Here is a 57,671-nt window from a genome sequence, read left to right as displayed (position 1 = left end):
TTGTCGAGAAAATAAGTGAAGTTTGAAAATAAGGTTAAGTCTGTGTCGATAACATAGAACGATGCATTGACGTCGTCGCTTTTGTAATTCGCAGATAAAGAGTAACGTGACGATTCGCCTCCCACTTCGGTATCGATAGAGCCTAAGCGATCGATAAGGCCGCTTTCTATGGCGCGAGCCGGCACTTGGTCAGCGCCGTTCCAGCTGTTGCCGTAAGCCATTCCAGTAACCGTTAACTCTCCATCGAATAACGGCGTTATGTAGCGGATATTGGCGTTTTTCTTTCTGACGTCTTCGCTAATATCGCTCCACGGTCCTTCGTAGGTTTGATATTCAAGGGCGGCAATAGCTTTTCCGTCACCTATGTCGGCCTGATTAACCGTGGTAATTCGTTGATAGCCATATTCACCTAAAGTGAGAAACAGTTGATTCTTTTCTAGAGAGTTTCTTAGATTAAAGAACGCGCCACCGGCACTGGAGAAGTCGCCAATGTTGGCGTAATAAGTGCCCTTAAAATAGCTCAAGTTAGCTACCATTTCGGGAATAACAAAGTTCAAATCGCTGTAACCTTGACCGTGGCCATGACTTCTCATGTTAATGGGCATGCCGTCGACACTCACGGTGAAGTCGGTTCCGTGGTCTAAATTAAAGCCCCTTAAAAAATATTGATTGGCTTTACCTGAGCCACTGTGCTGGGTCACCATCATGCCTGGAATGAATTCAAGCATCTCGCCGGTGCGCAGCATGGGGCGCTCTAGCAAAGTATCTCCAGACACCCATCCTTGAGACGCAGACACAAATTCACCACTTTTTTGTGACATGTCACCCTTAACCCGAATGTGTTCTATGTCACCTTCGGCTGGATCGTCTAATGCAAAAACCGACGATGGAAATAAAATCAACGCAACGCTGAGAGACAGTGCTGAAAGTGCATAACCTGAGTTCATAGTTATCCTTAATGAAGTAGGATGTTAATTAACAGAACGGGGGGCATTGCGTTTTAGATGCAAGAAAGTGTTTGAAAATATAAATGAAAGTCAGTTGGTACTATCTGTTGGAACAAAATGAAGGTCAGTACTCGCTAGTAGGATGTTTAATCAATAACATTATGAGTTAACACTCGCTGAGTGCTATCCGTAGTGCTTCATGTACACATGAAAAAGCCCGTAAAACTTGCGCTATACGGGCTTTGATTAGGGCTAGTAATAAGTTACGCGTTAGCCAAGTTGCTTTCTAAGTTCCGCAAAAAATTCATTAATACGCTCAGCATTTTTACCCAAGTCACTTTTGCCCACGCGAGATTTACTGCGCACATCCACCAAAGTGTCGTCGCCTTTCTCTGTTAGCCTAATTACCACATCGTCCTTAAAGCCAAACCAAGTGGTTGTATCTGTGGCTTCGAGCGTGTTGGGCAAAGCGCCAGCGGTGACGTTATCCCACCCTAAAATAGCAATGGTTTTCTCTGCAGCTACGTAAACTTCGTTAACAGGCTGTGGAAGTAGCTGGGTCTTTATTTCAGGATAAGCTTCAAGCTGCTGTTTAGTGATTTCGCCGCCAGCGTAATTTATATCATTTGGCGCACCTTCGCGTAACGGCGCAATGGCAACGAACGCAGGTGGATTTGTTACGTCGGTAGTAATGTCATGAATAGGAGGTACGGTACTGGCCTTGCTCATCATGCTTACCGGCATGGCTACGGCTATGAGCGCCAAGACTGCACAAGCAACTGTACTTCCCCAGTTCACATTTTTACGGTTAATTAGCATTTGCAGTACAATAAGAATAAGGGCTGCGCCGCCTACATAAACGCCAAAGCGCAACGATGTAAAGGCAGTACCTAAGCTCACACCTGCAAACTGATATAGGGGGCCGGGCAAAACCACCATTAAAAAGCCGACTATGCTGGCTAAGGCAATTAATACTTTCACGTTAACTCCATTATTTTTCTTTTATGTTATGGACCTACTTTAACAGGCATTGTGATTTTTTGGATTACTTTCACAACATAATTTTGCAAGTACCCGCGTTATTGCAAAAGACCGAGCAGAGAAGCGTTTTTTGGCGGTTTTTGCAGACCGGTTATTGCAGACAGCCAAGTAACGCTTTTCAGGACAGGCATGTTAACGCTTTCAAGACAGTCATGTTACGGTTAGATTGCTGTAAGCAATAATGTTTAACGAGGTGGGTTTGGAAATAAATAACAGGGAAACAAAGAACAGTGGTTCTCAAGTACATGAAGTACTGGCTGATTTGCTCGTGGACATACTATCAACAATGACTGACCTTTTTAGACAAGGGGTTAGCGAATACCAGTTAATCTCAAAGCTTAAAAATCCGCCTTATTCGGTATTTGACGATGAGGAATTGCGAGACCCTCTCGTGCTATTTAAAACTCACTTTGTCTTATTTCACGCTTTGTATTGCTTGCGAAATCAATGGCGCATGAGCGGCATTGGCGAGTTAGATATTCACGCACTCAATATCCAGCTATCTGCACCTACCTCTTCATGTGATAGCGCTTATGAAAGCTTCCAGAAAAGCAGCCAGAAAAGTAGCCAAGATAGCAGCCAAGATAGCAGCCAAGATAGCAGCGACAACAGCGACGAACCTGAAAACCATGCGGTTGACGCACACGACGCGTTGGCGTCTTACTATCTAAATTGGTCAAATTTTGAAGAGACAGACAAAGAAAGCGTAGAAGCGTTGCTTGATAGCTTTTGGACTCAAATGGGGCATGCTCAATTCGAGACCTATACCGACCACGAAGTCGACGATGCTCACCAAGTATTAGGGTTTTCATACACTACGTACTTACCAATGAAAGAAAAGGCATCATGCGACGTCACGTTAGCAGATGTTAAAAAACACTACAGAAAAAAGCTGCAGCAACAGCATCCTGACAAAGGTGGCAGCGTAGAAGGCGCTCAGCGCGTTATTTCTGCATATCAATTATTGGTAAAATTTTATTCGTTTAAATAGAATAAAATAAGGCTGATTTGTAGGTATTATAAGGATTAAAAGAACGTCGAAGGCTGTTTAACGACAACATTTGTAAATTCGGCCGCTCGGTCTTTTATTCTTTAGTATAAGCGCGCACAATACGCAGGATAAGAGCGTAGATTCGTTAAACGATCACCTAACTATGCCACACCTAAACCGGTACTCCACAGCTAATGGCATCAGTCCACAAGTGAGTATCCCGGCAGTTTTTAAAGATACATATTTAAACTTGGTCAAAAGGCCTTTCGATGCATTTCGCCGTCATTGGCGAGGTAATGTAGTTGGTATTTCGCCGCCTGCATTTAATAAGTTATTGGGAAAAAGAAGATTTATGAGTCGCATTTTTTATCTTACTGCAACACTACTCACCGTGTTAGGCGTTGTTGGGTGTTCAAACGAGTCAGCATCATCACCAGGTTCTCAGCAGGCCATGCCTGCGCCTTCGGTTTCTGTGATAACTATTAAAAGACAGCCTGTTACTCACGAAATGGTGTTGCCCGGGCGCGTAAGCCCGTCACGGCAATCTCAGGTCAGGCCGCAGGTTGATGGTGTTATTACAGCGCGACTTTTTGAAGAAGGTGCGCAGGTAAAAAAAGGTCAGCAGCTTTATCAAATAGATGAAGCGCGCTATTTAGCGCAACTCAATAGTGCAAAAGCAGATTTAAAGAGTGCACAAGCTAATCTAAAAACACTGGAAGCCAAGGCGCGTCGATACGACGACTTGGTTGAGAAAAATGCAGTAAGTAAACAAGAGTACGACGATGTCATTGCTCAAAAAGAGCAAGCCCAAGCCGCTATAAGTGTGGCAGAAGCAGCGGTAGACGTAGCCAAGGTCAACATGGGTTACACCAAGGTTTACGCGCCAATAAGCGGTCAAATAAGTCGCTCATTTGTTACTGAGGGAACCTTGGTTACTACGAATCAGGCGCAGCAACTTGCGGTTATTACTCAGCTCGATCCAGTTTACATTGATATGCAGGAGTCGGGTGCTTCAATTCTGACCTTACGTCAGTCTATGCGCAATCAAGGTTCAATGGATGTTGAACTCACTGTAGACGAGGTAAGTGGCGAAAAATACTCGCATACAGGTAGCGTAAAGTTTTCAGAAGTGACTGTAGATGAAAGCACCGGGTCTGTAACGTTGCGTGCTGAAATGCCCAACCCCGATAGCATTTTGTTACCAGGGTTGTTTGTAAAAGGCCATGTAATAACTGGGCGAGAGAATGCTTTGCTTGTTCCGCAAAGAGCCACTACCCGTCAGCCGAATGGCTCGCTGTCAGTATATGTTGTAGGCGACGACGGCACCGTAGAGGGCAGAACGCTGAATGTTGGGCAAATATATCGCGACCAGTATGTAGTTAACGGCGGCCTTAGCGAAGGTGATCGCGTTATTGTTACCGGGTATCAGAAAGTTAAACCAGGTGCCAAAGTGAATGCATCTGAATGGCAACCCTCATCACGCGGCTCACGATAAGCAAGCAAGGAATTTTTAGTTATGGCTCGCTTTTTTATAGACAGACCCGTGTTTGCATGGGTGCTAGCAATTATTACTATGATGGCAGGTGTGCTTGCCATTATTTCTCTTCCCATTGAACAGTACCCTAAAGTAGCGCCACCTACCGTTACTATTAGTGCATCGTATCCTGGAGCATCGGCAGAAACCGTAGAAAACTCTGTTACACAGGTCATCGAGCAAAGCTTGTCGGGTATTGATAACTTACGCTATTTTTCTGCTAGCAGTTCGAACAGCAGTGTTTCAATTAGCTTAACGTTTGAACCAGGCACCGACCCAGATATTGCGCAAGTACAAACACAAAACAAAGTGCAGAGTGCGCTGCCGCTGTTGCCAAGTGAAGTGCAACAACAGGGCGTTACCGTATCTAAGTCGAACAGCGCTTTTGCATTAGCGGTTGGTTTTTATTCTGAAGACGACACTATGAATCAGTACGATTTGAGTGATTTACTGGTGTCGCAGTTTCAAGATCCCATTTCCCGAGTCAATGGCGTGGGGAATGTGCGCGTATTCGGCGCACAGCGTTCTATGCGTATTTGGTTAGATCCGGATAAATTGAACAGTTACAACCTAACGCCTGTGGACGTACAAGCTGCGGTTCAGGTGCAAAACACCGATGTCTCTGCTGGTCAGTTAGGTGGCTTACCTGCGATTAATAATCAGCAAATTAATGCCACTATTCAGGCGCAAAGCCGCCTACAAACAGAAAAAGATTTTGAAAACATTGTGCTGCGGGTTAATACCGATGGCTCACAGGTAAGAGTGCGCGATGTTGCCCGCGTAGAACTCGGCGCGCAAAGTTACGATGTCATTGTACGCTACGACAGGCGTCCTGCGTCGGGCATGGCCATTAGCTTAAGCTCGGGCGCAAATGCGCTTGAGACAATAAAAGACGTAAAAGCTCGTGTAGAAGAGCTTAGAGCTAACCTGCCAGATAGTGTGAAAGTGGTGTACCCCGTTGATAGCTCTCCTTTCATTGAATTGTCTATAGAATCTGTGGTGAAAACACTTATTGAAGCCGTGATACTGGTGTTTTTAGTCATGCTGCTGTTTTTGCAAAATTGGCGTGCAACGCTTATCCCTACCATAGCCGTGCCGGTTGTATTGCTTGGTACATTCGCAGTGCTTTTGTTATTTGGGTTTAGCATAAACGTGCTTACCATGTTCGCGATGGTGTTAGCTATCGGGCTGTTGGTAGACGATGCTATCGTTGTTGTAGAAAACGTTGAGCGAATTATGGAAGAGGAGGGGCTGCCGCCCGCCGAAGCCACCAAAAAATCTATGACTCAAATTACCGGCGCGCTGGTGGGTATTGCGGCTGTGCTTTCTACCGTATTTATTCCCATGGCCTTCTTTAGTGGTTCTGCAGGGGCAATTTATCGTCAGTTCTCGGTAACTATTGTATCAGCAATGGCGTTTTCAGTATTAGTGGCCATTGTTTTATCTCCTTCGCTCTGCGCTACCTTGTTAAAAAAGCACCCCGAAGATCACGATAAAAATAAGGGCTTTTTTGGCTGGTTTAATCGCACTTTCAATAAAGGTAGAGATTCCTACCAGCGCACAACAACACATATGGCAAAGCGGGCTAAGCGCTATTTTGTTGTGTATGGTTTGTTAGTGGGCGGTATGGCGTTTATTTTCAGCCAGCTTCCAGGGGCATTTTTGCCCGATGAAGACCAAGGCCGCATGATGGTGTTAGTAAGCACACCTCCGGGAGCAACCGCAGGAAGAACTCTAGAGTCGATAAAGCAAGCGGAAGATTATTTTCTCGATCAAGAGCAAGAGGCGGTAAACGGCCTGTTTTCAGTGGTTGGATTTAGCTTTGCTGGCCAAGCGCAAAATGCGGGCATGGCATTTATAAATTTGAATGATTGGAGCGAACGCGACGAGGATAGCTCGGCATTTGCTGTACTAGGCCGAGCGTTTGGTGCCTTTAGTCAAATTGAAGATGCATCTGCATTTCCTATTGTGCCGCCACCTATTATGGAATTAGGTAACGCTACGGGTTTTGATATGCAGCTAGTGGATCGAGGTGGTAATGGTCACGAGGCGTTAATGAACGCCCGTAACCAGTTGCTAGGTATGGCTGCGCAAAACCCGAAACTTGCGGGCGTTCGCCCCAACGGATTAAGCGATGTGCCGCAATTTAAGATAAACATCGACAGTGAGAAAGCCTCAGCACTGGGCCTGAACTTAAGTGACATTAACCGAACCCTACAAATTGCATGGGGTTCGAGCTACGTTAATGATTTTATCGATAAAGGGCGTATTAAGCGCGTATATATGCAGGGTGACATTCCACATCGCATGACGCCAGACGACCTTGAAAAATGGTATGTACGCAACAGTAATGGCGAAATGGTGGCGTTTAGCTCGTTTGCCAGCACTGAGTGGGTGTACGGATCACCTAAACTTGAACGCTTTAACGGTATTTCTTCGGTGAATATTCAGGGCAGCCCTGCCGAGGGTGTTTCATCGGGAGAAGCCATTGCTGAAATGGAAAAGTTGGTTGCGCAGTTACCACCGGGCTACGGCATCGAATGGGCTGGCTTATCTTATGAAGAGCAGCAGGCAGGCTCGCAGGCCCCAATGCTCTATGCTATCTCTATTTTAGTGGTGTTTTTATGTCTTGCTGCTCTATATGAAAGTTGGTCGGTTCCTTTTGCGGTAATGCTGGTAGTGCCGTTGGGGATCCTTGGTTCTGTAACTGCAGCGTTTATATTTAATCTGCCCAATGACGTGTATTTGCAGGTGGCGTTTTTAACCACAGTGGGCTTAGCGGCAAAGAACGCAATTTTAATTGTGGAATTTGCGAAAGAAGAATACGAGAACGGTGTCGATTTAATGACTGCCGTATCTAATGCCGCGTCTCAGCGCTTCCGCCCTATTTTAATGACCTCTATGGCTTTCATTTTAGGTGTAACGCCACTGGCGCTGGCTAGTGGAGCAGGCGCTGCTAGTCAAAACGCCATTGGTATTGCAGTGATGGGGGGAATGTTCGCGGCCACTTTCTTGGCTATCTTCTTTGTTCCCATGTTTTATGTGATGGTGGAAAAACTATTCCATAAACAAAACAAGTAATGTAAGGTCAAAAAGAGGTGTAAAAGAGGTTTAGTTAGCGTGATATTGAAACTATCGACTTTTCAATAAGGACATTAGCAAGATGACGACTGTTGTATTTTCTCACGGAAAAGAAAGTGGCCCATGGGGCAGTAAAATTACCACACTTTCTAACGTAGCAAGTGATATGGGCTTTGGTGTTGAAAGTATCGACTATCAAGACCTCGATTGCCCGGAGGCTCGATTATTACGGCTGAAAGACACTATTGCTGAGAAGTGTAACGACGTTATTTTGGTGGGTTCAAGCATGGGCGGTTACGTTTCGTTGGCGGCAGCTAGCCAAATATCCGCTCGTGGGGTTTTTCTGATGGCCCCCGCGCTATATATGCCAGATTATGAAATTCAGCGTTTTCCTTACGACGGCTATGTGAGCGTAGTTCACGGTTGGAACGACGATATTATTCCTATCGAGAACAGCCTCAAATACGCTCGCGATCAAAAAGCACAGTTGTTGCTTTTAAATGACGGGCACCGTTTGGCAAACAGCAAGTCTGTTATTTCACCCTTCTTCAGAAATTGGTTAGAAAAGTTTCGCTATTAAATATATAGCTACTAATTTCATAGCAATATGAATTTCGGCACGCTATTACACGCACTTTTACAAAAAGCGCCCACTTTATGTGGGCGTTTTTTGTTTTTAGTGGATTGCCTTTAATAAGACTAATCGCTTAGTTGTTCGTTTTTTATAAGTGCAGGAAAGAGAGCGTTTTTATGGCATGATGAACGTAAGCTATCGTGATTTTACACAGGCAGAAGAAAATGGCATTTAGTCTACCTCAAGAGCCAGATTGGCCCTCTTTGATAAAATCCGGATGTCGGGTTTTTGTTGGCGGTAACGCGTCAGTACCTCACGCCCTAGTACAACACCTCATAGATAACAGCGAGGGTTTTAGCGACATCGAGTTAGTTCATATGTTGGCGTTAGGCGATACACGCTGGGTAAAAGAGGAATATAAAAACCTGTTTAAAGCCAACACCTTTTTTATCGGTGGAGATGCGGTAAGAAAAGCGGTGGATGAAGGACGGGCAGACTATACACCCGTATTTCTATCTGAAATTTCGAGCTTGTTCAGTGACGGTACATTGGCATTAGATGCGGCCTTAGTGAATGTTAGCCCCCCTGATGAATTTGGCTACTGCTCGCTAGGTGCAGCGGTAGATATTGCAATGTCTGCACAGCGTCATAGTAAAAAAGTGATTGCGCAAATTAACTCTCATGTCCCCCGCACCGCGGGTCATTCTTACATTCACATTAGTGAAATTCACGCCTGTATAAAGGCCGATGAGCCGCTGGTAGAAGTATCTACTCCTCCCATTGATAGTGTGGCTGAACGTATTGGTCAGTATGTTGCAATGTTAGTAAACGACGGCGCAACGCTACAATTTGGGATAGGAAAAATACCGAGTGCTACGCTGAAATATTTATGCACGCACAAAGATTTAGGTATTCATAGCGAGATGCTCACCGACAGTATTATCGAGCTACTAGAGTCTGGCGCAGTCACGAATAAGAAAAAAACATTTCACCCGGGCAAAGTGGTGACTAGCTTTGCTATCGGAACTCGCAAGCTTTATGAGCTTATCGACAATAATCCGCACATAGAGTTTTACCCGAGCAGTTACGTTAATAAGCCCACTAATATCGCTAAAAATGACAACATGGTAGCCATTAATAGTGCCCTTGAAGTAGACCTCACCGGGCAGGTTGTTGCCGATTCTCTGGGCTACGATTTTTATAGCGGAATAGGTGGGCAAGTTGATTTTGTAACCGGGGCATCAATCAGCAAAGGCGGCAAGGCTATTATCGCGTTACCCTCTACAGCGCAAAATGAAACAGTGTCGCGTATTACGCCAAAAATAAGTGAAGGCGCAGGTGTGGTTACCTCGCGAGGAAATGTGCAATACGTAGTGACCGAATATGGGATAGCGTCGCTAAAAGGTAAGAGTATTCGAGAAAGAGCGCTTGAACTCATTCGGGTTGCCCACCCTAAGTTTCGCTCTGCGCTATTAGAAGAGGTGCGCCAGCATTACTGGGTTCCGCACTACCAAGAAAAGTACCCTACCGATATTCCGGAACTCGGCGCTATTCAGCTTAAAAAACTCGATATTCGGGGCGAACGTTTTTATATGCGCCCCCTAAACCCTGCTGATGAAAGACGACTGCAGGAATTCTTTTATTCCCATACCAAAGAGACGTTGCGCCTTCGCTATAACTACGATCCTAAGCAAATGTCGCGAGAAAAATCATGTAATTTAGTGAGCGTGGACCAAAGTTCCGATGCGGCTCTTTGTATAGTTCGCCAAGAGGGCTCGCGTATCACTATTCATGCGGTGGGACGCTTTTATTTTAATCCTTCAGATAATACCTGTGAGGCGGCATTTGTTACCCGCGAAACACAACAGGGTAAGGGCATGGCGAAGTTGTTATTAAAAGAGCTCATTAATATCGCGAAAAAGCGCTCTATTAGCCAGATGATGGCATACGTGCGCGGAGACAATATGCCCATGATTACCATTTTTGAGCATGCTAAATTTAAGCGAAAATTTACCGGCGACCCGAGTGAGGTTGAGTTGGTACTTGATGTGGCGTCACTGACATGACTATAAAAATTTTCCGTGGCAAACACGGTACAAAACACGACTTAGGAAAAGAGCACCCAGAATCGCCAGACAGATTGTTTGCCATAGACGATCAGCTACTGTCCTCAGGGTTAGAGATGATTTGCGAGCACGGCGACGCTACACCTATTCCCGAAGCGTATTTATCGTTGGCACACGACCCTTATTACATAAAAAGTGTATTTGAACGTGCTGCGCAAGTTACGTTTAGTGACGATGAAAAAACGATGTATTCAGGCGAGAAGATCGCCATAGCATGGCTAGATGAAGATACCGGGTTAATGAAGTACAGCTTAGCCGCTGCCCTTGAGTCTGCGGGAGCCGGCTGTAACGCAGTAGACTATGTTATGGCCGGAACCGAGCGCCAAGCTTTTTGTGCTACTCGCCCGCCTGGGCATCACGCTACCTACGATAGTGCCATGGGTTTTTGCGTGTTTAATAACATTGTTTTAGCGGCGCGCTATGCATTGCAAAATTACAATTTGCAGCGAGTAGCGATTGTCGATTTTGATGTGCATCATGGCAATGGAACAGAGCAAATAGTGGCTGGCGATCAGCGCATAATGCTGTGTTCAAGCTTTCAGCATCCGTTTTACCCTCATAGCGGTGCACCAGTATCAGCTAGCAATATACTGGCAGTTCCCCTTGATGCGGGAATAACCGGCGACGTGTTCAGAGAAAAAGTACAGCATTGGTTTAGTGCGCTGACCAATTTTCAGCCTCAGCTTATATTGATTTCAGCGGGTTTTGACGCACATGCTGAAGATCCAATGGCTCACTTACGCCTCGTAGAAGACGATTATTTTTGGGTTAGCCAAGCGCTCAGGCGCGTTGCCGACACCTGCTGCGAAGGGCGCATTGTGAGTATGCTAGAGGGCGGATATGACCTTAGCGCCCTTGGCCGCAGCGTGGTTGCTCACTTAAAAGGGCTAAGCCAGCCCTAAAACGCGAGCATGTAAATAGCCGCACCAACCATGGCAACGTTTTCAGTAAGCGAAATAAAGCCTAGTGGCAAGTCTGAATTGCCGCCTACGCAGGCGCATTTTAGCTCTCGCTTATCAATGTAAACCGCTTTTATCACCGACACTGCGCCCACACTACCAATAAATAAGGAGATGGGGGCAACGATATAGGCAGGAAAGCTCGCTAGCATCCCAAGGCCGGCATAAGCCTCTGCAAACGGGTAGATATAAGCGTAGCGTAAATGACGCATTGCGAGTAGGTCGTAAGTGATAAATTGGTTAGAAAACGCCACTAAATCTTGAAGTTTCTGCATGGCTAACAACACCATGGTAATGCCAATAAACGACATTATTGCCCGCTCTAGGCTAAAAGAAAATTCACCGCTCAGCATTATTGCGCATACCATTAGTGCGGCGAGTGAAAAGGTGACAATAATTGGCGTATAGCGAGACCCTTTGTCTTCTTCTTGCTCGAGATTAAAAAAGTCTCGTAAATCGTCGTAACCACCAATACGACGCCCTTCAATAAAGGTTTGTGGTGTGGTTTTTACGTCGTGCTCTGCCTTAAACGCGTCGGTCTGTTCTCTTGAGCTTAAGTGATTGTCGTCTACTTTATAGCCTTTTCGCTCAAGCAAATCTTTTGATTTTAGTCCGAACGGACAGATATGCTCGTTGGTCACCATTCTATAAAGTGTCGCTTCTCTTGCTTTAGTCATGACGTACAATCCCCTTTGAAAGCTTTTCACATTTGCAAGTGGACAGTGGAATAGTTTCACAGTGAGTGAACAAAGACCTTCACTGTAGCCACTTGTGCGGCTAGTTTAGAATAACTTTGTGTAATAGAGCTGCACTACACGTGCCAACTCAGCAGAAGCAGCCGACAGCGTCGCTATTGATTACAGCGCCTACATAAGGCGTTTGGTGGGTATAGCTAGCTACCTGTTCAACGAGGTTTTTTCCCGTAAAGCATCCGTAACCGGTTGCGTACGGGCCCACATAGCGTAGCTGATAGTTCTCATCGACAACAATAAGCGCAGGTACTGTGGTGAGGAAATCGCCAAGACCTCTCACGTTATCCAGCGTTATATCGACAATTTGATATTTAGATTCATCCAGCTTGGCAAGCAGCTGTGTTTGATGGGGAGTAGTCAGTGTTTCACAGTAACAATTATCCGATGCACCCACGTGAATAATACTGGCGCTAGGGATGTCGTTGCTTTTTAGCAGAAGCGTAAGCTGCGAGTCGAAATCTACCGACGTAGATTTGTGAAGTAAAATGCCGTCGGGGTCGAACTCAGACAGTTGCCGTTGGCCATAAACAAGCATGGCGGCCAGCAAGCTGCCTGCCCACAAGACAAGCAGCGCCCAAGATACCCCTTTTCTCATTGCAGTTTGAAACGCTCAATGGCGGTGCGCATTCGCTGTGAAATGCTAGAGAGCACTTGCACTTCGCTGGCGAGTGACTCCGCCGTCGCGAGTTCCTCTGACGTGAATTCACTTAATCGCGCTGTGCTTTCGGCTATGGATGCCGACGCTGTCTCTTGCTCTACTGCTGACGTGGCAATTTCAGTCATACTTTCACTGGCATTACCAATTTGCAGCATAATATCTGCCATGGCATTGGTAGCGCTTTCACTCGAAGCCACAGCCTCATCTACCAAACTGATGCAAGATTGCATTTGATCTACTGAGCTGGCTGTTTGCGAAACAAGTTGTTCGGTAATACTTGTAATTTGTTCAGCACTCTCTTTTGAGCGAATGGCTAGCGTACGCACTTCATCGGCTACCACAGCGAAGCCTCGACCGTGCTCGCCGGCTCGGGCAGACTCGATAGCTGCGTTAAGTGCTAGCAAGTTTGTTTGTTCTGCAACAGCGGTGATAGAGCGCATGGCATCTGAAATATGAGAACATTGTTCGTTTAATGCCGAATTGGTTTTCGCCGCGTTGTTAAGTGTGCTGCGCAACGAGTTGATGGTAGCGCTTGTGGTACCAATAGAATCTTTGGTGGCCTGTGACGAGGCTTGAGCCGCCAGCGCTTTGTCGCTTGCGACAGTAGTTTGCTCTGTCGACATTTGCATTGTTTGCGCTATCTCTTCTGACGAGGCCGAAACCATAGCAATTTCTTGGTCTGTTTTATTGCTTATTTCAAACATATTGTTTGCTGCTTTTTCCATTTTTCCGCAGCCTGTTACTACGTCGTCAGTTAACGAAGAGGCAAGCTGGACAAGGTCTCTTACTTGGTCGATGAGCTCGCCAAATGGTCGCAACACTTTATTGTTTCTATCAATATCTACAGTGAGATCTAATTTATTGTCAATCTTTTGCATGTTGTTGATAGCAAGGGTGAGCTCTGCCGCACCAGCGCCTTCTTCATGCGCTACTTTAGACATGTACATGAGTACCGCACCTTGCGCCACAGCAAAAACGGCGTGTAAAAGTAGAATTGAGAAAGTGACATGACCTTCTTCAAAGATAAATAAGGACGCGCCGCTAGATTGTAAAAAGAAGAAACTAATATGGTGTACAGCCACCACGCCAGTGCCCGTCGCTACTACCTTCCAATCTCTAAACACAGACAAAAACGCAAGTAGAACGAAGATTTCAAAATGCACTTCAATCAAGCCGAAAGACTGATGAATATGTAACGCTGTCAACAGTTGAACCCCAATTGCCATCGCATGGCGGCTTAAGGCAGAATAGGGCGACTGCATACTGAGTACCAATGGTACGGCAGCAATAGGGATACCAAAGATAAACGCAGGAAGGAGTTCTCCGGTGATAAGGCCAATAACAATAGCGATAATCAGTTGAACAACAATGACTACGCGAAATATTTTTTGACCTTCTAATAACCAAGGGTACTGCATATTGGTCTCCGCAACGTGTTTACACTAAAGTATAAGTTTGTACTGAAGTGTAGATGAAATAATTGAGGCTTGCTAAATTGGCGAGATAATAAACGAATCACTCATCCTTTAACATGTGACTTTGGTCTATCATTTAACGGCTATTCAGGCAGTTAACATGAGAAATTTTTATTAAAAAGCACTTATTCGAGGGTGCTTATTTTGAGAGCATTTTATGCCCCAGGTTGTTTTTCTTTCTACCGATAATCTTGAAGCGTTTTTTGTCTATGACGAATTGCTTATTCCTTATTTCAATGAACTAGGGTGGTCGGTGACCACGCTCTCATGGCATGAGAAAAATGTTGATTGGAACCAGTTCGATTACGTAGTGGTTCGAAGTACGTGGGATTATCAACACCATGCTGATACCTTTGCAGAAGTATTAGAGATCATTGATAAATCTTCAGCGACTTTGTTAAACCCGCTTGAGCTCATAAAGTGGAACTTTGAAAAATACTATTTAAAAGATTTAGAAGCGGCTGGTCTTCCTATTGTTGATACTTGTTGGGGGAGCGAATTTTCACCGCAGCATATCGAGGATGCCTTCGCGAATTTCGCCACCGATGAAGTGGTTGTAAAACCAACGCTAAGTGCAAATGCAGATAATACCTATCGAGTTTCCAAGGCGAGTAGTATGGAGTTAATGTCTTCACTCATAAATACCTTTTCTTCCCGCTCGTATATGATCCAGCCTTTTTTACCCACTATTGTAGAAGAGGGTGAATATTCGTTGTTCTATTTCGGTGGAATTTATAGCCACAGCATATTGAAGGTACCTAAAAGCGGTGACTTTCGCGTTCAAGAAGAACACGGAGGGCGGCTTCTCACTGTTGACGCGAGTGACGAACAGCAAGATGTTGCGCAGCGAGCGCTGGCGGCAATGCCAACAGAAGCGCTTTATGTCCGAGTCGATTTGGTGCGTCAGCGCGATAATTGGGCAATAATGGAACTGGAACTTATTGAACCTTCGCTGTATTTCAATTTAGATGCTGCTTCACCAGAGCGTTTTGTTAAGGCGCTATGTGAGGTAGCACGCTGCGATGGTTTTAATGTCGATAATTAGGTCGTGTCTAAATTAGCAGCCTAGCAGCGAATTGCAAAATGGGCACAACCAAAAGAGAAAAGGCGCGTTCTCGCTATTTTTGCGAGAACGCGCTGATAAAAACGTTGAGTTGTACTATATCCCTATAGCTATCTCTATCATCATTCCTGTAATTTTTTAACGCTTGTCTCGAGATACTCTTTGAACAGGCATTGAACGCTCAATTTTGCGAGAGCTACTTTGCACTCCACTGTTTTTACTTGATTGGCTGCTTGCTCGGCTGCTCATTCGACTGCTTATATGCTCATTACTGCGCGCTGGCTGCCTAGTCATCGTCCTTTTTTCTGGTGACGTACGTTTCTTATCTTGATACCGCGAAATTGCTTTCGACTCTCTAGAGCCTATTGTCGACTTCGTTCTTAAAGAGCCTCTATCTACCGGCTGATTCGCCTGTATTTTCGAACGGTTCACAATAGGTTGCGGCGTCACTTGTCGGTTATTTTTAGCACTAAGCGGTTGTTGTTTTATTCCCTTTGATGGCCCATTGGTATAATTATTTTTATGCTGATGGGCACGTTTAGTCGCGTTACTGTACTGGCGTTTATTGTCTTTTAGCTTGCCTAACATAGCTTCCCTTTTTTGCCTACTGGGGTTTGCTATTGTGGCCTGACGCACGGCTTTGGGGTCACGATTCAGGACACGATTAGAGCCCTGCTTTAGGTTTCTATTAACACTGGGACTTAAGCTATGGCCAACGTCCCGTCGCGTGCTGAGGTTCTTGTTATTGCCATAGCTTTTTCCAATATGTTGTCGATGAGTAGCGCGTTGCACAGCTTGCCCCCTGCGAGCAGAGCGATGCTCCCACCGTTGATAATCGTTGCTTATAACACGCTTAGGGTGACTGTCTTGATAGAGTCTGTTTACATAGCGTCTTGTTATGTTACGAGGTCGCACTGGTTGGCGGTGAATAACAACGTGGCGATTCTGCCAGTGCACCGCGCCAAAAAAGAAAGAAGCGGATAGTCTTATTTGGGGTGACCAAAAGACGTTTCTGTGCCTGTGATAATTCACATGATGTGACCATAGAACAGGTGCAATAGGGTGCCACCAATTACCGTAAACCGTGTGTGGATTATAATAAGGGACATACACTACCTCACGTTGGCGCGGCGCGATGTAAATAATCTCTCTAGAATTACTGCGCTCTGCTTCTACATCAATGTAGTCGTTGGTCTCTAAATTCCCTGTATTTCGGGCGTGCTGTCGCAATACTTGTACCCGATCTAACACTCTCTCCTGGCTAAGCAAAACGCTATCGCCAAGCTGCTGCAGCCATTGCAAGTCACTGGCCATGGTATTAAGTAAATCGGTAAATGATGCGAGTGCTTTTACGCTAGGGTCCCAATCTACATCTTCAAGAACGTTTTCTACTTGCTCTGGCGTTAGGTGCTTGTTGCTCTGTCGCCATCTATCAGCTGAAACCACATCTAACGGATAGGTGGAGGCAATAAGAATATGGGTTAGCAGGGTATCTGGGTACAGCGCGATAGGCGCAAGAAGGCTGTCTAATTGGGCATCAGACGCGTAATCTTCACTCGCTGCTCCTGAGGCGACAGCACCTGAAACAGCAATACTTGAGGCGGCACTTGCAGTGACAGGCACAGAAGTATATTGAGCAAAGGCTGGTATTGTGGATACAACACTGCCTATAGCGATAACAGAAGATAGGGCTAAGTTTTTCATACATTCTCCTTACATTGCTTAAAGTCGCTTGATGAGCGACCGACAATGTGGGTAAGTCTGTATACGTTATAACTTGCCGTTAATTAACCTAAGCTGAATAAAAAACGCCCGCTAAATTGAAGCGGGCGTTTTCATTATCATTTTATATTATTTAAACACGTGAGGGTCGAATGCATGCCCCAGCTTCTCTGTTTTGGTTTTTAAATACTGCTTGTTGTCCTTCGTAATGCCATGGTCAATAGGACGTCTAGACACTACATCAATGCCAAGTGCTTCAAGAGCAGCAAGCTTTTTAGGATTGTTAGTCATCAACTCTACACGCTTTATGTTCAGCGTATCGAGCATGAGTTTACAGATATCATAGCTGCGAAGGTCGGCGTCGAAGCCTAAATGTTCGTTGGCTTCTACAGTATCCATTCCACTGTCTTGCAGATTATACGCTCGGATTTTGTTGAGTAGCCCTATACCGCGTCCTTCTTGACGAAGGTAAAGCAATACACCGTAGCCGTTATCGACAATGTTTTGCATGGCTTTTTCTAATTGAAAGCCGCAATCGCATCGGGTACTGAAAAGTGAGTCGCCGGTAAGGCACTCTGAATGAATACGAATAGGGACAACGTCGCCTTCTTTCCAGCTGCCGTAAGACAGAGCAACATGCTCTTGGCCACTGGCTTCTACAAAACCATGGATTTTGAATTCACCAAGTCGTGTTGGCAATTTCGCTGAACTGACAAATTCGTATTTAGGCTGTTTGCTACTCATGTTACTTCTACGCTTAGGACAGTAGGCCATATGTGGGGATAATCTCAGCTTTTACAAGCCGGATATCGTCACTGATTGCTGCTGGGTTTGGCAGCACATTTATTCGTTAATGTTACATTATATCATTTGTTGTGTGTATTGTTTTTACTGCGCAATCAAACGATAGCATTGTATTGTGTGGGGTATTATACGCATTTAGACGGGTTTTGGTGTGTTTGTCCTATTACTCTTTTTTATTTGTTAACCTGAGTCCTGTTTAAGGAGGGATTAAGGTTTGTTATTAAAGCGGAGTGAAATCGCGTAATGGTGCGGGCTTCGCAACTCCGTAGCCCTGAGCAAAGTCTATTCCCATATTACCAAGCTGAGTCATAGTGGCTTCATTTTCTACAAATTCTGCAACGGTTTTCATTCCCATAGCTTTCGCCACATCTTTAATCGATGCAACCATGGCGGTATCAATACTGTCGTTGAGCATATCTTTAATAAACATTCCGTCTATCTTTACTTGGTCTACAGGCAGGCTCTTTAAATAGTTATAAGAAGAGAAGCCGCTGCCAAAGTCGTCTAAGGCGAATGAGCAGCCTAAATTATTGAAGGTCTGCATAAATGCAAGCGTGTCGTCTAATTTGATGATGGCTACCGACTCGATAACCTCGAAGCAAATTTTATGGTGGGGAATGCCGTAGGTTTCAAACGCGTTTAAAATAAACAGCGTAAAATCTCTGTCTGTTAACGAATGGCAGTTTAAGTTTATGCTGCAGCGTTTAAGCTTTTCGAGATGCTCGGGGTTTTCTGATAACCATTTAAAGGTATTAGTTACTACCCACTTATCTACATTAACATTCATTTCGAATCGTTCTGCAGTAGGCAGGAAATTAGCCGGCTCCACTATTTTTCCATTGGCTTCACGTAAACGCAGCAACACTTCATAATAATAACCATCGTTCGCCTTTGTAAGAGGTCGCAACGGCTGATAATAAAGCTCGAAACGATTTTCTTCCAACGCGCCGTTAATGGTCGATACCCAGTCGAGTTCGCGCTGATAGCGCTGCATACTCTCATCGTTTCGGTTATATCTGTGTATCTGATTTCTACCCTGATCTTTGGCAAAGTAACATGCAGCATCAGCCATGCTTAAATATTGCCCTGCGCTGACAGAAGCGTCGTCACAGACAACCATGCCAATGCTAACCCCCAAATTGAAAATTCGGTTATTCCACATAAAGCGGTAGTCATGTACCGCATTGAGTATGTCTTCTGCATTAGAATATACGGCATGCTCTTCAAGTTCGGTATAAATGACGCCAAACTCATCACCTCCCAGCCGAGCTAAGAGCGCATTACTAGAAAGCGTGTTTTCAATTACCTTCGCGATATCTTTAATTAACACATCCCCAGCTTTATGACCGCAGGTATCGTTTACAATCTTAAACCTGTCTAAATCTAAATATAACAAGCACACTGGGGGCGTTGATGGCGACGCTACGTTTTTCTTAAATTCAGTCTCAAATTGCCGGCGATTAAAGGCACCGGTTAGCGAGTCGTGAGTAGCCAAATATTGCAGGTTAAGGTCGGATTGCTTTTTCTCCGTGATATCGATAATTGAACCAAAAATGCGAGGGCCGTCGTTTTTCTCCTGCATTCGGCAGGACAGTGACACCCAAAATTCATCGCCATTTTTGCGCTTAGCCCTTATTTCCTTTCCGGTTAAATGGCCACATTGTGAAAGTTCACCAAGTAGATGCTGCCTGTCTTCGGTATTTGCGTAAAACGCGAGAGTACTTTCTCCCGTTGCCAGCATGTCTTCTTCATCATCATAGCCAAACAGCTTATACATGGCTGGGTTTACCGACAGCAAGGTACCATCCCACGTAGAGGTGTAATGGCCTTCAGCAGAATTCCTAAAGAGGTCATAAAATTGATTTAAGTCGGTAATTATTTCTTCTTTTTTAACCAGCTGTCTGCGGTTGTATAACTTCTCTTTTGCGATAGCCGCCATTCCAAAACATAGCAAACTAAAAGCGCTGAAAAACAGCATAGCTAGCATGACGTCGAAGGTGTAAACCATGAGGTGATAAAGGCCTTGCACACACAAGGCCAACAAAGCGAAAAGGGAAAGCCAGCCGATAGAAAAAAAGCGGCCTGTTTGCTTATTTTCATTAAACACGATGGCCAGTAAAACCTGGCACAAACCCACTGCCGCAAAGACAATGAGTAGTATAAATACCGTCTGAGCAGGTGCGACAAACAAGCAATATAAACCTGCTAGTGCAACGGCGAAATTGATAGTGCGCAGATATATTGGAATACGGGGAAATAGGTGATGCGTAACTTTTGCTAAGCACAGCAGCAGCATAGTGATACTAGCGGTAAAAGCCAATTCTGCGGCGTTGGTTAGGCTAGGCCAAAATCCAAGACCGCTTTGAAAAATCAAAAACGTAGCCAGCATTGCGACAGTTGCCATGGTAAGCCAAAATCGGGTAGCTATGCGCTGGTGAAAATAAGACAGTAAAAAATACGCGATAATAAGTGCAAATACTCCCAATATTGCGCCCAGCGTCACCAGCATATTTTTATCGTATTGTTCGAGTAAATCCCTTTGCCAAAGAGTGATAGGAATGTGAGTTAACCCATTGTCTTTAATTCCTATCAGTACCCTTGCATTTTGGTAGGGTTGTAGAGTGAAAGCTTGGCGAATAGTTGGCGCTGGCTGTGGCAGCGAGAAGTCTCCTTTTCCTGCCTGATAACGATAAGATTTGATGATACGGTTATTATCGTTGAGCAGATAAATCTGTAAATCGTCCAGGTTTAAGCGATCGACAGTAAGTACTAAGGAAATGGCACTAAAACCCGTGTGATTGATGTTAGCTGACATCCATAATCGCGAATTCGCTATAGACGTTTGAGGCGTTGCGAAAGAACGAGTGCCTTCTAGAATATCGAAATAGGTAGCGGAGTTGGCAGCGTAGGTAGTAACGGCGTATTCATTAATAAGCACCTTTTCAAAAGACTCGTCAATGGCAATATCTTTGACACTAGCTGTTGCGACGCCGCAGAAGCTAAAAAAAATCAGCGTTACCCATACCAACGCAAAAAGGCCAGTAGTGTTGTTGTTTGTTGATGGTAACAATCTGATTTTCATTCAATTAGTGTAATTCAAAGGTGAACGTAAGGAAATGGATGTTTTCCGATCAAACCAGCGCAGCTTGCTGTCTTAAGTAGTCGCTAATAAACCCTGGGTTTTGCGTCATTCCCACATGCTCATTACCAATAGGTTCAAGCCATATGGCTTCACATAACCATTCGATGCACAGCAAGCATTGAAATGCTTTTTTTTCTGAGGTGGAAGGGTTTTGGTCTGCAGAGGTCAGTACCACCTGATACCTATCGGCACCCCAATCTGGTTGCGACGGCTGAAATGAAAAATGGGATATAAATTGGTTTACCCATTGTTCAGTTTTCAACGGCGACATAGGCAAAGGTACGGCTATTTGAACACTGCTTTGTGTAGTGTGAAGGGCGCTGATGATGTCCGTTACAAAGTGGTGAGAAGGGTTGTGCATAAGTTTTCACATCGCTTGCGTGTTAAAAAACCAAAAAGTAGGGCGTGTTAATCTTTGTTGTACGAGTTTTGGGCTAAATGGAAGCATTTTAATCGCGAAACAGTCCTGTAGGCCTAGTGGACTAAGTCAAAGAGCCTAAATAAAAAAGCGGCGACAAAGAGTAAAATGCTTCCATTTAGCCCCCTTCGGGCAGCGCCTATGAGCTATTTACCCTGCGTTGAATGGTTTCGATTTAGCCCGCTAGACCTTCAACCATTCGCCTTGTTTAAATAGCTCACAGGCCGCTGCAAAAATGTACAGCAAAGATCAACACGCCCTTGTAGTGTATAGGTTCTGATAATATATCGACATAGTTATTACAAAGCAGACTTTTTTCTTCGTTAAATGCAGTATGAGTTGGGTGTAAATAAAAGGCGTTAAAGAAAAAAGAACAGAAACGCGATTAACTACAGCACTTACGCAGCAGCAACTGGTCGATAAGCGTGGGCAGCCGCTTTCAATACATGCAGACAATTCAACATGAACAGGCAGTAATAAGTAATCCTGCAGGCTGTTATAAATGTATACAGTACAACACAAGAACAAAAGCAATAACGCGATTAACAGACCCTAGTTTCCACACTAGTACAATCAACGGGTTTAAAGGAAAGATATGCTAACACTACATCATTTAAATAATTCTCGCTCTCAACGAATTTTATGGTTGCTTGAAGAATTAGGTGTTGATTACAAAATAGAATTTTATGAGCGAGACAGTACCACTAACCTAGCGCCTGATTCTCTTCGGGCAGTGCATCCTCTTGGTCGCTCTCCTGTTCTATCAACACCACACGGCGCCATTGCTGAGTCGGGTGCCATTGTAGAATATTTAGTACGAAATCATGCCGAATCGAGTTTTGCTGCGCCTAAAGATGAAGAGGCGCTACAACAATATTGGTTTTGGCTACATTTCGCCGAGGGTTCGTTAATGCCGCCGCTAGTGGCAAACTTAGTGCTGGAAAAGGCGCGACAAAAAGGGTCGAAACCGTTTTTCATTAAGCCCATCACCGATAAGCTGGTAGACGGGATCATCAATGCATATTACGGCCCTAACTTGGCTCAAAGCCTTCGTTACGTAGAGTCTTATTTAGCCAATTACACTTGGTTTGCTGGCGACGAGCCTACCGGTGCCGACGTACAAATGATATTTCCGCTAGAATCGTTGGTAGCTAGCGGTAGAGCGGATGATTTTGCCGCTATTCGTGGATACGTGAAGCGTGTTCATGAGCGCCCAGCTTATAAGCGTGCCCTTGAGAAAGGTGGAGAGTACGCTTACGCCTAGGGCATGCTGATTTTGTTTTAGCGTTACAAAAATGTGCGGTGCGGATCAACACTCTCGCTGTCTCTATGGCTCTAGCTGTCTCTATGAATATAGTCGTCGATGAGTTTTATAAAGGCGTCGCCGTACCGGTCGAGTTTAGTTTGCCCCACGCCGCTCACTTCTAGCAGAGTAGTGCGGTTTACGGGCAGCTTGCAGGCCATGTCTACAAGAGTCGCGTCGCTAAACACAACGTATGGCGGTACCTCATTTTCTTCCGCCAATACTTTACGCAGGTGCTTAAGCCGAGTGAATAATGTACGGTCGTAATTTGCTGGTGCTTGCTTGGTCTTTTTATCGGGCTTGAATTCCAATCTTGGTACCGCTAGCTGTACCGGCACCTCTCCTTTAAGTACTGGGCGCGCGGCCTCTGTTAAGCGCAGTGCTGCATAGGCGGTGATATCGACGCGAATAAGACCTTTGTGCACAAGCTGATTTAAAATGTTGTGCCAGTAGCTATCCGATTTATCTTTGCCAATACCATAGGTAGACAGTTTATGGTGTCCTGCCTCTTGAAGCTTTTTAAGCTGCTTGCCGCGTAATACATCAATAATGTACTGGCTTGAGGCCTGTTGCGACAAACGCAATATGCATGATAAGACTTTTTGAGCAATTACCAGCCCGTCTATCATTTTAGGCGGATCTAGGCATATATCGCAGTTGCCACATGCGCTATCGCTAAATTGGGAAAAGTAATTTAACAATACCTGTCTTCGGCAAGTTTGTGCCTCGGAAAAAGCCTCCATGGCGGCGAACTTTTGAAGTTCAATATGGTTTCTATCGCCACTTTCCCCCTGTTCTATCCACTGCTTTACCCTTGCTGCGTCTTTTTCGTCAAACAGCAGCAATGCTTCAGATTCAAGCCCATCTCGACCAGCCCGTCCGGTTTCTTGATAATAGCTTTCGACACTGCGGGGTACATCGTGGTGAACAACATAGCGCACGTTGGATTTATTTATGCCCATGCCAAAGGCAACGGTAGCAACAACGATATCTATTTTGTCATTGAGAAACTGACGCTGCACCAACTCGCGCTCATCACTGTCCATTCCTGCATGGTAGGCGGCGCAGCGAAAGCCCAGTCTGAATAATTTGTTGTGTAGGTCGTCAACTTTTGCGCGGCTATTGCAGTAAATAATTCCGCTACCTTCCTGTTGCTTTACATAACTTACAACTTGGTCGAAGGCTTTGTATTTGGACATAACGCGGTAGCGAATATTTGGCCGATCAAAGCTGCCTTTGTAAACTAAAGGCGCGTTTAAGTTGAGTTGCGTTAAAATATCGGCTTGAGTGGCCGTATCTGCAGTGGCAGTAAGGCCAATAACAGGGATATGTGAAAAGCGAGACTTTATTTTACCTAGCGCCCTATAGTCTTGTCGGAAGTCGTGCCCCCAGTGGGAAACGCAGTGTGCTTCATCAATAGCAAACAGTGCTATGGAGGCGCGACCAAGCAACTGCTGAAAAGCGTATTGCATTAGCCTTTCCGGAGAAACGTACAGGAGGTCGAGTTTTCCGGTAATCAGCGAATCGTTAATGTTTGCTTGTGCTTCGGCATCTAACGTGGAGTTGAGGTAGTCGGCTTTAACACCAAGGGCTTTGAGCTGTTCTACCTGATCCTGCATTAACGATATCAGTGGCGATACAACAATGGCTGTGCCTTCACGAACCAAGGCAGGAATTTGGTAACACAACGACTTGCCGCCGCCGGTGGGTAACAACACCAGCGCGTCCCCCCCTTGGCACACATGGTGAATGACTTCTCCTTGACCATCGCGAAACTCGCCGTAACCAAAGACATCTTTTAGGACGCTTTCTGGAGACACGGCGTTATGTGAATGGGCTGGTAAGTCGCTAGTAGCTAATGCAGTTATCATAGCCCGAGATTTTACGCTTTTTTTGGCTTGGCTTCACGGGGCAATTGCAAAAACTAGACTAAAATTCAGCGCGAAAATTTTTGGCTACTGAAAAATAAGTGGATAAACCGTTTTGTTGTCACGTATTGATAATAACCTGTCAGTATTTTCATTTGTATCAACATGATATTCTAGATATTAGCAATTTAATAAGTGCGTGTTCACAGGAGTATGAGTGTGGCTGATCAACTACCAGATTTAATCGAAGAGATTGTCGCTGAAGGTATGGCCGAAGATCCTGCATCGCTATTAGCAGCGCTTAATGGTCAAGACGATGTTTATATCGCCACCTTGCTTGAATCGCTGCCCGTAGAGCCTCGTTTAGTGGTTTGGGAAGGGATACCACGAGAGCAAAAGCTTAACGTACTGGTAGAGATGCGTAGCGATCCTCGTGAAATCCTGATTGATAATACGCCTCACAATGAGTGGGCCTCGATTTTTGCTGATATTTATGCCGATGATTTACTCGAGCTTTTAGATTCACTTCCCAAGCGCCTTGTGGATTTGGCCTACGAATCTCTTGATTCAAAAGAACGTAAATACTTTAGAGAGGCGTCCCTTTTTCCAGATAACCAAATAGGGCACTGGGTTAATCACGAACAGCTTGTGCTTCCTTCTAACGCGAAGGTGAGAGAGGCGCTACGCTTGTTGAAAAAAGACGTTCCTCAGCATTGCGACAGTATCTATTTAGTGAATCGAACGGGGCAATTTACAGCGCTGGTTAAAATAAATAAGCTGTTTTCGGCTGAAGAAGACAAATCGCTGCTTGCACTTGCGGAAGAAAACATCACCACGTTCAAAGGTGAAGATGATGCTATGAATGCATCGATAACCGTTCAGCGCTCTGGGCTAGCCTCACTGCCCGTGGTAGATGAAAACAACACGCTTCTTGGCAGGCTGGATATTACCTCGGCAAGCGAGCTTGTTAACGAGTTTTATGAGCGCCAAGTTATGGCATCAGCGGGTATGGATGAAGACGAAGATTTGTTCTCCCCTGTTGCAAAGAGTGCCAAAAACAGAGCGCTTTGGCTTGGTATAAACCTGTTAACGGCGTTTATGGCATCGTGGTTTATCGGTTTGTTTGAAGGCACGCTACAGCAGGTAGTGGCATTAGCTGTGTTAATGCCAGTGGTAGCCAGCATGGGCGGTATAGCCGGTAGCCAAACGTTAACGCTCATTGTTAGGGGCTTGGCCCTTGGGCAAGTTACCCCCGCGAATATAAAAGCCTTAATGATAAAAGAGCTCAAAGTAGGGGGCGTGAATGGCGTAATTTGGGCCTTGGTTATTGGTATAGTCGCCTATTTTTGGTTTACCGATATTATGCTTGGCGTGGTTATTTGCTTGGCTATCTTGTTCAATATTGTAGCTGCGGCGTTAGCCGGTGTGTTTGTGCCTATTATCCTCGACAAGCTTAAGATAGACCCTGCGCTGTCTGGCTCCGTGATACTCACAACGGTGACCGACATAGTAGGCTTTGTTGCTTTCCTCGGTTTAGGTACGCTATTTCTGCTCTAGCAAGCGAGAGCTAAAGTCAGCGGCAGTGAATAGTAATTGTGTGCGTTAAAAATGTTTAACGCATTTATTCTGCATTAGGTACTGCATTTAGGCCGCTGTATAGCGCTACATTTTATGTGGCGATATACAATACAGTGCTTGTGAATTCTGCATTTGTAATAAACAATAGCGCGCTTTTTGCCTATTTTCATTTTGGAGCCACCATTGTCTAAGCCAGCTTCCGCCGCCCAAGTAGGCGTTATTTGTGCAATAGCCGCCTACAGTATGTGGGGTGTAGCACCTGTTTACTTTAAGCAGTTGATGGTGCTGCCTGCGGCTGAAATATTAATGCACAGGGTTATTTGGTCTGTGGTGCTGCTTGTTGGCTTTATTGCGGTGCTTAAACAGTGGCCGAAAGTAATAACCGCATTAAAAAATAAGCGGGTAATGACAATTCTGTTTTTTGCTGGCCTATTACTTGGAGCTAACTGGCTGCTGTTTATTTGGGCCATCAATAACGACCACCTTCTTGATGCCAGCTTAGGCTATTACATCAATCCCCTCATTAATGTGTTTTTAGGGCGTATTTTTCTTCAAGAAAGGTTGCGAACGCTGCAGAGAAGCGCTGTGATATTGGCTGTGGTTGGCGTAGCTATTTTGGTTATTTCATACGGTGAATTACCGTGGATTGCGCTGGTGTTAGCTTCTAGCTTTAGTGTTTATGGGCTTTTACGCAAGCAGGTAGCGGTAGACTCCTTACCTGGCTTGTTTATAGAGACCCTCATGCTATCTCCATTGGCGATAGGATATTGGATACTTTACGGGTCTGAATACAGTAACTTATTCAACAATAGCATCGATTTAAACGTGCTTATTTTCGCTGCGGGTATTGTTACCACCGCGCCTTTGCTGTGCTTTACCGCAGCGGCACGCCGAATTATGTATTCCACCCTAGGTTTCTTCCAATATATTGGCCCAACGCTTATGTTTATTTTAGCGGTTTACCTTTATGGCGAGCCGTTAGAAGAGGCACGACTCACCACCTTTGCATTTGTGTGGTTAGCGTTAGCGGTATTCAGTGCAGACTCTATATTTCACTTTCGCAGACAACGAATTGAGGCAAGAGTGCAGGTTAAGAAAATGCAGGATCAGGCTACGCAAGAGCAGGCAATGCAAGAACAGCGACGGTAACTTCGGTATTTAAAAAGGTTGGCTCTGCGCTCTATTCAAAAGCTAAATGCGCGGTTTTATCGAACATGACTTTGTTGCGACCGCTGTTTTTAGCAGCATAAAGCTGTTTGTCTGCATCACTGATGAGATTGTCTATTCGCTGTGTGGTGGTTCCGCTCATACCTATACTGCAGGTAATATGAGTGGTGGTTTTTGGTAGCTCAATAGCTTCAGCTTCTACCACCTTTCTAAAATCGTCAAGCCGCTCATAAGCCTCACTAAAGGGCGTGTCTGGTAGGTAAATACAAAACTCTTCACCGCCGAATCTAGAAATAATTTCATCTGGAAAGTAGAACTCTATCAATGCGGCAACTGCCTTAAGCACGGCATCACCCGCATCGTGGCCGTGGGTATCGTTGATAGACTTAAAGAAATCAAGATCGATAAGTGCCAATGCGTGCTCATCTGAAAGCTGCTGATGCTGCATAGTAACGGTATAAAAGAAATGTCTTCTATTTGGTAAACCCGTCAAATAGTCGGTATTTGCAGCGCGTCTAATGGCTTCAACACTCTCAATGTATTCCACGTTTTGCATAACCCGGCACAAAAACTCTTCGTGGCAATAGGGTATCCTCAAAAAGTCATTTGCTCCGCTTTTGATAAAGTGCGCTGACATTAGCATACCTTGGCCGCCAGCAATGCCCATTATAGCCAGTTGCTCTTTTGAAAATGCTTTTCGCAAACTCGCCACAAATACCGTGCCCGACATATCGGGAAGCGTGTTGTCTGTAATAACCAATCTAATATGCTTGTGGTCGGAAAGGGCACTCATGGCTTCACTTGCTGTAATGCACTCATAAACAACGAAGTTGTGGCGTTCAAGCAGGGAAAGCGTTCGGGTCCGCTGTACCCTGTTGGTACTTACAACCACAACGCCAGTAGATTTGTTTTTCTCAAGCCTTGCTATAAGGCGGATGAGATAATCGTAATTTTGCGCGTTCTCTTTGGGAATATAGTCGACAACGTCCCGCTCGAGCACTTTGTCTCGAATGAGCGTGTCTAAACTTTCCGTGGTGGCAATAGTAGGAATGTATGCGTTAATGGCAAAGTCGATAGCTTCGCCCTTCGGTGCGTCTGGCAAAGAATAAGCAATAATAGCGCATAAGAAAGTTTCGGGTGTGTTTTGTGCGAAACGAGCGCGCCCTTCCATAAGCGAGGTAGCACCGACAGGGGTTAAGCCTGCACGCCTCACCAGCCTCGATATAATTTCAAGGTTGTTATCGCCATTTTCAATGACCAGCACATGTTGCTGCATATAATCCAACTTAGATACAGGCTACCTTGCCGTGTTAGTACTACGCTTTATCCAGTTTTGCGTAGGCGAGAACCAGCCACTTACTGCCAAATTCATCAAAGTTGACTTGCACGCGCGCGTGCTCACCGCTGCCTTCATAATTCAGCACAATACCCTCACCAAACTTGCGATGCACCACACGTTCGCCCAACTTAAAGCCGGTTTCTTCAAATGACGCATGAGACGTCATTGGGCTAAATCTGTTGTGCACGGGGCGCGATATCGTCGACTTTAGCCGAACTTCTTCAATGCAATCATCGGGCATTTCACGAATAAAGCGCGACGCTGTATGGTATTTGTCTTGACCATATAATCTACGACTTTCGGCATAAGTGATATACAACTTTTGCATAGCCCGAGTCATACCAACATAGCAGAGACGACGCTCTTCTTCCATTCTGCCTGGTTCATCATTGGTCATTTGACTGGGGAACATGCCTTCTTCTACACCCGCTAAAAACACGAGCGGAAACTCGAGGCCTTTCGCTGTGTGTATGGTCATCATTTGCACCGCATCCTGGTCTTTATCGGCTTGTGTATCGCCCGCTTCCAACGATGCATGAGCTAAAAACGCTGCTAGCGGCGTCATTTCTTCAGCTTCATCGGGCACAATAAAGGTTTTACATGCGGTAACCAGTTCTTCTAAGTTTTCCAGGCGCGCTTGGGCTTTTTCACCGCGTTCAGACTGATACATAGCGTAGAGCCCAGACTGGCGTATTGCTTTATCTGCTTGTTGTTCAAGGGGGTCATCAACCGTTGATTGCTCAAGCTCTGTCACTAGCAACACAAAACTTTGAATGGCGTTAAGGGCACGACCTTTCAAACTGGCTTCGTTAATAAGTAGCTGGCTAGCCTGCCACATGGAACAGTTGTGAGAGCGTGCGGTCTCGCGAATTTGCGACAGCGTTTTTTCGCCAATACCGCGACTTGGTGTATTCACTACGCGCTCGAAAGCCGCGTCATCGTGAGGGTGGCTAACCATGCGCATATAGCCAAGTGCATCTCTAATTTCTTGGCGCTCGAAGAATCGTAGACCACCGTAAATACGATACGCCAAACCCTCGTGAAGTAACGCTTCTTCTAAAACACGAGATTGTGCGTTGTTTCTATATAAAATGGCGGTATCACTTAGCGCATGGCCCTGATTTAGCCAATCTTTAATTTTCGATACGATAAAACGGGCTTCATCTAGTTCGTTAAACCCCGCGTACACCGAGATAGGTTCGCCCTGCTTATCTTCTGTCCACAACTCTTTACCTAAACGACCAGTATTGTTGTCGATTACCGTGTTGGCTGCTTTTAAAATGTTGCCGGTGGAACGATAATTCTGTTCTAAGCGAATGGTGGCAGGTGATTCGAAGTCTTTTAAGAAGTGCTGAATGTTGTCTACGTTAGCGCCACGCCAGCCGTAAATCGATTGGTCGTCGTCGCCAACAATCATAATATTGTTATTATCGCCGCTGCACAGCATGCGCAGCCAGGCGTATTGAATGTTGTTGGTATCTTGGAATTCGTCTACCAACACAGCTCGAAATCGACGTTGGTAATGCGCTAGCACTTCTGGATTTTTCGCCCATAGTTCGTGGGCACGAAGCAATAGTTCAGCAAAGTCTACCAGGCCAGAGCGGTCACAGGCGTCTTGATAAGCGGTATACACTTCACGCATGGTTTTCTGAATATGATCGCCATGGGTTTCAATGTGTTGCGGGCGCAAGCCTTCGTCTTTATTGCCGTTTATGTACCACTGAATTTGACGGGGCGGATAATGCTTTTCGTCTAAGTTCATGGCTTTTAGTATGCGGCGGATAAGGCGGTACTGGTCGTCTGAATCGATAATTTGAAAATTTTCAGGTAATTTCGCTTCAGCGTGATGGGCTCGTAATAAGCGATGTGCCAAGCCGTGGAAGGTGCCAATCCACATGTTGTGCAAGCTTCGGCCCATTAACGACTCTATTCGTCCGCGCATTTCTTTTGCGGCTTTATTCGTAAAGGTTACGGCTAAAATTGAGAAGGGGGCGATATTTTCGACTTCCATAAGCCATGCAATGCGATGCACCAATACCCGTGTTTTGCCACTTCCGGCGCCGGCCAAAACAAGCGCGTTTGAAAGTGGTGCTGCTACAGCCTCACGCTGTTTGTCGTTTAGCTCATCTAGCAGTCTGGATACATCCATAGTGTGGCACCTGTTATCTTTTTTTATATACAAATTAAACGCGCCGCTATTATGCCAGCTGCCTGTTAATTTATACAGTCCAGTTTTGCGCGTTTAAAATGCAGTTTTAAGTGTTCTTAAATGGAATAACTAATACGAAATTGTTTAGCTTTGTTGATCGAAAAAACTTCACCTTGGGTACTAGTGTTATATTGATATTCTGTTATCTCAGGTAAACTCTGAGTCCTACACTCGGTTCTTCAAACGTTTTGCGCTTTTAGGCAAAGACAATCGTTTATGACGTCTGCGATATACACCAACAGGAAATGCCATGACTTCTCTTTCTATGCCCATCGATTTTTGGTCAACCTTGAAACAAGAAGCAAAAGTAGTCGCTGATAACGAACCCTTGTTATCGAGCTATGTTCACGCCAGTGTATTGGCCCATCATAACTTTGAGTCGTGCTTAAGTTTTATTTTATCTAACAAAATGGCCGACGATGTTATGCCTGCATTAGCTATTCGTGAGGTGTTTGACGAGGCTTATTTGTTAGAGCCTGGCATTAGCGAGGCAGCAATGGCAGATATTTTAGCGATAAAAGCTCGCGACGCTGCTGTTGATGACTATCTTACGCCATTGCTCCATTTTAAAGGTTTTCACGCGGTGCAGGTTCACCGAATGGCACATTATTTGTGGATGCATAATCGTCACCAGCTGGCGCTTTTCCTTCAAAGCCGTAACTCGGCAAGCTTCAGCGTGGACATCCATCCGGCTGCACAAATTGGTAAAGGCGTTATGTTCGACCACGCCACCGGCATTGTTGTAGGTGAAACAGCTGTGATAGAAGACAATGTGTCACTTCTTCAAAGCGTGACACTAGGCGGTACGGGTAACGAGTCTGGCGACCGCCACCCTAAAATTCGACAGGGTGTGCTAGTGGGCGCTGGTGCAAAAATACTGGGTAATATTGAAATTGGCGAGGGGTCTAAAGTAGGCGCCGGCAGTGTGGTGCTAAATAACGTTCCGCCCCACGTTACCGTAGTAGGTGTACCGGCAAAAGTAGTAGGTCGGCCCATTTGCCAAAACCCTTGCGAGTCTATGCAGCAAAATGTGCTAGAAGACAATGCTTAAAGAGGACAACGTCTAAAGAAGACAACACCTAAAGAGGCAAACGCTTAACACCTATCTTATGCTGATCTGGCATTATCCCATTAGCGCCGCTGTTTGTTATTCACAGAAATAAGCGAGGTCAGATAAACTGCTTAGCGCAACGTGAGGCAGTACCGACACCGGCTCATTGTGTAAATCCATGGGCCGATTACAGGCGAACCAAGCGGCTTGGAAGTTTGCGTTCACTGCGCCCATCACATCCTTAACAAGATTATCTCCCACATGTAAAATATGGCTGGCTGGTAGTTCTAATAGTGCTGCTGCCTCGTTAAACATGCCTACTGCCGGCTTCATAGGGCGTGTCAGGCTTGCGTGCAAGATAGTGTCAAAATAGGGCGTAATCCCTATTTTATCCGCATCAACATTGCCATTGGTTATGCCAATAAGCGGCATGCGTGTGCTTAGGTGTTGAAGAATTTGGTGCACATCTGGCGCTAGCGTCAAATTGCTTCGCGCATCATAAAAACAGTTAAAACAGGCCTCTACTTCCTGCTTGAGCTGACTGTTGTGACTGTCATCGTTAGCTATTTCAACACAAAGTGTACTTGAGTCTTTGCCTGACAGCGCTGCAGTAAGTATAACTTTGCGCAGTTGCCCCATGTCAGATGCCAAGCGAGGGTCTAGTCTAATTGCGGCACGTTTTAAATTAAACCAGTCACGGGGTGAAAGCGTGGCCGCATGAGGGTGGTGCTCGGCTAAGTGAGCAGCTAACGCGGCCTCAGCCTGTCTTATAACCGGTTCATTATCGTAAAGCGTATCGTCAAGATCGAAGGTCATGGCCTTCACCTTGTTAACGGGTTTAAAAAACTGCATAAACTGGCTAGCCTTAATATTGTGTGTTTATTTGTCGTTTTTACTTTTATGTGCACGGGGGTGGGCAGCGTCGTAAACATTCGCAAGATGCTGAAAGTCGAGATGCGTATAAACCTGTGTAGTAGATAAATTTGCGTGCCCTAGCAACTCTTGAACGGCTCGTAAGTCACCGCTTGACTCTAGTACGTGGGTAGCAAAGGAATGGCGCAGTTTGTGAGGGCTGACTTTCTGCGAAATTGATTGGGTTTGTGCCATTTTATCCAGTCTGTTTGCAACCTGCCGATTTGATATCCGGGTTTTGCGTTTGCTTACGAACACGGCACTTTCATAAGGAGATGCATAGGCTGGCCTAGCCTTTAACCAGGCATTAAGTGCTTTTTGTGCGTGTCTACCAAGTGGGAGTATTCTCTGCTTACTGCCTTTGCCCGTTACCCTAATCGTACCGTCTTTTAGGCAGTCGGCAAGGTCAAGCCCTGTCAACTCATTCAACCGCAATCCACAGCCGTACATTAACTCAAACATGGCGTTGTCGCGCAGTTGCATGCCCTCGTCATCTTCACTGCCTGTTTGTGCGCCGAGCAACTGCTGCATTTCATCCACACTAAGTTGTTTAGGTAAAGGCTTGCCTTGCTTGGGTGCCTGAATACCTTCTAATGGGTTGCTGAAAAGCTGCTGATGCTCAATAAGGTAGTGGCAAAATGTGCGCAGTGCTGAAAGGCGAAGGGCAATACTTCGCGCGCTGTGTCCCGACATTTTTCCGTCGGCCATCACACGTTTTATGTCGCTAGGCGTTAGCCCAGACCATTCGTGCAGATTCAATAGTTTGGCTACTTCGGTTAGCTGGCGGCTGTAATTTTTAACCGTATGGTCGGAGAGTCCGCGCTCTACCTGCAAATGCAATAAAAATTTATCAAGCCAGTGTTGGCATGCGTCACTGATTAGGTTTTGAGAAGAGTTTTGCGATGCGTCGTGAGACACAGAAATTAGTACCCCATCATGTCGGGTAAGATAATGTTGAGTACCTGCTGTAGCTGCTGAAGTAATAGCGTGTCCATATCAGGCGTGAAATGACTGGCGTCGCTGCTGCTTATTCCTAAAATGCCAAGGTCGCGGTTATCACCAAGAATCATCAGAGCCACTGACTCTGCGCTACTTTCTCCAAACAACAATTGACGCTCGTGCTGCGAAAGACGTCCGAAAAAAAAGTTAGACTGTTTAAACCGCTTTTCGGTAAATAGTCGCTGTTGTAATTCGGGGATCGCATGGGGGCCTTTAAAGCTTTTGATGACCGCTGAAGATAGCTGCAAACGCTCTTGCAAGACATCCTCAAGAGTAAACTGAACCTCGGCAACGCTTTCACAGCGCAGAAGTTGAACGTTTAGGTCTGTGTAAACGCGGTATATTTTTTCGTTTTGTTTGGCGATAGACACCAATTGGTTGAGCTTGAGGTTAAGCTGACGCACTTTTTTTCTCAGTTGCTCACCCTGAATTTCAACTAACGACACACTGCCTTTCTGCTCGTGTGGAACCTTTATCTTTTCAAGGAGTTCTGGATATTGCACGAAAAGCTCGGGGTTTTCTAACAAGTAATCGCGCACCTGCGCTGGAGTAAGCGCCGAGGTGTCGGTAAAGGGCTCAATAATTTGAGTTGCGTTAGATTGCCCGAGTAATTCGCTCATATTGTAATTTGTCCGTCGTATACGTGTTCAGCAGGCCCTGTCATTTTCATCACGCTATCTGGCCCGGGCCAGCGAATTCGCAAGCTGCCGCCAGGCAAATCTACCCGCACATCTTTTCCTAATTTACCTTGTATTTGGCCAATTGCAACTGCCGCGCACGCGCCGCTGCCACAGGCCAGAGTCTCTCCCGAGCCGCGCTCAAATACACGAAGCTTAATGTGTGATTCGTTGATAACCTGCATAAAGCCAACATTAACGCCTTCTGGAAAGCGCTCATGCTTCTCCACCGCTGGGCCAATCTCGTGAACTAGCGCAGTATCGACATCGTCCACTTCCATTACGCAGTGGGGGTTGCCCATAGAGGCGGCACCAATAAACAAGGTTTTATCGCCCAAGCGCAAAATATAGGTATTTTCTTGCTTGTTGGCTTTAAGGGGCACAGAGGCGGGTTCGAACATAGGCTTGCCCATATTCACAGTAACCTGGCCATCTTTCTCAAGATACAGCACCATTTTTCCGGCTTTTGTGCTTACCACAATTTTATTGCGACTGATGAGCCCGTGTTGTTTCACAAATCGCGCGAAACAACGAGCGCCGTTGCCACACTGTTCCACTTCCGCCCCATCGGCATTAAAAATGCGATAGTGAAAGTCTTGCTCTGGGTCATAAGGTGGCTCAACCATCAGTAATTGGTCGAAACCAATGCCAAAATTCCGGTCGGCCAGCTGTTTTATTTTATCTTTTGAGAAAAATACATTTTGGGTAACGTTATCAATAACCATGAAATCGTTGCCCAAACCGTGCATTTTAGAAAATTGAACCTGCATTAACGGTGCGTCTTAATCTTATATTTGTCTCTAGTTTACGGAAGTTTGTGCTCACCTTTCCAGAGATCTTTTTGAATTTCTCGCTCGCGTACAACGATAGCCGTTTCACCATCGGCCATAATCTCGGCTGGGCGACAGCGACTGTTGTAGTTTGAGGCCATAACAAAACCATAGGCGCCCGCGCTGCGAACTGCCAGTAAATCGGTAGGTTTTATGGCAAGCGTTCTATCTTTACCGATAAAGTCACCGGTTTCGCACACCGGGCCAACGACATCATATGTGTTAGGTTCGGCGTCGCTGTGCTCTTGTACGGGAATAATGTTTTGCCATGCTGAATACAAAGCAGGGCGAAGTAAATCGTTCATCGCAGCGTCTACAATGGCGAAACTTTTTTCTTCGCCTTGTTTGATAAACTCAACTTCAGTAACCAATATGCCTGCATTCGCAGCAATGGCACGACCTGGTTCGAGAATGAGTTTTAACGACTCGCGGCCTACCATTTTTTCGGCCATGGCTGCAGCATACGCTCTGGGGTGAGGGGGTTCTTCATCGTTATAAGTAACGCCTAAACCACCGCCCACATCGAGATGTTCGATAATAATATTGCGCTCGGCAAGCTCGTCTATGAGCACAAGCAGGCGCTCTAATGCATCAACAAATGGACCAATTTCAGTTAGCTGAGAGCCTATGTGACAGTCCATGCCCACTACATTAAGGTTGGGCAATGAGGCCGCTAATTCGTAGGTGGCCAGTGCATTTTCTCGCGCAATACCAAATTTGTTTGCCTTCAGCCCGGTAGAAATATAAGGGTGAGTTTTTGCATCGACATCAGGATTAATGCGAAGTGAAATAGGAGCTTTAACGCCTAACTCACCGGCCACTTCGTTTATGCGATGTAATTCAGGCTCTGACTCTACGTTAAAGCACATTATACCCTGCTGCAGTGCATATCGTATTTCGTCATGCTTTTTGCCTACGCCTGAAAAGACAACCTTGTTGGCGCTGCCTCCGGCTTCAATAACTCTGGCCAGTTCGCCAGCAGAAACAATATCAAAACCGGAACCAAGTTTTGCCAATACACTTAATACGCCTATGTTTGAGTTAGCTTTAACGGCATAGCAAATGAGGTGTGGGTGGTCGCCTATAGCATCGTTAAATGCATGCCAATGACGCTCTAGTGTTGCCCGTGAATAAATATAAACTGGTGTGCCGTGCTCGGCTGCAATGTCGGAAACGGCAACGTCTTCAGCGAAAAGCTGACCTTGCTTGTAGGCAAAGTAATCCACTAGTTAGTCTCTCCAGATATAGAGGCAGGTGCAGTACTTTTTGTGTTGGGCCCTTGCTCAGAATCGCCTTGGGTGGCGCTTGAGGGCGGGGGCGAATTTTGCGTTGGGGCGTCTGGAATGTACAGCGCTCCTTTATAACCACAACCGCTTAATGCAGTAAGGGTAAGCAGAAAAACAGCCAACTTATTAAGCACAGAAAATCCCGCAATGAATACGATAAATGCCGCTATCATCGCATTGCGGTATTAAATTGCAAGAGACAATAAACGTTCTCGCGTTTTATCTCCGTATTGGACGTGTTTCCATAGGGTTTCACACAGGGTTTTGGTGTCTGAATAGTTACCTTGCTTTATCCAGTCTATAAGCAAGTTGGCGTTATCTGGAAAGGTTATAGGCTCATTTTCAGGCGAGGATAACCATTCTTCAAGTACGTCGGTGTCTAGCTGAAATAATGGCTGGCACAATTTGAGGCTATCAAGCATAAATACATTGGATAGTTGTTCGAACTGCCCATGGAGAGGCTTTATCAATAGCTTTTTACCTAACTGCAACGCTTCGCTTGATAACTCAAACCCGCCGTTGGCTACAACACCTCCACAGCTTTGCAACGCTCTATGAAAGTGGACTTTTGATGTGGGATTCCACTGTATATGCCCTTCAGTACTGGCTTGTTCAATATCAGGGTGAAAACAAACAAAGGTTTGGTCGGCCAGTGGCTCTAGCATATCTCTAATATCATCGATGTTTTCAAAAGGCAGATAAACCAGAATATGATTAGATTTGCTGTGCGATATCGCCTTATCAACAACGAAAGGCGGAATGATGGGCTGGTTGAAATGATACCAATGTACGCCAATTTTGTGTTTTGTTGGTGCAAATGTTGCCATTAGTGCGGTGTCGAACATCGAGTTGCCGCTTTTGGGCACATTATAAGCAAATGCTGCCTGGTGACTTATTGATATCGAAGGCAAGCCCTGGCGTTTTGCGGCCCATGCAGTAACAGGTTCGAAGTCGTTGATCAGCAAATCATATTGACTGGTGTTGAAGCGTTTAACATCGCCGATAAACTGACGGATGTTGGCTTGCTTAACCGTATCCCATTTTCTGACTTTGCCGTCTTTGTAGATAAAACTTAAACCCGTTAGCGTTTGGTAGTTACCAAAAACTTCCATATCGAAATAGCGCTCGGGTGCTCTACCCGAAAAGACAAAATCGACATCTATGTCGTTTCGTTGTGCAAATGCTGCAGCCATGATCCGCGCTCGGGCAATATGACCATTGCCGGTGCCCTGCACACCATAAAGTAGTTTCATATTATACCAATATTGTCGTGCTTAAGAATGCTATCGCAACACCAAGCAAGGCTCCTGCAACAACATCTGATGGATAATGCACACCAAGGAGCACTCTCGATAAACCAATAAGCGCAGCCCAACTGTAAACCAGTACAGAAAATGACGGATAAAAATGCGCAACGATACTGGCCATGAGCCAGGCTGCCGCAGTGTGCCCAGAAGGAAGAGAAAATTTGTCTGAGGGCGTAATATGTGCACTAAAGTTGGTTAAGAAATCGCAGGGGCGAGGGCGTTTAAAGGTTTTTTTCAGCAATACATAAATAGGAAGCTCTAGGGCGTATGCCATTAGCGCGGTGTACAAAAATATCTCACCGTGTTGGGGCTCAAATGCCCACAGCAGCGCACCAATAACAAGATATAAATAACCATCGCCGGTTTTAGATAGCCATACAATAGCGCGACAGTCTCTTTTTTGAGTCAGTCTATATAGCCGGTAAAATAAGTCTGTATCGTATTTAGTCAAGGATTTCATGGGTTAGACCCTGTCCTCTATTGGTTACTTATCGAACACGTTAAAGGGCTTCTGTGACTGATGGGTGACAGAAAGAAGAAACATTTCTTACAATGTGAGGCTGGTAGGCTTGAGATGTTTTTCGTATCACCTGACCACTTTTAAAGTGTAGCTGCTCACATTAAGGCGATATATGTAAAGCAATTTGCGTGCTCATTTTGGTTTAGAAGCGGTTCCGGGTAGAGCTTTAATCAATTTGTTACTGGTCTTTCAGTTTGCGTACAGTGAAATGCAAATAATGAGCGAAAAGAATTTAATCAAACCGACTAAAACAAGCATTTTCAACGCTAAAATTAGTGCTATGCTAGAGAGATAGAGCACCATATGAATATTCATCCGAATACTCAATTAAACAAACTAACCTAAGGCAGGGCCATGGAATACAACACTTCAGAATTATGCGACTTGTTTGCAGACAGCGTGGATGTGGTAGATCCTATTTTTGCGAGCTTTGGTGGGCGATATTCCTTTGGCGGTGAAATTACAACGATTAAGTGTTTTGAAGATAGAGGCTTAGTCGACCGCGTGCTTGCTCAACCTGGTGGTGGAAAAGTACTGCTCATCGATGGCGGTGGCTCTACGCGCAGGGCTCTGTTTGATGCAACTTCTGCACAAATTGCTATCGATAACGATTGGGAAGGTGTGGTGTGTTACGGCAGTGTACGAGAGATTGATAGCCTAGCCGAGCTGGATATAGGTGTATTAGCGGTGGCTGCTATTCCGGTAAACGCAGACTCAGAAAGCATTGGTGATGTAGATATTCCGGTTAATTTTGGCGGTGTTACTTTTTTGCCAGAAGATCATCTCTATGCAGATAGCACAGGGGTTATTCTGTCGCCAGAACCGCTAGATTTGGACTAGGTCAACACGCACAAGCGCTATTGGTTCGGTGGCCTCGATTCATTTAGTTCGTTTCATTTAGTTTGATTAGACAATCGATGAGTGCAGAGCGCCGCGACTATTACGACTACAGAGAAAAAGACCCTATTTAAGCGTGCTAAATAGGGTCTTTTTTGTGCGATTTATTTGCTGCTCTCAAACACTTCATTAAGATACATGGCCATACGTATTCCAGCCATTTGTAAGCGGCGTTTTGCTGTTGGCAAATGATTATAGAGGTAGTCGTAGCTCATTTTGTTAGCGTCTTCAGGGTATATGGTGTCGCGAATGCTTGCGCTTTCTTCTATCCATACATAGGGGTCGGTTGATGCCCAATTGCGAATATCCTCAGCGGTAATTTTTTCAGTTAGCCACGCGGTCCACTCGGTATAAGACAGGGCGCGCTGATCTAACATTTGCGAATCCCACACTCTATGCAAATTAGAGTCTTGCCAGAAGAAGCGAACTTTCACATCGTTTCCACCGCGATCTGTACCATTACCAGCATGAAGCGGCTGATGTAAATCACCAATTATATGAACGATGAATCTCAGCGCTAAACGCTTTTCATCGTTGCTGGCAGTGTCGCTTTTCAAGGTTTTTGTAAACTCGGCTAACGCGCTAAATGCGTCTCCCTGAGATGGTGCACCGACTTCCACATAGGTTTTTCCTTCAGGCACCGTGACATAGTGCCAAGGGTTAGCGGTTTTCTGCCAAAACTCACTGGGGTTAGAGCGCATTTCATCGGCGTGGGTAGACGCTTCGGCTAACGAGCCATTAGGCAGTAACTCCATAAGTGCAGCTTGAGAAAGGGGGCTTAAATATTGCTCTGCAATAGCACCCGTTACACGGTGGCCAGTTTGTCCCCACCCAAATGCCGGCGTGGCCACACACATTGTTAACAGTGCACTTAATGCCACTGCGCAAGTCCTATTTGCTAATGCAAACATAGTTATTCCTCTGAATGTTTTGATGATTGGTAGCCCCAGCGAGCCACCAATGATTGTTCTATACCTAAATGATCTAATATGCGCGCCACAACAAAATCCACCAAGTCATCAATGGTTTTCGGGTTGTGATAGAAACCCGGCGCTGCTGGCATTATTGTGGCACCCATTTGTGACAGTTTTAACATATTTTCTAGATGAATAGAGGATAGCGGCATTTCCCGAGGAACTAGAATAAGTTGTCCACGTTCTTTTAACACTACATCAGCGGCCCGTTCTATAAGATTGTCACTAGCGCCTACGGATATGGCTGAAAGCGTACCCGTGGAACAGGGGCATACCACCATTTTAGCTGGAGCAGCAGAGCCTGACGCAACAGGCGAAAACCACTCTTCTTTGCCAAATACTTTAATTTGGTCTGGTTTACCGCCACAGTGCTCAGTAAAAAAAGCTGCAGCATCTTCCGGGCGTGAGGGGATTTTGACATTTTCTTCGGTGGCAAACACTACTTTGGCCGCCGATGAAATCAGCACATAAACCTGATAATCAGCTTTTACCAAAGACTGTAAAAGTGTTAATGCATATGGGGCACCCGAAGCGCCGGTAATAGCAAGTGTGACTTGCTTGTCATGTTTCATGTTTTTGCCCTGTTATGATTTTTTATTAAGCGCATGAAGTAGACGCTCATGAATACCTTCAAAGCCACCATTACTCATCACCAGAATATGATCGCCTGGCTGTGCTACGGTGATAAGAGATTGAACGATCTGTTCTACCTCATTAAAACACTGTGAGGGAACTTCACTTTGTGTGGCAGCATCGGTTAGCGACCAGCCCATTGCTTTGGGTTCGTATAGAAAAACATGGTCGGCTTGCTGCCATGAGTTTGCCAACGTATCTTTATGAATGCCCATTTTCATAGTATTAGAGCGAGGCTCTAATACGGCCAAAATGCGTTGATTACCTACTTTATTGCGAAGCCCCTCAAGGGTTGTGGCTATCGCTGTGGGGTGATGCGCAAAATCGTCGTAAACCGTAATATCATTAACCACACCTTTTACTTCCATACGGCGCTTCACATTTTTAAAGTGAGCAAGCGCTTCAATAGCATCATTTAGAGCTACGCCTGCATGATGCGCGGCAGCAATAGCCATTAGGGCATTGTCGACATTGTGTTTGCCCAGAAGCGACCACGAAACTCGGCCTGCTACAACACCGTTATGAATAACATCAAACACGCTTCCATCTTTGTTAACGAGTTCGCTATCCCACTGTTTACCCAGACACTGACGAGGTGTCCAACAGCCTTGCTGTAAGGTGTCTTCAATAGCGGGGATGTTTGAAGGACTCAGTATTAAGCCATTTTCCGGCACCATTCTCACCAAGTGATGGAACTGTGTTTGTATGGCAGCCAGGTTAGGAAAAATATCTGCATGGTCAAACTCAAGGTTGTTGATAACCAGAGTTTTTGGGCGGTAATGCACAAATTTAGAGCGCTTATCAAAAAAGGCACTGTCGTACTCATCAGCTTCGATAACAAAGAAGGGCCCCTCGCCAATACGCGCAGACACGCCGAAGTTTTCCGGTACGCCACCAATAAGGTATCCAGGTTTCAGCCCAGCATATTCTAAAATCCAAGCAACCATGCTGCTGGTAGTAGTTTTGCCGTGGGTGCCAGATAGACCGATAACCCATCTGTCTTTTAATAAATTATCAAGCAGCCACTGGGGGCCGCTGGTGTAGGGTAAGTTACGGTTTAATACATACTCTACCGCTGGGTTACCGCGGGAGAGCGCATTACCAATAATCACAATGTCAGGGATTGGCGCAAACTGACTTTCATCAAACCCTTGGGTTAATTCTATTCCTAGAGCTTCTAGTTGCGTACTCATAGGTGGATAAACATTGGTATCTGAGCCTGTCACCTTGTGGCCCAGTGACTTTGCAATAGCGGCAATACCGCCCATAAAGCTGCCGCAGATACCTAATATATGTACGTGCATAGCGCGTTCTCGTCATTATTATCTATTACGACGTACTTTATCAGAACCGCCATAAAGATGGATAACTCAATTTCTTTAGTAAAGGAAACAGGCGCGTTGTACCAAGCAAAGTTTTTGGGCAAAGTTTTTGAGACAGGCATGTTAAAAAGCTTTTCGAGACAGGCATAATTAGGAAGTTACGGAGACAGTCACAACAAGTTACAGAGACAGTCACAAAATTTTTAAGAAGAAAGTTATGATGACAGTCATGATAAAGAGAAACTGGTATGGTGACTGTCTCGATAAGAAATTTGGTATGGTGTGTGAATGTTTTTGTAAGTTGAAAGGCAACCGTGTTCTATTTCTGTGTGAACATGGTTACAATTAAAACGATGTCACATTCTCCACATTGAACTTGCAAGTTCCCTTCTATAAGGCCGCATATTGGCTTTATAAGGTTGCTTCTACAACGGGTGATAATGACTCAGCCTCACGTTATCCATGATGGAAGACGACAAAAATAAGTAATAAATAGTAACAAGCAGTAAGCCAGTGATAAAACTGTGCGTCTTGTGACGATAAACCCTACACTCAAATAAAGGCCTATAATAAATGAAACGCTTAAACTCTCAGTTGCAACAAGACGGTGCACCGCTTGAGCTAATCCTGCTCATTCGAACCCTGTTGGCAGGTTGTAAAGAAATTTCATTCCGTGTGAGTCAAGGAGCGCTAGCTGGCGTTCTTGGTTCTACGCTTTCAGAAAATGTGCAGGGTGAAACTCAAAAGAAGCTCGACGTTATCTCTAACCATATTTTAAAAGATACATTAAGAGAGTCTGGCTACGTTAAAGCAATATCCTCTGAAGAAGAAGACGATGTAGTACCCTGTAACCCAGAAGGGAAATACCTTGTTAGCTTCGACCCTCTAGATGGCTCATCGAATACTGAAATTAACAGTTTAATCGGCACAATTTTTTCCATTACTCACGCGCCCCAGTGGATGGAGCCCAACGACCCATCTGCTTTTCTTCAGCCCGGCACGCAAATGGTGGCCGCAGGCTACGTACTTTACGGGCCATCTACCATGCTTGCGCTTACTACTGGCCGCGGAACGCATATATACACGCTAGATAAAACCCACGGTGGTTTTCTATTAACCCATCCAAACATTGAAGTGCCAGCGCAAACCTCTGAATTCTCAATCAATGCGTCTAATCAACGTCATTGGGAACCTTCAATGCAAGCTTATATTGCCGACCTACTAGCGGGTAAAGACGGTCCTCGTGGCAAAAATTACAACATGCGTTGGGTAGCTGCCATGGTTGGCGATATTCATAGACTACTGTGTCGAGGCGGGATATTTATGTACCCTTTCGATAACCGCGACCCGTCTAAACCTGGCAAGTTGCGTTTGCTTTATGAAGCGAACCCCATGGCTTTTCTTATGGAGCAGGCAGGTGGTAAAGCCGAAACAGGTAACGGCCGCATACTAGAAGTTATGCCAGAAGAAATACATCAGCGCGTTCCATGCATTATTGGGTCGAGTGAAGAAGTGGAAATGTGTGTGAGTTACGCTGAAAAAGCGAAATAGTTGACAAAAAAGCGGCAAAATAGCTTAGTTTGTTGAGACATCAGTCTTAAACCATTTTTATTTTGCTGCTGTCGCCGTATACTTACGGGCAAAATTTTTAATCTATTACTGTAAGGACAATAGAATGAGCTTGAGCGCAGTTCCTGCTGGCAAAAATCTGCCTGAAGAAGTAAATGTAATTATCGAGATCCCAGCCCATGCTGACCCGGTAAAATACGAAGTAGATAAAGACACTGGTGCTTTATACGTAGATCGCTTTATGGCTACTTGTATGCATTATCCAACCAATTATGGTTATGTTAACAACACTTTGTCTGAAGATGGCGACCCTGTTGATGTTTTGGTAATGACGCCGTTCCCTCTTCTAGCGGGTTCAGTAATTAAGTGCCGTCCTGTTGGCGTGCTTAACATGACCGATGAGTCGGGTAAAGATGCGAAAGTGCTTGCTGTTCCAATCGACAAGCTTTCTACAATTTACCGTGATGTGAAAGAGTTGGCAGACGTTCCACCGTTGCTACTTAAGCAAATTGAACACTTCTTCGAGCACTACAAAGATTTAGAGCCAGGAAAATGGGTTAAAATTGACGGGTGGGACGACGCAGCAGCCGCAAAAGCTGAAATTGTCTCAAGCGTTGAGCGTTTCGAAGCAGAATAATTCACTGATTGTGAAATTAGTGCTAAAACGGGCTGGTGATTACCAGCCCGTTTTATTTTCAGGGGAGAACAATGGTTACTTCAAAAATTAAGTCATTTCTTGCGCTATGTATATTAACAGCCAGTGTTCTATTGTCTGCTTTTTCAGTGCAGGCAGAAAGTGAACCCGTGGAAGTGTATTGGGAAGACTTAGTGCCGCCGGGTTTTAACGAGTTAGCGCCCCCTGCTGTTCAGCATAACGGTGAAATGAGTCAGCTTCAGCCTGATGCGCCAGTAGTAGAGAGCTATGACGGCAAGCGCGTTAAGATCCCGGGCTTTGTTGTTCCGCTTGAAGGCACCGCAGAGCTAACAACTGAGTTTTTATTGGTGCCTTATTTTGGCGCTTGCATACATGTTCCACCGCCAGCGTCCAATCAAATAGTGTACGTTAAATTTGAAAATGGCATTCCTATCGATAATATTTATGATGCTATATGGGTAACAGGGGAGTTATCTACTGATGGCTGGAAAGGCGATATCGCTTCAGTGGGTTATCGCCTAAAAGGTGAAGCTATCGAAGGGTTTTAGCCCTTCGATATTCTGCGATTAAATAACGAGTCAATCGCACTAACCCTGGGTATAAATGTGCTCAGCTCGATTAAACAAAAGCCATGACGTTAGAATATATTTATCGTTACTCTTTGGTATTTGCCCGCGGTGTGTATGGGTAAAGTACGCAGGAGCAATTACCATTCTTCCTGCTTTTGGCTTTACTGAACGGTTTTGATAATAAAAATCGGTTTCTCCGCCCTCATCCACATCATTAAGATAAAACATAAACAGCATAACTCGGTGCAGCGCATCGTTGTGCTGTAGTTGAGGATAGACTTCTGAATGCCAGTAAGGGTAACCGCCATTCCCTGCGGTGTAACGCTGTGCATTGACATCGCCCACGCGAAACAAGTAATTCACTAAATTAGCTAAGTTGGGTTTGCCCACTTCCTCAAAGTTCTCACCGGTAAGTTTAACCGGCTCACCTGTTTTCGGGTGTTTTACGGTAAGCCCTATTGGCCCTACTAACGCAAAATAGTACTTTTCAATATAGGCCACTAGTTGTTTACCGGTGTGCTGCATTACCTGCTGAAACAAATCTTGAAATTCGTTGTTACGGCTTATCGAAACATCGGTACTACGCTTTTTATCTAAATCAACACCGCCGCCAGTGCGGCCTTGGCTTAAATTAGGGCTGCTTTCGAATCGCTCTATTAGCTGAGTACATAACTCAGGCGATAAAACGTCATCGATTACTTCTATTAAATCGCTCATTGTACTTCCCTACGGCTGTCTCTACTTTCCAGAAATATCTTTATAATGAGATTGAAGCATTGCTTTAACATCATCTGGAATAGGCGCCGAACGCTGGGTTTTATAGTCAAAATTCACCATGGTGGTAACGCCCGTGGAACATAGCTTGTCGTCTTGCCATAGCTCTTGAAACACGTCGAATGCACTGTTGCCTAGACGGCTAATGTAGGTTTTTACGGTTACGGGTTTGCCGTAGAAGATTTGAGCTAAAAACTCAACTTTGTAACTAGCTAGGATAAGAGGCCAGTTCTGTAAATCGAGTTCGGGGGTAAACATACGAAAGATAGGCTCTCGGGCCGCTTCGAACCATGCTACCAAAGCGGTATTACTTACATGCTGCAGCGCGTCGGTCTCGCAGAAACGCACGTCGAACGACGTGACTAACGGAGTTTCAGTTGTCATAAAATAGGTAAGGCTTTGTTATTTATTTTTATAGCAATCTAGCATTGCCGCGAAAAATTTTACACCGCTTTTGTACTTCTTCTAATGAGACAGGCATGTTTGCAATGCCCGATCATTTCTATCAACACCGCTACTACCGAGACAGGCATGGCTAGACCGCTATCAAGACAGTTACGACTAAGCCGCTATTAGCCTAAGCCACCAAAAAAACTGTACCTCAATACACTTTCTTTAGGTGGTGTAGCACTCCAAACTGGTAGCAGCACAATTAAACGTCAGAATAGCTCGATGCCTAAAGCCCGAAAGTCTCAAATTAGCTTATCAGATACACCGTATTATCATTGTGTATCTCGCTGTGTTCGCCGCGCATTCTTATGTGGAACAGAGCACGGAAAAAGCTTCGAACACCGCCGCAAGTGGGTTGAAGACCGCATTCATGTATTAAGTGATGTATTTGCGATAGAAGTTTGTGCTTACGCGGTAATGAGTAACCATACCCATATCGTTCTGCATGTGAATAAAGAGAAAGCGATAGCGCTCTCGACAGAAGAGGTTATTGAGCGCTGGCATTCGCTGTACAGAGGAACCTTGTTAACGCAGCAATACGCCTCGCCCATGACACGAAAAGCGCTGAGTGAGGCGCAGCGAGACACTGTAGAGCGTACCGCGGGCGTGTGGCGAGCGCGCCTTTATGATATCAGTTGGTTTATGCGCGCACTCAATGAGTACATAGCTCGCGCGGCCAATAAAGAGGATGAATGTACAGGACATTTTTGGGAGGGAAGATTTAAATCCCAGGCGCTACTGGATGAGTCTGCACTAGCTGCCTGTATGGCCTACGTCGATTTAAACCCGGTACGCGCTAATGTGGCGAAAACGCCTGAAGCCTCAAACCATACCAGTATTCAATACCGAATTCGTGCTGCGAGGGTGGGTAAAACACCGAAACGACTTATGCCTTTTGCTGGTAAACCACAGCGAGATATGCAAAGTTGCTTACCTTTCACTCTTAGCGATTACCTTCAGCTTGTGGATACAACATGTCGATATATTCATCCAGCTAAACACGGCAAAGTAGAGAGCAATACGCCACACATTCAAGCGCGTCTTGGTATCGAGAATGAAAAATGGCTGACGTTAACTACCCAGTTTGAACACTGTTTCAAGCACGCTGCGGGAAAAGTGGTTCACCTCGAGCAGTACGCCCACAATCAACATCAACAGCGAGTGCACGGCCGACAAAACGCTATGCACCTCTTTGGCTAACTCCTTATTAATTGAAAAATTTTATAAATTTAATTAGCACCGCTGCTGACTTTCCACTGTAAGTGCTTCATCTCTCGCTACATATTTCGGCAAGTTTAATATAATCAAATCGATTGCATATTTAGCTAAGTAATTATGGCTTTTTTACACTTTTTGAGGAGGTTAGCTGCTTTATCAATTGTTACGCCTGTGTCTTTAATATGACTGTCTTATTAGTGGCGTATTTGGAATTCAGAGGTAGCTGCGAGGTTTGATTGTTTTTAGCATGTCTGTCTCAAAAGTATCTGCAATTTGAAAAATGCGCTTTACGATTTTAAATCGCTTATTTTTTTATGTTATTTGATAGCGTGACAGTCACTATAGTGTCTGAAGAAGAATACAATAGTCTAACAGGGGGCGGTAACTGATCCTCGTTTAACGGCAACGTGATTAACCTGTAAACAAAGCTAGAAAGGGCACTGGCTTTTCCTTACAATTCACGCCAAATTTCTTTTACGTAATAACTATGACTGCAATTGGGATTGATTACGGCACATCAAATTCTGAAGTGGTGTATTTTGATGGTGCCACCCATCAGCACATCAAACTTGACCCTCTAGATAAGAAGGGCAATAAAATTCGTTCGTCGGTATTTATTTACTTTGAAGACGAGCTGCCACCGCCGCCCGATGCCATGGTTGAAGCGAAAGTAGCTCAGTTGCAGCGCGTTATAAACGAGCAAATAGATAAAGCCAAAGACGGCTATTATTCGGCGAAAGATCCCAAAGAACAGGCTACGTATAATCAGCGCATTAATTCTCTGCGTGGCGACCTTCACAATAAGCCTGCTCTGCAACGTAAAGCTATTGCACAGCTAATGCATGCCATGTCCCTGGATGAAATTCCTCTGCTAAGACTGGTAGAGCACGGCAAGTTTGCTTTTGGTGAAGCTGGTTTTCGCCGATTTTTGAAAATGCCTGAAAAAGGGCGCTTAATTTACTCACCCAAAAACTTCTTGGGTGCGTCGCTAGATAGCGATCAAAAGAAAGCGTTTGTTGGAATTATCGCAAAACAGCTAAGCTACTTTAAGCAATGTGCTCAAGAGCAGCTAAATGCGAATATTGATGCGGCGGTTATTGGTCGCCCGGTTAAATTTCACGGCACGCGCGGTGAAGAAGGGAACATTCAAGCCATAGAAATTATGACGGAAGCCGCGAAAAAAGCTGGCTTTTCAACGGTAAACTTCTTGGACGAGCCTATTGCTGCGGCCTATAAGATTGAACAAACGTTGCCGCGTGATATCACAACTCTTATTGTTGATATCGGTGGCGGCACTACCGATATTTGCTGCATAAATCTCTCGCCAGAGCGCACTAATCAGTTAGATAGAAAGCAAGATGTGTTGTCGGTAACAGGACGACGCTTGGGAGGCATGGATTGCGATAAAAGCCTGGTGCTTAAAACGATTGCCCCTGAAATGGGTATGGGGCTGAAAATGATGAACGGCCTGCCCGTACCGCCAACCTACTTTTCTGATATGTGCGCGGTAGATAACATTCCTGCCTTAATGCGCTTCTTTTCTGATGATTATGGATTGGATATATCTCAAACTATGTCCGTCATAAAAGAGCCTGCACAATTAGAGCGCTTGCTTACTGTACAGGAAAACAAGCTGTCGGCTCGGGTAGTAAATTCTGCGCGTATGGCTAAAGAACTGCTGTCGAGTAAATCTCGAATAACTCTTCCTCTGCACTACATAGAAGATGAGTTTGGTGTGGATATAAGCCAAGAGGCTCTACAAAAAGCGTTAAAACCTTGGCTTGATAAGGTTAAGACCTTGGTTACCGAGTGTTTAGACAACACCGACGTAAAGCCAGAGGTGGTAATGATTACTGGCGGCATGAGTTTGTCGCCCATCGTGGTAGATGCGCTGTATGAAAACTTACTGACAGGGCTTCCACGCTTAGAAAACGATGCATTTAACTCAGTGTGTGAGGGGCTCGCTATTCAGGCGTCTAAGTTTTAATTAGTAAATAAGTGCCTGTCTGTACAGGCTAGTCTGCATACGCTATCAAAAAGATAGCTAAAAGTGACTGTCTCTATAGTCTCTCTAGCCACGACATAAAATGTGACTGTCTCAGTAATTTCTCTATCACTTAAAATAGGGGAAAGTAGCTAAAAGTGCCTGTCCAAGTATCTGCCCGTATTTAACTCCAACAATTTAGCGTGCTGTATATTTCACAGCACGCTCTTAATGCACAAGTATAAAGCTCGCTAGAAAAGTACTTGAGCCTGTATTTGAAGCAAGCGTGGAGGATTAATGCTTGAGAATATTGTTCTCTTTAAGATATATCGCGATGGCTTCTGGAGACTCAAAAGCGTTAAGCAGCATTTGCTGAGCATGCTGTTTTACACTGTTGTCTTCAGATGAAGAAAGTAAGTCATACCAGGTTTTAACTAAAGCCAGTGGTGGTGTTTGATTCATTTGTTGCTCCGGTAATATAAACTGCATATTAACAATCATCATCGTAACCTATGATGCGTTAAAATAAGCTCTGACCAGAATGCGTTAATGAGCGGCTAATACACACTAAAAAGCAGTGATGAATGTGTACTACCTGCTCATTAACTCTACGATTAGGCTTACTCGAGCAAGGGCTTTAAGAAACGACCTGTATGCGACACTTCTTGTTCAGCAACATGCTCTGGTGTTCCTTCAGCAATAATCAGGCCACCTCCTGATCCGCCTTCAGGGCCAAGGTCAACAATCCAGTCAGCCGTTTTAATAACATCGAGGTTATGTTCTATGACAACCACGGTATTCCCGTGGTCGCGCAGCTCGTGCAGTACCGCCAGTAGTTGTTTGATGTCGTGGAAGTGCAAACCTGTTGTCGGCTCGTCAAGTATGTAAAGCGTTTGACCAGTGTCTCTTTTTGACAACTCTTTTGCTAATTTTACACGCTGAGCCTCACCACCTGACAAAGTTGTCGCTGCCTGTCCTAACTTGATATAAGAGAGACCGACATCCATCAATGTCTGCAATTTGCGAGAAATAGAGGGGACTGCATCGAAGAATTTTCTTGCATCTTCCACTGTCATCTCTAGCACTTCGTGAATATTCTTGTCTTTGTATTTTACATCCAAGGTTTCGCGGTTGTACCGTTTGCCCATACATACATCGCAAGGCACGTACACATCGGGAAGGAAATGCATTTCAACTTTAATAACACCGTCACCCTGACACGCCTCGCAACGACCGCCTTTCACGTTAAAGCTAAAGCGTCCTGGCTTGTAACCCCTAGAGCGGGCTTCTTGGGTGCCTGCGAACATTTCTCTTATTGGCGTGAAAATACCAGCATAGGTTGCCGGGTTAGAGCGTGGAGTTCTACCAATAGGGCTTTGGTCAATATCAACCACCTTGTCGAGTAGCTCTAAACCCTCCATCGACACGTGAGGTGCAGCCTCTGCCGTGGTAGCCTTGTTTAATTCGCGCTGGGCAATCTTATAAAAAGTGTCGTTAATTAGCGTCGATTTACCTGAGCCAGACACGCCAGTTACACAGGTCATCACGCCCGTAGGTATGCGTAAATCAACAGATTGTAAGTTGTTGCCTGTGGCACCTTTAAGCGTTAGCCACTTGTTATCTTTCGCTGGCGTTCGCTTTTCTGGAATATCAATCTTTTCACGTCCAGATAGGTACTTCCCTGTAAGCGAGTGCTCACTTTTAAGAATGTCGTCGATGGTGCCTTCAGCAATAATTTCACCGCCGTGTACGCCAGCACCAGGGCCAATATCAATAACGTGGTCTGCTTGCCGAATGGCATCTTCGTCATGTTCAACAACGAGCACTGTATTGCCTAGGTCCCGTAAATGCGTCAGGGTTTTTAGTAGTCGCTCGTTGTCTCGCTGGTGCAACCCTATGGAGGGTTCATCAAGCACATACATTACGCCAACAAGTCCTGCACCAATTTGACTAGCGAGGCGAATCCGCTGGGCTTCGCCACCTGAAAGTGTGTCTGCACTACGAGACAGTGACAGATAATTAAGCCCAACGTTAACTAAAAAGCGCAGCCGATCGAGTATTTCTTTTAGGATCTTTTCAGCTATCTGAGCTTTTTGGCCGGCTAAATCGAGAGTTTCAAAAAACGTATATGCCTCGGCTATCGACATATCGGCAATAGTGGGCAGCGTGGTTTGTTGAATAAATACGTTACGCGCTTCAACGCGAAGGCGTGAGCCGTTGCAGCTACTGCAGTGCTGTTGGCTGAGATATTTGCCAAGCTCTTCGCGCACAGAGTTTGACTCGGTCTCGCGATAGCGTCGCTCCATATTCGGAATAATGCCTTCGAAAGGGTGCTTACGCTCCATAATATCGCCGCGCTCGTTAATATATTTGAACGATAACGATTTACCCTTTGAGCCATACAGAACAATGTCTTTATGTGCGTCTTCTAGCTCTTCGAAAGGGGCTGTTAAGCTAAACTTATAGTGATCAGCAACTGCTTGCAGCATTTGGAAATAATAATAACTGCGTTTGTCCCATCCGCGGATTGCACCACCAGACAAGCTAAGCTCGGTGTTGGTGATAATGCGTGAAGGATCGAAAAAGTTTCGGGTGCCTAAGCCATCACAAGTAGGACAGGCACCAGCAGGATTGTTAAATGAAAATAGTCTAGGCTCTAATTCGCTCAAGCTGTAACCGCAATGAGGACAGGCAAAATTTGCAGAAAATACAATTTCTTCTGCATCTTTGTTATCCATGTCAGCAATAACAGCGTTACCGCCAGCAAGGGAAAGAGCGGTTTCAAAAGATTCTGATAGGCGAAGTGCCAAATCATCGCGCACTTTAAACCTGTCTACTACCACTTCAATGGTATGCTTTTTGTGCAGGTCCAGCGGTGGAGGATCGGAAAGATCGCACACTTCACCATCAATGCGAGCGCGAATAAATCCTTGGGCAGACAAATTCTGCAAGGCTTTAACGTGCTCCCCTTTACGTTCTTTAATGATAGGTGCAAGAAGCATCAATTTGCTGCCTTCTGGCATAGCCAGCACCTTATCCACCATTTGACTTACGGTTTGTGCATCAAGTGGAACGTCGTGGTCAGGACAACGAGGGGTTCCCACCCTGGCAAACATCAAACGCAGGTAGTCATAAATCTCGGTAATTGTGCCCACCGTAGAACGTGGGTTGTGCGACGTAGATTTTTGCTCAATCGAAATGGCAGGCGATAAGCCTTCAATGTGGTCAACATCTGGTTTTTCCATCATTGAGAGGAATTGACGCGCATAAGCAGAGAGTGACTCAACGTAACGACGCTGACCCTCAGCGTACAAGGTGTCAAATGCAAGAGACGATTTACCCGATCCGGAAAGACCAGTTATTACTACCAGCTTGTCTCGTGGTAGTGTCAAATCGATATTCTTCAGGTTGTGAGTGCGTGCACCGCGTATTTCGATTTTATCCATTTAAGCCTAATGAGAAAAAGAATCTGAGTTAAAGGAAACAGTATGCCATAGGTGTCAACTAAAGTGATATGGCATTCAAGTTATACTCCTTGAAACTTGGGGAGATCACCTTCATCTTGCTATGCGTGGCGATATTCGTGCAGGAGCGAAAGGATGATGTTATGCGTGTCCTTTTTAGCTGTATCCGTGCAGAAGCGAGAGTGTGATGTTATGCGTGTCCTTTTTAGTTGTATTCGTGCAGAAACGAGAGTGTGATGTTATGTGTGTCCCTTTTTTAGTTCTCTGTAGCAAACGCAATTGTTAAGAAGGATGAAATAAACGATGACATTAATCAGTTTTAACCTTCATGGGCATACCATCAATTTATGCTACACTTCGCCGTCGTTATTTTCGCACAGTAACCTTTGAGGAACTCAGACGCTTTGAACGCCTTGGAATTACGCGCAGCGCTTGCGCTAGCCTCTGTTTATGTTTTAAGAATGTTAGGCCTTTTCATGGTCATGCCTGTGTTAGCCGTGGCTGCGATGGACTATCCAGATTATTCTCCTTTGCTGGTAGGGCTAGCGGTGGGCGGCTATGGCTTGACTCAGGCAGCACTGCAAATTCCCATGGGGATGATGTCTGATAAATGGGGGCGTAAACCCGTTATTCTGCTTGGATTGAGCGTGTTTGCCATAGGTAGTTTTGTGGCAGCTAATGCCGATACAATGGCGTGGATGATTGTTGGGCGAATTTTACAAGGAGCTGGAGCAATAGCCGGGGCTATAATGGCACTCGCTACTGATGTGAGCCGGGAAAGCCAGCGAGCAAAAGTACTGGCTATTATTGGTATTGCTATTGGCTTTTCGTTTTATATAGCCGTGATTGTGGGCCCTCTTATTGCCAACCGCTTTGGATTAAGTGGGGTGTTCGCCGTAACGGGCCTGTTAGCCATTTTGTGTATTCCACTTGTAAAGTGGGTCGTGCCAAACTCAGAACCTTTAAGCAGTGGCGAAACCCTTCCGCAAAAGGGGCAGCTGGGCCAGTTAATTCTATCAAAGCAATTGTGGCGACTAAATGTGAGCGTGTTGATACTACACATGCTCATTACCCTATTGTTCGTACAACTCCCCGTTACATTGACCGATTTTGATATGTCGTTGAGCGAACATTGGCGCATGTATCTTCCCGTTTTGGGCGCCTCTGTAGTTGGGCTTATCATTATGATGGGCGCAGCCCGAGGTCGTACGCCTAAATCGTTGTTACTATTAGGGGCCGTGTTTATGGGTAGCGCATTTTTTGCCCTTGGCATAAGCAGCGCTAACTGGTGGCTAACTACAGCAGCCGTTATTTTGTTTTTCACTGGGTTTAATTATCTAGAAGCGAATTTTCCAGCCTTGGTATCGAGTATTGCTCCTGCTGGGCAAAAAGGCACGGCCATGGGAATTTATGCGAGTTTTCAGTTCTTTGGCGCTTTTTTAGGTGGAATGATATCTGGCGTGGTCACCGATGTATGGTCGCCTAACACTGCCTATATGGTGGGTGCAGCTAGCACATTACTTTGGCTTTATATCATTAGTGGGATCAAAGAAGTAAGCCGCGTAAAGCGGGTTATGATGAACGTAGAGAATCCAGATGCTAGTGCACAGAACACCTTAAAAGAGCAACTGCTTACTGTGCCGGGGGTATTGGAAGTCACCTTCAATACTCAGAGTGATGCCGTGTATCTAAAGGTAGATAGAGATTTTGATGCAATAAAAGCGAGGGCGGTGATTAGGCCTATTTAGCCGCTTGTTAAGCAAAGACTACTCTGCTTTAATGAGTAACATATTAACACGGATAGTTTTTCGCTATTGCTTTCAAACATGGCTTTCAAATATGGCTTTTAAAAACGTTTGTTCTGTTGTCATTGCTTGCCTATTGCTATTTGGATGCGCAATCAACGTTACGCCCAGCGCCTTCTTTTACCAAGACACCACACCTAAACCACTAGATACAACGCGGCTTCATAGTGCTATTCAAAAAGATAATTTGTCTGCGGGTATAAGTATTGTAGAGCTTGAAAACGAGGGTGGACAAACCCTGCGCGGTGTTGCAGTTTCTTACGCTAATCCTATCGTCAATATTGTATTCTTCGCTGATAATAGAATGCCACTATCAGAAAATAACAGCGTTATACATCAGCTAGGAAAGTTACCAGCCAATATTTTATGGCTTGATTACCAAGGGGTTGGTGCAAGTGAAAAGGCGGATAAGCTTAATATTAATGCCATTAAGCAGGATGCGCTTACCCAGTTTGATTACGTCGAAAGCGCTTTTGACACCTCTATTCCCACTATTGTTCATGGGCGCGGTATCGGCAGTTACTTTGCAAGTTATGTAGCTGCAAATCGGCAAATAGACGGGCTTGTGCTAGACGGCGCTTTCAATAATATTTCTGACCTCATAGCTAATATGGTGCCCGGGTTTTCGAATTCGTTTACCGCAATGAAGTTACACGACGAAGTTCACAGCATGCAAATTGCGCCTATTCTGAGGCATTTTGACGGGCCGCTTTGGTTACTTGTAGGCGCCCGAGATAAAATTACACCGCAGCCAATTAGTGAGCAGCTGCTTGCAGACAGTGCAAGTAGTAAAAAACTCCTTTCTGTCATCCCCGAGGCGACCCACAACGCCACACTTAATTCAGACTTTGCCATTGCAGAGTACAAACGCTTTGTATCACAGCTCGCTAACTAAATTGGCGGGGGCCCATTTTTTTGCTTGTGGATAAATAGTGGAAAACCTTGTTGGTAAGTCTGTTAACAGTGAGTAATGGCGCGAGATCTGGATCGGAAGGATGCAACTGATCCGATCACGTTACGTCAATAAAATCAATACCTGTAGCAAATATATTACAGATCTTATGTGTTTTTGATCGTTATTGTGTGAAGGATCAAGCACTTTCCCTTATTGGGGATAACCGCTATAGCACTAAAGGTTGTAACGAGAGAAAATGCAATAAGGCTTTCGTTATCATCATCAAATAGAACAGCAAGTATACAGGGGAACAGGTGTACCAGTTGCTACACCCTGACCACCGAATCTCGTTTTATAATAGTAGGCGTATATTTAAAGGTTAAACCTTCCTCAGGTTGTTTCCCCGAAGCATATTTAAGTGCAAGTTCTGCCGCTTTCGATGCCATCATTTCTACAGGATAGCGAAGTGTAGTGAGTTTAGGTCGACAATATTTAGCTAGTAACACGTCGTCATAACCCATAACCGATACCTGTTCTGGAACGGCAATTCCGTGGTCTTGCAGCATGGTCATCGCCCCCGATGCCATAGCATCGTTATAGGCTAAAACCGCGGTAAATTTCGCGCCTGTGGCTAGCAGATTTTGCATTGCCAGTTCGCCACCTTCTTGATCTGGCGTTGCATATTCAATCATGCTTTCAGGTAACACTAAATTGGCGTTCTTTATCGCTGTGCGCACGCCTTCAAGCCTTTGATTGGGGTCGTCTATACGATATTGGCTACTAATAACCGCCACGTGTTGGTGACCTTGATTGATTGCGTATTCAGCCATTAATCGCCCGCCAGTTACGTTGTCTAGCCACACGCATCTGTTGGCAATTTCGGGTATATAACGGTTAATGAGAACAAACCCAGGGACTTGTTTTGAAAATTCTATTAAGGTTTTATCGTCAAGGGCCTTACTGTGCACAACCATGGCTTCTACACGATGCTCTAGTAACGTTTCAATTGCGCGCAATTCGGTCTCTTTTTCAATAGAGCCGGCACTTAAAAGAATTTGTACGTTATTTTTACGTGTTACCGATTCAACCCCATGCGCTAACATAGCGAAAAATGGGTCGTGCAACTCTGCTATAACAACACCAAGAGAAGCGCTTCTTTTGGTAACCAGCGCGCGAGCATTCGCGTTCGGGCGATAGCCCATTTCTTCCATAATCTTCTTTACGCGTTTGCGGGTATCGTTACCCACTTTCGGTCCGTCGTTGATTACGCGAGACACTGTTGCAAGTGAAACACCTGCCGCCTGAGCTATATCTTTTATCGTCGCCATTTTGTTTTACAACTTTCTGTTTTTATATTTGTTTTACACGACAAGTGCGCTATTTAATGCTCTATAAACGCATGAGCGGAACGCAATTGGGGAGGCCATTTTTAAGCTATAGCGTACATTATATTTACAAAAATGGGTAAATTTCTAACGCTTTAGTTAGCGCTTTCATCAAGTGTGCTGGAACGTTGTGGTTTCTAGTTTGTAACGTATACTTTCACAACAATTGCACATTATTGAAAACGTATACCCTTAATCTTCTTGGGTATAAACGCTTTTTATTGTAAAAAGTGTGTTCGATAAATTATAAACAGAGCAATGCGTTGACTGACACGATTGTATTTAGCCAAGTGGCAGATAAAAACATCGGTCAACACCTCCACGGCTTTACACTAGTGATGTTATCTCGCAAACGGAAAAAGGCATTAAAAGTATTATGAATATTCAGGTATCAGGTTTCGGTAGCGCTAAGGGTGAATCCGTAGACATGTTTACGTTAACAAATGCGAATAGCATGGAAGTAAAGATTTTAAGCTTTGGTGGAATTATCAAAGAAATCAATCTACCTGATGCCAATGGCAAGCCAACGCAGTGCGTGCAAACTTTCGACTCCCTTAACGACTATATTGCCGACGAAAGCTACCGCGGCGCAATAGTGGGACGTTATGCTAATCGTATTGGTAATGGATGCTTCACACTTGACGGACAAGAGTATCGTCTTGACAAAAATAACGGCGAGCATTGCCTTCACGGTGGCAACGCTGGTTTTCACAAGCGCATATGGGAGGCAACCTCTCATTTCGA

At 45.1% G+C, this 57,671-nt stretch carries 48 protein-coding genes (2 of these 48 cut by a window edge); 20 read left to right on the top strand and 28 right to left on the bottom strand.

The window, feature by feature from the left end:
* Together GTW09_RS11055 and GTW09_RS11050 are read right to left on the bottom strand one after the other, a co-directional pair.
* A protein-coding gene (locus tag GTW09_RS11055) for a TonB-dependent receptor (RefSeq protein WP_163111934.1) crosses the window boundary here: on the bottom strand, nt 1-947 show its start. Its footprint begins 1,120 nt before the window's first position; 947 of the gene's 2,067 nt are visible here — the first part of the coding sequence; the start codon lies at nt 945-947; the stop codon falls past the left edge of the window.
* 270 nt (nt 948-1,217) lie between these two features.
* The gene (locus GTW09_RS11050; RefSeq protein WP_163111933.1) at nt 1,218-1,928 is read right to left on the bottom strand and encodes a DUF1499 domain-containing protein; all 711 of its coding nucleotides are present in this window, start codon (nt 1,926-1,928) and stop codon (nt 1,218-1,220) included.
* Nucleotides 1,929-2,187: 259 nt separating this feature from the next.
* Here GTW09_RS11050 and GTW09_RS11045 point away from each other — a divergent pair, with 259 nt between their 5' ends.
* The 6 genes from GTW09_RS11045 to GTW09_RS11020 all read left to right on the top strand — a co-directional run bounded on the left by GTW09_RS11045 (nt 2,188) and on the right by GTW09_RS11020 (nt 11,196).
* Nucleotides 2,188-2,979 (top strand): DNA-J related domain-containing protein, encoded by a 792-nt coding sequence (locus GTW09_RS11045; protein ID WP_239059355.1) that lies wholly within the window; start codon nt 2,188-2,190, stop codon nt 2,977-2,979.
* Nucleotides 2,980-3,331: 352 nt separating this feature from the next.
* Nucleotides 3,332-4,474 carry an efflux RND transporter periplasmic adaptor subunit gene (locus GTW09_RS11040; RefSeq protein WP_163111931.1) on the top strand — a complete coding sequence of 381 codons (1,143 nt, stop codon included), beginning with the start codon at nt 3,332-3,334 and terminating at the stop codon, nt 4,472-4,474.
* A 21-nt stretch (nt 4,475-4,495) separates the two neighbouring features.
* A complete protein-coding gene (locus GTW09_RS11035; RefSeq protein ID WP_163111930.1) occupies nt 4,496-7,594 on the top strand; it encodes an efflux RND transporter permease subunit in 3,099 nt (1,032 codons plus the stop codon).
* A gap of 82 nt (nt 7,595-7,676) precedes the next feature.
* Complete coding sequence (locus GTW09_RS11030; RefSeq protein WP_163111929.1) at nt 7,677-8,174, top strand: alpha/beta hydrolase; 498 nt, start codon at nt 7,677-7,679, stop codon at nt 8,172-8,174.
* A gap of 218 nt (nt 8,175-8,392) precedes the next feature.
* A complete protein-coding gene (locus GTW09_RS11025; protein WP_163111928.1) occupies nt 8,393-10,234 on the top strand; it encodes a bifunctional acetyl-CoA hydrolase/transferase family protein/GNAT family N-acetyltransferase in 1,842 nt (613 codons plus the stop codon).
* The gene (locus GTW09_RS11020; protein WP_163111927.1) at nt 10,231-11,196 is read left to right on the top strand and encodes a histone deacetylase family protein; all 966 of its coding nucleotides are present in this window, start codon (nt 10,231-10,233) and stop codon (nt 11,194-11,196) included. Before GTW09_RS11025 ends, GTW09_RS11020 begins: the two co-directional genes overlap by 4 nt.
* Here GTW09_RS11020 and GTW09_RS11015 read toward each other — a convergent pair.
* From GTW09_RS11015 to GTW09_RS11005, 3 genes are all read right to left on the bottom strand, one after another.
* The gene (locus GTW09_RS11015) at nt 11,193-11,930 is read right to left on the bottom strand and encodes a MauE/DoxX family redox-associated membrane protein (RefSeq protein ID WP_163111926.1); all 738 of its coding nucleotides are present in this window, start codon (nt 11,928-11,930) and stop codon (nt 11,193-11,195) included. The genes GTW09_RS11020 and GTW09_RS11015 overlap by 4 nt on opposite strands.
* 148 nt (nt 11,931-12,078) lie before the next feature.
* Nucleotides 12,079-12,600: a DUF6436 domain-containing protein gene (locus tag GTW09_RS11010; protein WP_163111925.1), complete on the bottom strand. Its 522-nt coding sequence runs from the start codon at nt 12,598-12,600 to the stop codon at nt 12,079-12,081.
* Complete coding sequence (locus GTW09_RS11005) at nt 12,597-14,081, bottom strand: methyl-accepting chemotaxis protein (RefSeq protein ID WP_163111924.1); 1,485 nt, start codon at nt 14,079-14,081, stop codon at nt 12,597-12,599. The genes GTW09_RS11010 and GTW09_RS11005 overlap by 4 nt, the downstream gene beginning before the upstream one ends.
* A gap of 214 nt (nt 14,082-14,295) precedes the next feature.
* Here GTW09_RS11005 and GTW09_RS11000 point away from each other — a divergent pair, with 214 nt between their 5' ends.
* Complete coding sequence (locus tag GTW09_RS11000) at nt 14,296-15,183, top strand: ATP-grasp domain-containing protein (RefSeq protein ID WP_163111923.1); 888 nt, start codon at nt 14,296-14,298, stop codon at nt 15,181-15,183.
* A 156-nt stretch (nt 15,184-15,339) separates the two neighbouring features.
* Here GTW09_RS11000 and GTW09_RS10995 read toward each other — a convergent pair whose 3' ends face one another.
* From GTW09_RS10995 to GTW09_RS10980, 4 genes are all read right to left on the bottom strand, one after another.
* Nucleotides 15,340-16,905 (bottom strand): DUF3300 domain-containing protein, encoded by a 1,566-nt coding sequence (locus GTW09_RS10995; protein WP_163111922.1) that lies wholly within the window; start codon nt 16,903-16,905, stop codon nt 15,340-15,342.
* A gap of 147 nt (nt 16,906-17,052) precedes the next feature.
* Entirely contained in the window at nt 17,053-17,667 is a 615-nt protein-coding gene (gene ribA / locus GTW09_RS10990; RefSeq protein ID WP_071978278.1) for a GTP cyclohydrolase II, read from the bottom strand.
* A gap of 280 nt (nt 17,668-17,947) precedes the next feature.
* Nucleotides 17,948-20,797, bottom strand: a complete 2,850-nt coding sequence (locus GTW09_RS10985) for an EAL domain-containing protein (protein ID WP_239059354.1) — start codon at nt 20,795-20,797, stop codon at nt 17,948-17,950.
* Nucleotides 20,798-20,858: 61 nt separating this feature from the next.
* Entirely contained in the window at nt 20,859-21,230 is a 372-nt protein-coding gene (locus tag GTW09_RS10980) for a hypothetical protein (protein ID WP_163111920.1), read from the bottom strand.
* A 652-nt stretch (nt 21,231-21,882) separates the two neighbouring features.
* Between GTW09_RS10980 and GTW09_RS10975 the strand changes: the two genes are divergently transcribed.
* Nucleotides 21,883-22,551: a glutathione S-transferase gene (locus tag GTW09_RS10975; RefSeq protein WP_163111919.1), complete on the top strand. Its 669-nt coding sequence runs from the start codon at nt 21,883-21,885 to the stop codon at nt 22,549-22,551.
* A 71-nt stretch (nt 22,552-22,622) separates the two neighbouring features.
* Here GTW09_RS10975 and recQ read toward each other — a convergent pair whose 3' ends face one another.
* Nucleotides 22,623-24,461: a DNA helicase RecQ gene (gene recQ / locus GTW09_RS10970; protein ID WP_163111918.1), complete on the bottom strand. Its 1,839-nt coding sequence runs from the start codon at nt 24,459-24,461 to the stop codon at nt 22,623-22,625.
* Nucleotides 24,462-24,677: 216 nt separating this feature from the next.
* On the opposite strand from recQ, the gene GTW09_RS10965 reads away from it, so the two are divergent.
* Nucleotides 24,678-26,015: a magnesium transporter gene (locus GTW09_RS10965; RefSeq protein ID WP_100970729.1), complete on the top strand. Its 1,338-nt coding sequence runs from the start codon at nt 24,678-24,680 to the stop codon at nt 26,013-26,015.
* A 204-nt stretch (nt 26,016-26,219) separates the two neighbouring features.
* Nucleotides 26,220-27,185 carry an EamA family transporter RarD gene (gene rarD, locus GTW09_RS10960; RefSeq protein WP_163111917.1) on the top strand — a complete coding sequence of 322 codons (966 nt, stop codon included), beginning with the start codon at nt 26,220-26,222 and terminating at the stop codon, nt 27,183-27,185.
* A gap of 31 nt (nt 27,186-27,216) precedes the next feature.
* On the opposite strand, the gene GTW09_RS10955 is transcribed toward rarD, so the two are convergent.
* Together GTW09_RS10955 and uvrD are read right to left on the bottom strand one after the other, a co-directional pair.
* Nucleotides 27,217-28,479, bottom strand: a complete 1,263-nt coding sequence (locus tag GTW09_RS10955) for a GGDEF domain-containing response regulator (RefSeq protein WP_071978285.1) — start codon at nt 28,477-28,479, stop codon at nt 27,217-27,219.
* Nucleotides 28,480-28,519: 40 nt separating this feature from the next.
* Nucleotides 28,520-30,691, bottom strand: a complete 2,172-nt coding sequence (gene uvrD, locus GTW09_RS10950) for a DNA helicase II (RefSeq protein WP_163111916.1) — start codon at nt 30,689-30,691, stop codon at nt 28,520-28,522.
* 310 nt (nt 30,692-31,001) lie between these two features.
* Here uvrD and cysE point away from each other — a divergent pair, with 310 nt between their 5' ends.
* On the top strand, nt 31,002-31,802 hold the full coding sequence (gene cysE, locus GTW09_RS10945) for a serine O-acetyltransferase (protein ID WP_198033584.1): 801 nt from the start codon (nt 31,002-31,004) through the stop codon (nt 31,800-31,802).
* 96 nt (nt 31,803-31,898) lie between these two features.
* On the opposite strand, the gene GTW09_RS10940 is transcribed toward cysE, so the two are convergent.
* Genes GTW09_RS10940 through GTW09_RS10905 form a run of 8 tightly spaced genes read right to left on the bottom strand, consistent with a single transcriptional unit; the run spans nt 31,899 to nt 38,273 of the window.
* Complete coding sequence (locus tag GTW09_RS10940; protein ID WP_163111915.1) at nt 31,899-32,654, bottom strand: HAD-IA family hydrolase; 756 nt, start codon at nt 32,652-32,654, stop codon at nt 31,899-31,901.
* Between the two features lie 27 nt (nt 32,655-32,681).
* Nucleotides 32,682-33,632, bottom strand: a complete 951-nt coding sequence (gene xerC / locus GTW09_RS10935; RefSeq protein WP_163111914.1) for a tyrosine recombinase XerC — start codon at nt 33,630-33,632, stop codon at nt 32,682-32,684.
* 5 nt (nt 33,633-33,637) lie between these two features.
* Nucleotides 33,638-34,333, bottom strand: a complete 696-nt coding sequence (locus GTW09_RS10930) for a DUF484 family protein (RefSeq protein ID WP_163111913.1) — start codon at nt 34,331-34,333, stop codon at nt 33,638-33,640.
* Nucleotides 34,330-35,160 (bottom strand): diaminopimelate epimerase, encoded by an 831-nt coding sequence (gene dapF, locus GTW09_RS10925; RefSeq protein WP_163111912.1) that lies wholly within the window; start codon nt 35,158-35,160, stop codon nt 34,330-34,332. Before dapF ends, GTW09_RS10930 begins: the two co-directional genes overlap by 4 nt.
* Before the next feature lie 35 nt (nt 35,161-35,195).
* Nucleotides 35,196-36,446 (bottom strand): diaminopimelate decarboxylase, encoded by a 1,251-nt coding sequence (gene lysA, locus GTW09_RS10920; protein ID WP_071978290.1) that lies wholly within the window; start codon nt 36,444-36,446, stop codon nt 35,196-35,198.
* A complete protein-coding gene (lptM, locus tag GTW09_RS10915; protein ID WP_232368341.1) occupies nt 36,446-36,640 on the bottom strand; it encodes an LPS translocon maturation chaperone LptM in 195 nt (64 codons plus the stop codon). Before lptM ends, lysA begins: the two co-directional genes overlap by 1 nt.
* A 51-nt stretch (nt 36,641-36,691) precedes the next feature.
* Nucleotides 36,692-37,759 carry an MJ1255/VC2487 family glycosyltransferase gene (locus GTW09_RS10910; RefSeq protein ID WP_100970734.1) on the bottom strand — a complete coding sequence of 356 codons (1,068 nt, stop codon included), beginning with the start codon at nt 37,757-37,759 and terminating at the stop codon, nt 36,692-36,694.
* 1 nt (nt 37,760) lies between these two features.
* Entirely contained in the window at nt 37,761-38,273 is a 513-nt protein-coding gene (locus GTW09_RS10905; protein WP_071978293.1) for a phosphatase PAP2 family protein, read from the bottom strand.
* A gap of 414 nt (nt 38,274-38,687) precedes the next feature.
* On the opposite strand from GTW09_RS10905, the gene rraA reads away from it, so the two are divergent.
* Complete coding sequence (gene rraA, locus GTW09_RS10900) at nt 38,688-39,173, top strand: ribonuclease E activity regulator RraA (RefSeq protein WP_071978294.1); 486 nt, start codon at nt 38,688-38,690, stop codon at nt 39,171-39,173.
* A 161-nt stretch (nt 39,174-39,334) separates the two neighbouring features.
* Here rraA and GTW09_RS10895 read toward each other — a convergent pair whose 3' ends face one another.
* From GTW09_RS10895 to mpl, 3 genes are read right to left on the bottom strand one after another with little or no spacing between them, the layout of a single operon-like run.
* Nucleotides 39,335-40,141: a S1/P1 nuclease gene (locus tag GTW09_RS10895; RefSeq protein ID WP_163111911.1), complete on the bottom strand. Its 807-nt coding sequence runs from the start codon at nt 40,139-40,141 to the stop codon at nt 39,335-39,337.
* Nucleotides 40,142-40,143: 2 nt separating this feature from the next.
* Nucleotides 40,144-40,776 (bottom strand): flavin prenyltransferase UbiX, encoded by a 633-nt coding sequence (locus tag GTW09_RS10890; protein ID WP_163111910.1) that lies wholly within the window; start codon nt 40,774-40,776, stop codon nt 40,144-40,146.
* Nucleotides 40,777-40,788: 12 nt separating this feature from the next.
* Complete coding sequence (gene mpl, locus GTW09_RS10885) at nt 40,789-42,141, bottom strand: UDP-N-acetylmuramate:L-alanyl-gamma-D-glutamyl-meso-diaminopimelate ligase (protein ID WP_163111909.1); 1,353 nt, start codon at nt 42,139-42,141, stop codon at nt 40,789-40,791.
* A gap of 591 nt (nt 42,142-42,732) precedes the next feature.
* On the opposite strand from mpl, the gene GTW09_RS10880 reads away from it, so the two are divergent.
* The 3 genes from GTW09_RS10880 (at nt 42,733) to GTW09_RS10870 (ending at nt 44,931) form a co-directional block, all read left to right on the top strand.
* Entirely contained in the window at nt 42,733-43,710 is a 978-nt protein-coding gene (locus GTW09_RS10880) for a class 1 fructose-bisphosphatase (RefSeq protein ID WP_071978297.1), read from the top strand.
* Nucleotides 43,711-43,834: 124 nt separating this feature from the next.
* Nucleotides 43,835-44,365: an inorganic diphosphatase gene (gene ppa, locus GTW09_RS10875; RefSeq protein ID WP_163111908.1), complete on the top strand. Its 531-nt coding sequence runs from the start codon at nt 43,835-43,837 to the stop codon at nt 44,363-44,365.
* Between the two features lie 71 nt (nt 44,366-44,436).
* Nucleotides 44,437-44,931: a DUF3299 domain-containing protein gene (locus GTW09_RS10870; RefSeq protein WP_163111907.1), complete on the top strand. Its 495-nt coding sequence runs from the start codon at nt 44,437-44,439 to the stop codon at nt 44,929-44,931.
* 39 nt (nt 44,932-44,970) lie between these two features.
* Here the strand turns inward: GTW09_RS10870 and GTW09_RS10865 are convergent, their stop codons facing one another.
* Both GTW09_RS10865 and GTW09_RS10860 read right to left on the bottom strand, forming a co-directional pair.
* Nucleotides 44,971-45,669, bottom strand: coding sequence for a 2OG-Fe(II) oxygenase (locus GTW09_RS10865; RefSeq protein WP_163111906.1), 699 nt, complete (start codon nt 45,667-45,669; stop codon nt 44,971-44,973).
* 21 nt (nt 45,670-45,690) lie between these two features.
* Nucleotides 45,691-46,110 carry an acyl-CoA thioesterase gene (locus GTW09_RS10860; RefSeq protein WP_163111905.1) on the bottom strand — a complete coding sequence of 140 codons (420 nt, stop codon included), beginning with the start codon at nt 46,108-46,110 and terminating at the stop codon, nt 45,691-45,693.
* A 288-nt stretch (nt 46,111-46,398) separates the two neighbouring features.
* Here GTW09_RS10860 and GTW09_RS10855 point away from each other — a divergent pair, with 288 nt between their 5' ends.
* Nucleotides 46,399-47,376, top strand: a complete 978-nt coding sequence (locus tag GTW09_RS10855) for a transposase (RefSeq protein ID WP_163111904.1) — start codon at nt 46,399-46,401, stop codon at nt 47,374-47,376.
* A 505-nt stretch (nt 47,377-47,881) separates the two neighbouring features.
* Nucleotides 47,882-49,381 (top strand): Hsp70 family protein, encoded by a 1,500-nt coding sequence (locus GTW09_RS10850; RefSeq protein ID WP_163111903.1) that lies wholly within the window; start codon nt 47,882-47,884, stop codon nt 49,379-49,381.
* Nucleotides 49,382-49,672: 291 nt separating this feature from the next.
* Here the strand turns inward: GTW09_RS10850 and GTW09_RS17475 are convergent, their stop codons facing one another.
* The gene (locus GTW09_RS17475) at nt 49,673-49,840 is read right to left on the bottom strand and encodes a hypothetical protein (RefSeq protein ID WP_198033585.1); all 168 of its coding nucleotides are present in this window, start codon (nt 49,838-49,840) and stop codon (nt 49,673-49,675) included.
* Nucleotides 49,841-49,998: 158 nt separating this feature from the next.
* Nucleotides 49,999-52,824 carry an excinuclease ABC subunit UvrA gene (gene uvrA / locus GTW09_RS10845; protein WP_163111902.1) on the bottom strand — a complete coding sequence of 942 codons (2,826 nt, stop codon included), beginning with the start codon at nt 52,822-52,824 and terminating at the stop codon, nt 49,999-50,001.
* A gap of 422 nt (nt 52,825-53,246) precedes the next feature.
* On the opposite strand from uvrA, the gene GTW09_RS10840 reads away from it, so the two are divergent.
* A complete protein-coding gene (locus GTW09_RS10840; RefSeq protein ID WP_163111901.1) occupies nt 53,247-54,590 on the top strand; it encodes an MFS transporter in 1,344 nt (447 codons plus the stop codon).
* Nucleotides 54,591-54,681: 91 nt separating this feature from the next.
* Nucleotides 54,682-55,542 (top strand): alpha/beta fold hydrolase, encoded by an 861-nt coding sequence (locus GTW09_RS10835; protein WP_163111900.1) that lies wholly within the window; start codon nt 54,682-54,684, stop codon nt 55,540-55,542.
* Nucleotides 55,543-55,868: 326 nt separating this feature from the next.
* On the opposite strand, the gene GTW09_RS10830 is transcribed toward GTW09_RS10835, so the two are convergent.
* Nucleotides 55,869-56,870 carry a LacI family DNA-binding transcriptional regulator gene (locus tag GTW09_RS10830; protein WP_071978311.1) on the bottom strand — a complete coding sequence of 334 codons (1,002 nt, stop codon included), beginning with the start codon at nt 56,868-56,870 and terminating at the stop codon, nt 55,869-55,871.
* 433 nt (nt 56,871-57,303) lie between these two features.
* Here GTW09_RS10830 and GTW09_RS10825 point away from each other — a divergent pair, with 433 nt between their 5' ends.
* A protein-coding gene (locus GTW09_RS10825) for an aldose epimerase family protein (RefSeq protein WP_163111899.1) crosses the window boundary here: on the top strand, nt 57,304-57,671 show its 5' portion. 655 nt of this gene lie beyond the right edge of the window; the window shows 368 of its 1,023 coding nt (coding positions 1-368); the start codon lies at nt 57,304-57,306; its stop codon lies beyond the right edge, outside the window.

Source organism: Alteromonas hispanica, assembly GCF_010500915.1.
Lineage (GTDB): Bacteria > Pseudomonadota > Gammaproteobacteria > Enterobacterales > Alteromonadaceae > Alteromonas > Alteromonas hispanica.
Note: the sequence above shows the minus strand (reverse complement) of the source record. Positions and strands in the feature narration are given on the sequence as shown.

What these genes read in the sequence shown, in the direction of transcription:
- GTW09_RS11040 (WP_163111931.1), top strand. Translation starts at nt 3,332, where the DNA reads ATGAGTCGCATTTTTTATCTTACTGCAACACTACTCACCGTGTTAGGC.
- GTW09_RS11035 (WP_163111930.1), top strand. Translation starts at nt 4,496, where the DNA reads ATGGCTCGCTTTTTTATAGACAGACCCGTGTTTGCATGGGTGCTAGCA.
- GTW09_RS11030 (WP_163111929.1), top strand. Translation starts at nt 7,677, where the DNA reads ATGACGACTGTTGTATTTTCTCACGGAAAAGAAAGTGGCCCATGGGGC.
- GTW09_RS11025 (WP_163111928.1), top strand. Translation starts at nt 8,393, where the DNA reads ATGGCATTTAGTCTACCTCAAGAGCCAGATTGGCCCTCTTTGATAAAA.
- GTW09_RS11020 (WP_163111927.1), top strand. Translation starts at nt 10,231, where the DNA reads ATGACTATAAAAATTTTCCGTGGCAAACACGGTACAAAACACGACTTA.
- GTW09_RS11015 (WP_163111926.1), bottom strand. Translation starts at nt 11,930, where the DNA reads ATGACTAAAGCAAGAGAAGCGACACTTTATAGAATGGTGACCAACGAG.
- GTW09_RS11010 (WP_163111925.1), bottom strand. Translation starts at nt 12,600, where the DNA reads ATGAGAAAAGGGGTATCTTGGGCGCTGCTTGTCTTGTGGGCAGGCAGC.
- GTW09_RS11005 (WP_163111924.1), bottom strand. Translation starts at nt 14,081, where the DNA reads ATGCAGTACCCTTGGTTATTAGAAGGTCAAAAAATATTTCGCGTAGTC.
- GTW09_RS11000 (WP_163111923.1), top strand. Translation starts at nt 14,296, where the DNA reads ATGCCCCAGGTTGTTTTTCTTTCTACCGATAATCTTGAAGCGTTTTTT.
- GTW09_RS10995 (WP_163111922.1), bottom strand. Translation starts at nt 16,905, where the DNA reads ATGAAAAACTTAGCCCTATCTTCTGTTATCGCTATAGGCAGTGTTGTA.
- ribA (WP_071978278.1), bottom strand. Translation starts at nt 17,667, where the DNA reads ATGAGTAGCAAACAGCCTAAATACGAATTTGTCAGTTCAGCGAAATTG.
- GTW09_RS10980 (WP_163111920.1), bottom strand. Translation starts at nt 21,230, where the DNA reads ATGCACAACCCTTCTCACCACTTTGTAACGGACATCATCAGCGCCCTT.
- GTW09_RS10975 (WP_163111919.1), top strand. Translation starts at nt 21,883, where the DNA reads ATGCTAACACTACATCATTTAAATAATTCTCGCTCTCAACGAATTTTA.
- recQ (WP_163111918.1), bottom strand. Translation starts at nt 24,461, where the DNA reads ATGATAACTGCATTAGCTACTAGCGACTTACCAGCCCATTCACATAAC.
- GTW09_RS10955 (WP_071978285.1), bottom strand. Translation starts at nt 28,479, where the DNA reads ATGCAGCAACATGTGCTGGTCATTGAAAATGGCGATAACAACCTTGAA.
- uvrD (WP_163111916.1), bottom strand. Translation starts at nt 30,691, where the DNA reads ATGGATGTATCCAGACTGCTAGATGAGCTAAACGACAAACAGCGTGAG.
- cysE (WP_198033584.1), top strand. Translation starts at nt 31,002, where the DNA reads ATGACTTCTCTTTCTATGCCCATCGATTTTTGGTCAACCTTGAAACAA.
- GTW09_RS10940 (WP_163111915.1), bottom strand. Translation starts at nt 32,654, where the DNA reads ATGCAGTTTTTTAAACCCGTTAACAAGGTGAAGGCCATGACCTTCGAT.
- GTW09_RS10930 (WP_163111913.1), bottom strand. Translation starts at nt 34,333, where the DNA reads ATGAGCGAATTACTCGGGCAATCTAACGCAACTCAAATTATTGAGCCC.
- dapF (WP_163111912.1), bottom strand. Translation starts at nt 35,160, where the DNA reads ATGCAGGTTCAATTTTCTAAAATGCACGGTTTGGGCAACGATTTCATG.
- GTW09_RS10910 (WP_100970734.1), bottom strand. Translation starts at nt 37,759, where the DNA reads ATGAAACTACTTTATGGTGTGCAGGGCACCGGCAATGGTCATATTGCC.
- GTW09_RS10905 (WP_071978293.1), bottom strand. Translation starts at nt 38,273, where the DNA reads ATGAAATCCTTGACTAAATACGATACAGACTTATTTTACCGGCTATAT.
- rraA (WP_071978294.1), top strand. Translation starts at nt 38,688, where the DNA reads ATGGAATACAACACTTCAGAATTATGCGACTTGTTTGCAGACAGCGTG.
- GTW09_RS10895 (WP_163111911.1), bottom strand. Translation starts at nt 40,141, where the DNA reads ATGTTTGCATTAGCAAATAGGACTTGCGCAGTGGCATTAAGTGCACTG.
- GTW09_RS10890 (WP_163111910.1), bottom strand. Translation starts at nt 40,776, where the DNA reads ATGAAACATGACAAGCAAGTCACACTTGCTATTACCGGCGCTTCGGGT.
- mpl (WP_163111909.1), bottom strand. Translation starts at nt 42,141, where the DNA reads ATGCACGTACATATATTAGGTATCTGCGGCAGCTTTATGGGCGGTATT.
- GTW09_RS10880 (WP_071978297.1), top strand. Translation starts at nt 42,733, where the DNA reads ATGAAACGCTTAAACTCTCAGTTGCAACAAGACGGTGCACCGCTTGAG.
- ppa (WP_163111908.1), top strand. Translation starts at nt 43,835, where the DNA reads ATGAGCTTGAGCGCAGTTCCTGCTGGCAAAAATCTGCCTGAAGAAGTA.
- GTW09_RS10870 (WP_163111907.1), top strand. Translation starts at nt 44,437, where the DNA reads ATGGTTACTTCAAAAATTAAGTCATTTCTTGCGCTATGTATATTAACA.
- GTW09_RS10865 (WP_163111906.1), bottom strand. Translation starts at nt 45,669, where the DNA reads ATGAGCGATTTAATAGAAGTAATCGATGACGTTTTATCGCCTGAGTTA.
- GTW09_RS10860 (WP_163111905.1), bottom strand. Translation starts at nt 46,110, where the DNA reads ATGACAACTGAAACTCCGTTAGTCACGTCGTTCGACGTGCGTTTCTGC.
- GTW09_RS10855 (WP_163111904.1), top strand. Translation starts at nt 46,399, where the DNA reads ATGCCTAAAGCCCGAAAGTCTCAAATTAGCTTATCAGATACACCGTAT.
- GTW09_RS10850 (WP_163111903.1), top strand. Translation starts at nt 47,882, where the DNA reads ATGACTGCAATTGGGATTGATTACGGCACATCAAATTCTGAAGTGGTG.
- GTW09_RS17475 (WP_198033585.1), bottom strand. Translation starts at nt 49,840, where the DNA reads ATGAATCAAACACCACCACTGGCTTTAGTTAAAACCTGGTATGACTTA.
- uvrA (WP_163111902.1), bottom strand. Translation starts at nt 52,824, where the DNA reads ATGGATAAAATCGAAATACGCGGTGCACGCACTCACAACCTGAAGAAT.
- GTW09_RS10835 (WP_163111900.1), top strand. Translation starts at nt 54,682, where the DNA reads ATGGCTTTTAAAAACGTTTGTTCTGTTGTCATTGCTTGCCTATTGCTA.
- GTW09_RS10830 (WP_071978311.1), bottom strand. Translation starts at nt 56,870, where the DNA reads ATGGCGACGATAAAAGATATAGCTCAGGCGGCAGGTGTTTCACTTGCA.